General features: G+C 69.3%; 2 protein-coding genes and 1 pseudogene (2 of these 3 cut by a window edge). 1 reads left to right on the plus strand and 2 read right to left on the minus strand.

Annotated features, from left to right (window positions below; genetic code table 11):
• Window positions 1–291, minus strand: a pseudogene (locus tag ABEB12_RS20270) (helix-turn-helix domain-containing protein) (its annotated part extends 294 nt beyond the left edge of the window); the annotation flags it as partial.
• A gap of 91 nt (window positions 292–382) precedes the next feature.
• The gene (locus tag ABEB12_RS20275; RefSeq protein ID WP_185063361.1) at window positions 383–919 is read right to left on the minus strand and encodes a mycothiol transferase; all 537 of its coding nucleotides are present in this window, start codon (window positions 917–919) and stop codon (window positions 383–385) included.
• Between the two features lie 871 nt (window positions 920–1790).
• Here ABEB12_RS20275 and ABEB12_RS20280 point away from each other — a divergent pair.
• Window positions 1791–57671 carry part of the coding region annotated (locus ABEB12_RS20280; protein ID WP_345702982.1) for an MFS transporter on the plus strand (this coding region is incomplete at its 3' end). 13825 nt of the annotated region lie beyond the right edge of the window, so 55881 of the 69706 annotated nt are shown.

Raw genomic sequence — 57671 nt, forward strand, 5'->3', positions numbered from 1 at the left:
GATCAACTCACGTGCCCAGGGGCCGAACCTACGCGGTCGGCCCCCGCTCCATTTTGGGTCCAAAGCGGCGAACCCCTGATCGTTGAACGCGTGGATCACCTCCCGCGCGTACTGTGCGGTGGCGGCGAACATCGCCGCCGCCTCGGCAGCGCTGCGACCCTGCACCGAGGCCAACACTATGCCCGCCCGCCGCAACCGAACCCGGTCCCGCGCCGTCCTGGCGATCTTCATCAGACGTTGAGCCTCGGCCGGGTCCAGCTCCCGGACGAACACCTCCGGCTGTCGCGCCATCACCCACCTCCGGCGACAGCCTCCCGGGCACCCGACCGGTTGATCAACCCGACACAGTTACGACGTCGAACTTTCCTGACGAAGCACTAGCTCAGCCCATGGACTTTGCGCCGTCCAGGGACTCGCGGACGATGTCGGCGTGCCCGGAGTGCTGGGCGGTCTCGGCGATGATGTGCATGAACACCCGGCGGGCGGACCAGCGGGCGCCTGGCTCGAACCACGGGGCCTCGGGCAGCGGGTGGTCGGCGTTCAGGGACGTGAGCTCGGCGAGCACCCGGGTGGTCCGCTCGGCCACTTCCTCGTACTCGGCGAGCACGCCGGCCAGGGTCTCGCCGGGCAGCATCTTGAACTGGTTGGCGTACTCGGCGTAGTCCGCCTCGGAGAAGGTCATCGCGCTCGGGCCTTCCACGATGAAGGTCACCCACTGCCGCTCGACCCGCGCCACGTGCTTGATCAGGCCGCCCAGGCACAGCTCGCTGCGGGTGGTGCGCAGGCCGGCCTGTTCGTCGGTCAGGCCGCGGGTGGTGTTGCGCAGGAAGAAGCGGTGCTGGGCGAGCATGGCCGCCAGGTCGGCGCGCTCGCCGGTCAGTTCCGGGGAGGCGGTGGGGGGAAGCTCGGTTGAGGTCATGAACTGAAGGTAGAAGGCATAACTGCCAGTTTCTGTCCTCAATACGAAGCGGCCGCGGAAAGTTTCGCGACCCCGTCGGTTGGCCACCACGGAGCGGCATGTGGCCACTCGCGGTCATCGGCTGGCGCCGTGGCCACCGTGTGGCCATCCGGCAACGACACCGTGGCCACGCCGACTGGGCGGGCGCGGGCGGCCAGGCCGAGTGGCCATCGACGGCCAAGCCGGTAGGTCTATCGTCAGCGCGCACGTTTCCGCGATCGACCGTCAGGAATTGCTGTCCCGGCCGGCGAAATGCGAACCAGTTGGTGATATCAGCTAGCCGGAGGGAGCTCTTGCGTCGACTTTCTCCATTCCACTTCGAATAACTAAATCCATCCACGACTCAAAATGAAATTAGAACGGCATGGAGTTCGCATGCTCCGAGTCGAAAAGTTGCCCCCGATGACCCTCGCAAGTGATCATTAGCAGGCTTCTAACAGTGACTCAACGTTCGCTGAATTATGCACATAATATGGTCCGCGCGGGGCAACTTCAGTCACCCGGTGGACATCGCTTGAGGTTCTATGTACATTAGGCACTGCGCGACCGATCGACTTGGCGTCCGCAAGGGCTCCGGGGATGCGCTTCCACGTGATGTGACCGTGGCTAGCGTCGATCGAAGCGGGAAGCCTTCGGCCTGCTGGTGTGGGTGAGGGTGGATCGACTCGTGTCACCTTCCAGGGCAACGCTCGGGGGCCGCGAGGATGTGCCTCCACGTGAAGTCGACCGTGGCTGGTTCCGAACCGTTCCAGCAGCTAAGCGCAAGGTTCCGTCAGAAGTCTTGGCCGTTCCTAGGTGTCCACATGGCTCGCCGTCCCTAGGAGTAGGCACGATGGTTACCCCGCACGCGGTCGACACGAGGCGCTCACGCGCCGTCGTGCCGATGCTGCTGCGCGGGTTGCTGTCCGTGGCGGGCTCCCTGTCGTTCGGGAAGCTGTTGCTCGGCGCCGCGATGTTGTGGATGGCCGCAACATTCATCTCTGCCCACGCCGCTTCTGATTCGGCTCAGCCGAATGCGGACGGGGCTGCCGTGCAATTGGTTGGCTACTCCACTCCGGATTCCGACACGGACGCCGCCGATTCCGAATGGTCGTTCACTTTCGGCGGTAGCGAAGGCAAGCCGGCACCTGTGAACAACAGTGGCCAACAGGCCACGGGGTTGGATGGCCGCGTGGCCGCGGCCGTGGCCAAGCCGGCGCGGTCATTGGCCGAATTGCGCGCCCAGTACGCGCCCGTGGCCACTCCGCCGGTGGCCACGGAATGGCCATTCTTTGGTGGCCACGCCGACTCCGCTAATGGCCACGCCAATGGCCAGGCAGCCGCACAGCGCGGCCAGTCCGGTGGTCAGCAGCCCGTGACTGCTCCGGCCCAGTCGGTGGTTCGCTCCGTGGTGGACCCGGTGAGCGAGTTCGTCAGCGCTGTGCTCGACAAGATCGCCGACACGGCCGGTGGCGGTTCGGCGTCGGACGGCAAGCGCGTCGACGAGCCCAAGCCGGGCAAGGCTGAGCCGACCTTCCAAGCACGGACCGCGGCCGAGCCGAAGCAGCCCGCCGCCGACCGCGACGCCACCGAGAAGCGCGCCGCCGCCGAGCCGAAGCGGATGATGGCCGCCGGGGTCGAGCACACCGACCGGGCCGCGTCGCTGCCCGCCCGTGAGACGGCCGGTTCGGTCGGAAGCGCGGTGACGAAGTTCGTGTCGGGTCTGTTGGAGCGTCTGGCCGAGCACACCTCCCACGGTGACCCGGCGGTGGTCCCGGCCGCCCGTGAGATCACCGCTCGGGTCTCGGACGCCACCGCGAAAACCGACCGCATCCTTACAGACCGGCTCGCCGCGACCGACCGGGACGTCGCCGACCGACTGGCTGAGGCTGACCGGCTGGTGGACGAGCGCCTCGCCGAGGTGGACCCGTTCCATACGCCAACGGCCCAGCGCCAGACCGGCTCCAGCGGTGGCGCGGTGAAGGCGCCCGCCGCCGGGCAGGTCGACGAGCTGATGGGCGGCGTGGTCGACCTGGTGTCCGGGATCGTCGGTGGCGTGGCCGGCAAGCAGGCCGGCGCCCACACCCGAGCCGCGTTGACCGATCTGACCGACCAGGTGTCCACCGCGCTGCGGGTCAGTAACAAGCTCGACAAGCACGGCGCCGGCAACGGCTCGAGCGACTACCAGCTCGCCATGCCTGAGCGCTCCCCCCAGCAGATCTCCCACGGCGGGTCCAGCCTCGCACCGGACAGCGACCAGCAGCCGATCGTGTGCCTGGCGCTGGGTTGCACCGACCGCGACCCCAGCCTGATCGGCCACCACCCCGGTGTCGGCGGCGGGCGCGGTCCCCCGGCGGCGCAGCGTCCTCACCACCGGCACGACAGTCCCTTCGAGAACGACCCGGCTTCCTGGTCGAGCAAGCACCACCGCTCCCCGGCCGGCGGCATTGACAACTTCATCGGCGGGATCCTCGACTTCGTCGGGAACCTGATCGGCAGCCTCCCGCACAGCGGCGGTGGCGCCCAGAACCAGCCCGCCAACCAGAACGACCTGGGTCAGGCGATCAGCGAGTCGGTGAACGACTTCCTGACCGACCTGTTCGGCAAGCTCGGCATCTCCCGCTCGACCGCCAACAGCAGCAACCAGGGTCAGGGCGCCCAGTGGCCGACCCAGCAGAACAACCTCGGCCAGACCATCAGCAAGCTCACCAACCAGTTCGTCACCGACCTGCTCCAGCTGCTCGGCGTCAACGGAGGCAACACCGGCGGCTCCAGCCAGGGCACGCAGAAGCCGAGCACCGGCAACGGCCAGCAGAGCGATCTGGGTCAGGCGATCGGCAAGCTCACCAACCAGTTCGTCTCCGGCCTGCTGCAACTGCTCGGCATCGACGCCAACACCAGTGGCGGACAGAACGGCTCGGGGCAGCAGCGCCCACCGGCTGACCACAACACCGGCAGCGGCCAGAACGGTGGCGGCCAGCAGCAGCTCGCCGCCGGTATCAGCAAGCTGGCCAACGGGTTCGTCACCGACCTGCTCCAGCTGCTGGGCGTCGGCAAGGGCTCAAACGGCAACGGCGGTGGTTCGGGCCAGACCCCGCAGAAGCCGCAGCAGCGCCCGAACCTGGACGAGGCCCTGGGCAACTTCGTGAACCTGGCCGCGGGCATCGTGTCCCAGGTCGCGGGTAAGGACGCCGGCAAGCAGACCCAGCAGGCCCTCGCCGGCTTGTTCCAGCAACTGCTCGGTGGCGGCAGCGGCAACAGCGGTGGCGGGCAAAACGGCGGCTCCCAGAACAGCGGCGCGCAGCAGCAGCTGGCCGCCGGCATCAGCAAGCTGACCAACGGGTTCGTCACCGACCTGCTCGAGCTGCTCGGGGTCAAGGGCGGCAACGGCAACACCGGCGGTTCCAGCCAGACCCCGCAGAAGCCGAGCACCGGCGGCGGCCAGCACAACAACCTCGGCCAGACGATCAGCCAGTCGGTCAACGACTTCTTGACCGACCTGTTCGACAAGCTCGGCATCTCCCGCCCGACCGGCAACAGCCAGGGCCAGCAGTCCCAGCAACGGCCGACCCAGCAACAGAACCTGAGCCAGGCCATCGAACAGCTGACCAACAACTTCGTCTCCGAGCTGCTTCAGCTGCTCGGCGTGAACGCGGGCGGCAACAACGGGGGTTCGGGGCAGCGGCAGCCGTTGAGCGTGGACGAGGCACTCGGCAACTTCACCGACCTCGCTTCCGGCCTCGTCTCCCAGGTCGCCGGCGACGACGCCGGGCAGCAGACCCAGCAGGCGCTGGGCGGGATGTTCGACCAGCTGCAGTCCGGCAGCGGGGAGCACGGCGACCGGGGCGGTTCGAAGGACCCGGGTCCGTTCTCCGACGACATGGACTACTGGGAGGGCCTGTACTACGACGCGTTCATGGCCGACGCCAAGGCCGCCGGCCAACAGCAGCAGGCCGCCCAACAACAGCAGGACCAGCAGCAGACGCCGAGCGTCGAGCAGGCGCTGGGCAACTTCGTGAACACGGCGTCGGGTCTGGTCGGTCAGGTGGCTGGTGAGGACGCCGCCCAGCAGACGCAGCAGGCCCTGGGCGGAACGTTCGAGCAGATGCTTTCGGGTGGTGCCGGCGAAGGGGGCGACACCACCCAGAACATCGGGCGAAGGGGTGGAGTTCGCCAGGCCACGGTGAACCAGGACACCGGTCGCCAGACCCCACGGCGGCAGGACACCGATCTGGACCTGGACGAGGTGTTGTCGCGGTTCGTCGACGCCGCGTCCGGGGTGGTGTCGAGGATCGCGGGCGACAAGGCAGGGCGGCGGACCGAGCAGGCGCTCGACGAGCTGCGCGACCAGCTGACCGACAGTTTCCACGGCCGTGGCGAGGGGCGGCGGCCGGTGCAGGCCCAGCGCAACTCGGCCGGCAAGATCACCGGGTCGCCCTGGGGCAGCCGGGGCCGGACCGCGTCGATCAGTGACTCCGTGTCGGACTTCCTGTCCGACCTGTTCGATCAGATCGGCATCGGCGGCAACAACAACAACCACGGCCAGGGTCAGTCCGGCCAGCAGGGCCAGCGCCAACAGCAGGGTCGGGGTGGACTTGCCGAGCAGATCACCGACCTGACCAACGACTTCGTCGCCGACCTGCTCAAGGCCCTGGGTATCTCCGGCGGCAACTCCGGCAACGGCAACGGTGGAAGCAACTCCAGCGGTTCAGGCAGCGGCAACGCGGGCAACTCCGCCGGCGACGGGCAGGGCACTCGGCCGGCCACCCTCGATGACTTCGCCCAGATCCTGGGCGGGGTCACCGACCTGGTTTCTGGACTGGTCGGCCAGGTGGCCGGCCAGCAGGCCGGTGACCAAGCCCGCCAGCTGCTGACCGCCGCCGCGCAGGACGTCCTCGACGCGCTGGCCGCCAGCGGCAGCTACGGCCAGGGCAGCGGCGCCGGTCAGGGTGGCGCCGGGCAGAACCCGGGTGGCCAGGGCAACAGCTGGAGCCTCAACAACGACGGCCAGTTCGCCGGCACTCCGTGCGAGGGCGACGCCGAATGCGCCCTCGCCAACGGCAACCTGCAGACCCGCCAGCCACAGTCGCTGTCCAACCGCGGCCCGCCCGAGCTGCTGGACGACCCCAACCAGCAGAACTACTGGTGGAACACCGAGCAGACCACCGCCCAAGCATTGAACGACCGGCTCGCCGTGATCCAGGGCCAGAAGAGCCTGGACGCCGCGAAGGCCCAGCTCGACGCCGGGAAGCTCGCCCAGGCCGACTACGACAAGCAGGTCACCGCCCAGCAGGCGCTGCAGACCAAGGCGAACGAGTCCGCCGCACAGCTTGACCCGTACAACACTCAGCTGCTCAACGATGTCGTGTCCGGCCAGCAGAACCTGGGCACCGCGAAGACGAACCTGGAGGCCGCGAAGGCCCAGGTCGCCGCCGGGAAGCTCTCCCAGGCCGAGTACGACAAGCAGGCCGCCGCCTACAACGAGCAGCGTGACACCGTCTACGCGCAGACCGCCGAACTGCGCTACGCCGCTGGCTACGACCGACCCGTCCAGGCCAACCCGGGCTATGACGGCGCCGGTGCGGCCTGCGCCAACACGGGCGCGTTCGCGGAATGTTCCGCGGCCGTGGTCGACCCGACCACCGGCGAGGTCAAGGAGGACCAGAGCTTCTGCCTGATCGGCGTCTCCGGCTGCGACACCCTCCTCACCGCCGGTGACCGCACCGCGCACGCCGCGTGCAACCCCACCGACGGCTGCGCCACCGTGGTCAAGGCCGGCGCCATTACCGCGCAGACCACCTGCGGGGTGGGGGAGTGCAACACCAACAGCACGGTCGACTCCCAGGGCGCGGACACCTTCTGCCAGGCCCGCGCCGCCTGCTCACAGAACGGCACCATCCCGACCACACCGACGCCTGAGGACCTGGCGGCCGGCAAGAAGAACGGCCTGTCCCAGACCAGCGGCACCTGCCACGGGGACTGCGCGCTGGCCGGGTTCGCCACCGTGACCGACGCCGGTTCGGACTGCCAGTCCCGCGCCGGCGCGTGTGACACCAGCTCGTCGGGCAGTCGCGCCCGGGAGAAGGCCCCGAAGGGCGAGACCACCGCCGAGTCCGCCGAGCGCTGGCGGGAGAACGGCAACGGTTCCGCCAAGGCGCACTGCCAGGTCGCCACGGTCGGCTGCGTGACCACCACCACGGTGGAAGCCTCGCTGGACGAGACCAGCGGCCAATACGCCTGGTTCGCGGTGCCAGCGGTCCAGGACAACAACGCGGCGCGGGCGGCCCCGGAGGCCGAAGCCGCCGCCCGCTGTATCAAGGGCGCGACCGGCTGCTCGGGCAACGCCCAGACCAACACCGACGGCAAGGCCGAGAAGACCAAGATCACCAAGGCGCAGCCGGCGGTGCTGAACAGCGCCGGCGCCCAGGTCGCCCCGGCCACCGCCGAGCAGACCAGCACCGACGTGCAGGTTCACAACGGCGCCTCCGACTGCCGGATCGTCGGCGGGGACTGCACCGCCTCCTCCGGCGGCGAGGACGAGGGCGCGCTCAGTGCCAGCGGCGTCGCCTGCGACCAGGCCGCCGGTTGCGGTGGCGCCGCGAACGCCGCCACCCACGCCGAGATCACCAGCGGCCTGAACAACACCACGGCCACCCAGGCCACCGGCGCCTTCCACCAGTGCACCGCGAACGCCACCGACGGCACCTGCAACGTGGACGCCTCCTCCGTCGCCAGCAACAACGCCACCGGCACCGGCGCCCAACCCACCGCCCCGCCCGCCGACCCGGCGACCGAGCTGGCCCGGGGCCTGACCGCGAACAGCGACACCAACGCCACCGTGCGCTGTGTGAGCGCCGACTGCCGGGGCGCGGCGAACGGTTCCACCTCCGGCGGCGTCCCCGGCACGAAGGACAGCATCGGCACCACCCGCTGCGACGCACACGGCACCGGCGCCGACTGCGCCCAGGCCGCCTCCACCGAGGTCGCCTTCCGCGAAGCCCAGCAGGCCGGTCTGAACGGCGAGCCCGCCACCCCCGCCGGCATCGTCAGCGTCAGCCACGCCGACTCGCAGATCCGCTGCACCAACACCACGGACACCGAGTGCGGCGGCAACTCCTACGCCGAGACCTCCGCACTGGACACCGCCGTCTCACCGCACCGGCGCGGCGCCTCCACCAGCGGCCAGTGCACCGTGGTCGACGGCGGCTGCCTCGGCCAGGCCAGCTCGGACGCCTCCACCGTCGCCGAGTACGTGCAGATCGACCCGGCCACTGGCAAGCCGGTCGCGGGCCAGCCCACCGCCGGCCCGACCGCCACCGCCCGCGCCGCAGGGTCCGTCGACTGCCAGACCACCACCTGCCACGGCACCGCGCACACCACTTCCGCCTCCTGGGACGGTGCGGTGGACGGCGGCAAGCCGCGCACCTCCGAAGCCGCGGTCGGCTGTGAGGCCGGCGCCACCAGCTGCCAGGTGCAGACCCTGTCCACCGCCTTCACCGGCCCAGGCGCCGCCGTCACCTACGCCGGTGACGGCCAGGACAGCAACGCCGCCCGGTTCGGCACCGGCCCCTCGGCCGCGTCCATCGCCGGCGGGAAACTGACCTGCGAAAGCGGCGAGTGTGGCGGCAAGGTCATCCTGACCGCGCTGGCCACTAACCCCGGCGTCTCCGCCGACCCGCGCGGCAACCGGGCCGGCGGCGCCTGCGCCGGGGCAACCGGCGGCACCTGCACCGCGGTGGTGAACGGCGCTTCGTCCACCGAGCCGAACGCCAACGCCATCAAGCCGATGGTCACCGACCAGCCGAGCACCAACGCCACGGTCAGCAACCAACAGATCGGCGGCAACGGCCAAAGCGCCGGCGCCGCGAACACGGGCACCGACACCACCGCTTCACAGGGCGGCCAGAACAACGGCAACCAGCCCGGCCAGCAGCCCAACCAGCCGGCCACCGCCCCCGGCTCCAGCGCCAGCAACGGCGGCCCGACAGTCCCCGGCGCCTCCAGCTGGGCGTCCTCCTGGGCACAGCTGAACTGCGACGGCAGCGGCCCGTGCAAGGGTCAGCCGCTCAGCTCCACCGCCGGCCTCACCGGCCTCGACCACACCAGCGGCGGCACCGGAAACCACGGCCCCCCGGGGAGCGACACAGCGACCGGAGCCACCTCCGCCAGCTGTGACACCACCGGATCCGCTTGCCAGGCCACCTCCACCTCGACCGCCGGGTCGGGCCAGGTGGTAGCCGACATCTTCACCGAACAGGCCAGGGACACCGCCACCCAGGCCACCCAGCAGGCCGAACAGGCCAAGCTGGACGCCGAACAGGCGAAGCAGGTCGCCGCCGCCCAGGGCGCGACCGAGGAACAGAAGAAGGCCGCGGCCGAAGCCGCGAAGACCGCCGATGAGGCCGCCAAGAACGCGCAGGCCGCGACCCAGGCGGCGAACCAGCCGATCACCAACCCACCCGCGTGGTCCGAGTCCACCGCCACCGTGTACTGCGCCGGCCCCGACTGCACCGGTCAGACCACCGCCGAAGGCTCCCTCACCGGTGACCCGACCGCACACAGTGTCTCCCGTACCGTCGCCGAATGCCGGGGCGGTGCCTCCGGCTGCGCCGCCGCCAGCAACGCGGTCGTCACCAGCGACCCGACCAGCGGCGTGCCGAGCAGCGCCACCCCCGGCGCCCCGATGCTCCCCGGCCGCTCGGTAAGCATCCAGGTCGGCTCCCAGATCGAGTGCCCGGACGCGGGCTGTACCGGCACCGTCACCGGCGACTCGGTCTCCACGGTCAAGCCCTCCGGAGGTGCCGAGGCAATCAGCGCGACCCCCGGTTCCGCACCGGTCAACGGCACCGCGACCGACCCGGTCAGCCGCAGCACCGCGCACGGAGAGACCGCATGCACCGGCCAGGGGAGTGGTTGCCGGGCCAGCATGACAATCGGCGCCTCGGTGATCAGCCACCCCGGAACCGGGCCGGCGGGGACCGGCCGGTTCGGTATGACCAACGCCTCGGTGGTCGGTACCTGCGAGACCGACGCCGGTGGCTGCCCGGTCACCGCGAGCAGCGCCACTACCGCGACCGACGACCCGGCCACCCTGGGCGTGAACGGCACCGCCGGTGACAACACCACCCGGGCGGTCGCCACCGCCACCTGCGCCCAGGTTGGTCAGTGCTTGACGACCACCGACGGCTACGTCACCGACTACGCCGCGCAGGTCAACGCCGCCTGCGCCGGCACCGGCTGCGGCGCCCACACCCAGGGCAGCGCCCACCTCGCCAACAAGGGCGTCACCAACACCGCGACTTCGAGCGGTGACTGTGTCGCCGGCGTCAACGGTCAATGTGGCGCCAGCAGCAGCGTCGCCGCCTCCCCGGAGGCCGCGCAGGCAATGGGTGGTTGCCAGGCCACCGCCGGTTCCACGTGCGCCGCCGCCAGCCACGCCGAGTCCAAGCGCCCGGGGCAGCGGGCCGTCGCCGACGCGTCCGCCCCGCCGACCGTGATGCCCGCCGACGGCCAGGTGATGACGTTCGCCCAAGCCGGCACGACCGCCAACAGCGCGCAGGCGTCCGCCGGGTGTTTCGGTTCGCCCACCTGTCGCCGTAGCTACGAGGCGCACAGCCGGGCGAGCTCCGGGGGCCTCACCGGCTTCGCAGACGAGACCGACTCCGCCACCGGCGAAGGTGAGGGCGGGGTGGCCACCGTTGCCGGCGCCGGACCCGACGGCGCCTACGGCTTCTGCTCCGGCGCCCCCGGCGCGCATTGCAAGCAGAGCGGTGTCGTCGTGCCGCCACCGGTGGTCACGTACACCACCACCGGTGGTGGCGGTGACGATGTGCTCTCGCCATCGATGAAGCACCGGGCCGAGGTAACCGGTCGTCAGGCGTCCGGACGCGGTGTCAAGGAAGCCGCCGCGCATGCCGCCGCCACGGGCGCCACAGACAACCAGGTCATCAACGCCGACCACAATATGGAGAAGGCCGAGAAGCGAATCGGCTCGGAGGCGGACGAGGCCCAGAAGGAAGCCGAGCACAACGCATCCAACGGCGGCGCCACCAAGAAGGAAGTCGCCGCCGCCGGCCAGGACGCCCGAGCCACCTATTTCGATCACGCGGCGTACGGAGCCGACCCCAAGGCGACGGGATCAGTACCGAACGAGAAGATCCACCAGGCCAAGAATGGCGCGTTTGCTGAGCTCGATGCTGCCATCAGGCAGCAACATGAGTTCTCGGAGATCCAGGATCAGGCCGGTAGGGCGGGCGAGTTCCTCAAGGGCTACTACAACACCGCCGGACGTAATCTCCCGGACACCAAGTGGAGCGTCGACAACCTGAACAAGGCAAACACAATGCTCCAGGACGTCCTTGACCGTGCCGACAAGTGGGCGACCGCGTACGCCCAGCGCCACGGCCTGGATGAGGAAAAGACCGCGAAGTCCGTCCAGGACACGCACTCCTACTTCGTGGACTACACCTACGACGCGGCCGACAGGAAGATGAAGGGATCCCCGACCACCCTCCCCGTGACCGTCGGTGGGCAACCCAGCAAGCCGTTTGTCGAGTTCAACGCGGTGGTACTGGCCCGGGGCACGGCGGAGGCGGCCGGCGCGAAGATCACCCCCAAGACCCCGAAGATGGGCGAGTACGTCACGCGCGCATCCGCCGATCGGGATGAGGAAACGGGTGACGTCGAGCTCATCGTGGAGAGCCCGGGCCACAAGACCGTCTACTCGTGCCCGGCGGCGCAGTGCAGCGAGCCGAAGACGTTCACCACCGGTACCGGGCAGGTTGCGTCGTGGGATCCCGCGACCGGCACGGTCGACGTGGCCGACGGCGCCGACCGCGTCGACGACTCCACCGGCGCGGAGATCACCCACGACAAGGACGGCAACGGCGAGGTCTCCACCGAAGGCGGCACCGTCACCGACGGCCGCACCGGGGCCACCGTCCGGTTCACCGCGCCGAGCTCGGATATGAATTCGCGATTCCATCTCCGGCTGTCCAGCCCGAACGGGGCGCCGTTCAGCGGCAGCTGCCAGGGGTGCGTGGTGACCGGGGCACAGCTACCAGGCAAGCCCGGGCGGGACGTGCTCGTGGTGAACAACGGCGGCTACGCCGAGTTCACACTCCGCGACTTCTACGGCAACCCGGCGAAGATCACGGTTGAGCAGGGAGTGGGAGGTGGCGGAGCAACGTTCACGTCCGCCGAGGGTGACACGATCAACACAACCGTCGGCTTCGAGGTCGTCACCCGCGACTCCCACGGCCTGGGCGGACACCTGAAAATCACCCAAGGCTACGGGTCCATCCACTCCATCGAAGGTGTCGACCAGGAGGGCGGCACTTACCACATGCCCACCCAGCCCGGACAGGGTGGCCAGACCGAGTGTGACGGTGGCGGCTGTAAGAGCTTTGGGCCGGTGCAGCCGAACGGGCAGCGCGACTACGCCTATGGCGGGAATTTCATCGAACAGCACCGCAACGCGGACGGCACCGGCGGCGGCGTCGAGGCCTGGGCATACGACGGTGAGGTCGTCGGCGGCCAGGACGCCTACGGCAACTACATCCACACGGTGGAGGGCGCTCAGGAGACCAGCGCCATTCAGCTGCTCTTTGCGGAGGAGGACGGCTACCACTCCGGCCAGGCATGCAAGGGGAAGTGCGTGGGATCCGACAAGAGTCCCTACGCCGTCCCCGAGGATCACAACCTGAGCACCGCTCCCTCCGGCCCGGGCTCGACCAGCAACAACCTCACCCCGATGAACGACCGATGGCTGGGCTTCCTCCAGGCGGCGAATGCCGAGGAGGTAACCCACCTCACCGGGGTGGAGAACCCCGGACTGGTGTCCAAGACGCGAGCAAACCTGACGTTGCTGGCGGACCAGAGCGCGACGCGCTGGGCGAGCGAGGTCGGCTCGAAGGAGCTCAAGCCGTTCATCGATGCCTCCAACGCGGCGACCCAGGACGGCAAGATCACTCCGGACGAGGAACGCACTTTGAGTGACCTCGCCGACGGCATCAACCCGCTGACGCTGGACCGGATGCTGGCGACCGGCATCGCGGTGGACGAGCTGGGCTACCACTACTACCAGGTGGGCAAGGGGAAGCACCTCGGTGAGTCGAACGAGGGCAAGCGGATGCAGTTCGCGGACAACCCGGAACTCATCAACACGATCAACGCAATGGCTCCCGGCACGCTCGACAATCTGCCGAAGGACCCCGCCGCGCGCGCGAACAAGATCCTGGAGTACTACCAGGACGAGGCCGACAGGCTGAACCGGGACCTCTCCGACCTCGTACCCGAGCAGATCGAACTCAACGGGCGGATGGAAAACTTCCAGCGGAACCTGGAGCGGTACGGGGACAGCCCCGGCGCCATGCGGTACATCCTCGGGCGGGAAGGGGATGCGCTGGACCGGGACGGCCGGGATCTCGGCGCCCGGATCACCTACTACCAGAACGGGCTCGCCGCCGCTCAGGGCAAGCTGCGCGGCATCGACCTCACCATTGCCGGCATGGCCGATGATGATTACTTCACCGACGCGCTCACCTCGGCCAAGGCGAATGCCGACGCCTTGAACAATCTCGCGGGCATGGTGGTGGCGTCGAACGGTCCGGGCGCCGCGGCGTTGCGCGAGCAGATCTTGCCGATCGTCCAGGCGGTGGACCAAACCTACTCGGGGGCGGCGATGGGCCTGCCCGTCTACGCCGACGCTGGGTTGTACGGCGCGGGACTCCCCTCGACCGGCGACCGGTCCTGGACGAACGCCCTGGCATCGGTCGCCGAGTTCGACGGTTACTGGAACAACTCCGACCCGACCAAGCGGGAGGACTACCGATCGAAAGGGCTGGACGTGGTGGCCGCCATGGCGGCCGAGCTGCCCGAGAACCGGCGCGGTCTGAACCCGGACGATGTGATCATCTCCGCCGACGAGACCGGACCCGACCGCAAGAACAAGCTGCGCAACATCGTCAAGGAGGACCTCCAGAACTTCGACCCGGAGTCACTCAAGAAGGACCCGGGCCTGGTCGACGAGTACGTGGACAAAATCTGGAGCAACGGCGGCGACGAGGGCGACATCGTGGCGCTGCCGGTCAAGTTCGTGCCGGAGGGCAGCTACCGCGCCATTGACATGCCGATCTACCGGGTGACCGATCGTGACGCCGGCTGCTTCGCCTGCGAGGTAAGAGCCGATGCCGAGGAGGACGGCTACGGGTCGGACTACGCCACCAAGCTCTCGAATGCCGCGAAGAAGGACATGGCAGGCGGCAAGAAGAAGGAAAACGACAAGGGCGAGTTCAAGTTCATTGATCTCACCGGCTTGGTGTCCACCGGCGAAGACGACTACGTGCGCAACAGCCCGTGGACCGAGTACGACAAGCTCATCGTGCCCACCGACTGGACGGCGCCTACCGGGACCGAGGAGAAGCCCGGTCCCGCAGTTGGGCTGAAAACGATCGCCGCGCACTACACCCCTACCGCGAAGAAGTGGGCGGATGGTATCGGGACGGCCGTCCTGTTCGTCGGTGCCGGCGCGGGCAGCGCGATCATCGGCGGGATCGGCATGGCCTACCAGGCGTACAGCACGATCGACGCCATCTACCAGCGCGGCAAGCACGAGCAAAGTCTCAGCCTGGCGGATCCGGTCGCGCGGTCGCTCTGGATCAACCTGGCCTCCACGACGTTCTTCGGCGCCGCCTCGGTGGCGGGGCGGCTCGCGGGAGTCGGCAAGGCACTGGGTGGGGCGGCGGTGCGCCCCGGCCTGGTCTTGCCCGCGAAGGTGGCGAACTGGGGTGCTCGGGGCGGCTTCACAGTGGACGCGCTCGACCGAACGAGAGGTCTGATATGGGACGAGATGTCCCCGGGCCAGCGCGATCAGGCTCTCGTGGGCCTGTTCACGGATGTGGCGATGTGGGGCGTCAGCCGTACCGGCGCGTTCAATGCCGAGCCTCGAGAACCTAAGGCGCCCGGCCTGCGCACGGTGAAGGACCTCAACCAGTCCAAGATCGACATCCTGGATCAGGCCACTCGCAGGGGCGGCGTCTACCCGCTGAGGAAACTGGCGCCGTACGGCATGAGCGAGTCCGACGTGCGCGACACGGTGCGCGCCGACGGCGGAACGCGGTACTCGATCCACGAGGGCGCCGACGGTGTCACACGGCTCGAGCGGCACACCCGGCGCTCGCAACTCGCCCGGTTGCTGAGGGGCGATCCAAGCGCACCCGCGTACGCGTCCAAGATCGTGCTTCCGGGCGACGTACCGAAACCCGGCGAGCCCGGTGGTCTCGTGCTCCCACCGAAACCCAGCGAACCCGAGCCCGAGCCGCAACCCAGTGAGTCCGGCAAGCTCGTGCTGCCCGGCACGCCGGAATCCACTGAGCCTCCTGGCAAGCTCGTGCCGCCCGGCACACCAGAACCCACCGAGCCCACCGGCAAGCTCGTGCTGCCCGGCACAACGGAACCCACCGAGCCCCCCGGCAAGCTTGTGCTGCCCGGCAGCTCGTCGAGCCCCAGCCAGCCCGGCAGTACCCCGAACCCCAGCCAGCCCATCAAGCTCTTCGTGTCCGGCAGCTCACCGAATCCCAGCCAGCCCCACCAGGTCGTGCTGTCCGACGGCTCGCCGAAACCCGGTGTGCCCGGCGGGTCACCGAAGCCCGGCGAGTTCTCGAAGCCCGGCGGGCCGAGCAAGCCGATGAAGGACGGGGAACGCATCGACGAGGTCACCCGTAAGGGTGGGCAGTACAACGTGGCCGATCTCGCCGCGCACCTCAAGATGTCGGAGGTACGACTCCTCGCCGCGCTGCGCAAGCTCGGGCCGCAGCGGTACGCGCTCAGCCGCAACTCCCTGGGTGCCTGGCAGGTCGACCGGCTCACCGACAAGCAGAGGAAGGCCCGGACGCTCCGCACGCCGCGGGGCGGGCTCAAGCCGACGGCATCGTTGCTCGAGCACATCGAGCAGGTGACTCGCGTCGGCGGCCGCTACACCTTGGACGAGCTCACCACCCACATCAACAATCTGCGCGCCAAGATCCACCTCGACCGGGTGACCTCCGAGCAGGTCCGCGAGGCGCTGGAATCGGCCCCGCGCGACCACGTCGGCCGGGTGCCCTATCGGGTCGGGCGGGATGCCACCGACACCGAGGTTGTGCTGCGTCCCAAGAGCCGCATGCGGCCGTTCGCGCCGCGGCCGGGCGCCGACGACCGGGCCGTCCCGGCGGTGATCGAGGGCTTCCACATGGGTCCGGAGCCGAGGCGCCTGGGCAAGGAGGCTTCGGCGCCGACGAAGCCCAAGGATGCGTGCGAGACGGACTGCGTCGGGTTCGTGATGAAGGAGGTCATCGCGCACCGAGCGACCGAACCGGGCTTCCAGCAACCGCGGCTGCCGCACCCGGATGCGGATGGCGAAAGCAAGATCGCCGCCGTGGAAGCCGCCTTCGGGCACCAGCGCCAAGCGACGGACGTGGAGGACCTCGCCGGCACCCTGCACGGGATCCAGAACGGCGAGTACATCCTGGTGCTGGCTGGGAAGGAGCACTCCGTCCTGCTGAGGATCGAGGACGGGAAGTGGACGTTCACCCACCAGACCAACGGCGAAGAACACACAATCGCGCACACTGATCCGCTGCTCACCGAGATCACCGGTGTCATCCAGGCCGATGGCTACCGGCCGGTCCGGTTCAGCGGCGCGACGCACGAGTTCGTCGTGCCAGCGGGAATCCACGGGCTCGCGGGAACCGGCGGTGTGCCCGCGCCTGGTCGGAGCCCGATGGAACCCTTCCCCACGGCGGTCCTCCCGGGATCGGTGGCCTCCGGCTCACGCTCCCGGTTCGGGTCGGGCGGTGCCGACCCCGGCTTGTTCCCGACGACGGAAGAGCCGTCAACGCCGTTCCTGGGTCACGGCAAGGCTCCGGAGAACCCCGATTTCCAGCCACCGAAGCCGGACGACCACTACTCCGGGCTGGACCCACCCAGCAAGGGCACCCACCAGGACCGGACTCCGGAGCAGCAGCGGGAACGCGGCGCGGACCCGGACGCCTCCCCGAAGCGGGTGCCGACCCAGGAGGAACTCGACCAGTACCGGCCCAAGGGTCGCGACACCAGGTCCAGGGCGGATCTGAAGAAGGAGATCAAGGACGCACAGCATGCGCTGAAGCAGACCAAGAAGGCCAAGGCCGAAGCGACGGACTCGGTCGCCAAGGCCAGGCGCGCGGTCAAGGACAACTTCGCCAGGGCCGAGCAGGACCAGCGGATTGAGCTGAGCCAGGCGTTGGCCAGGGCCAAGACCGAAGCGTCGAAGGCGGAACGCAAGCACGAGGCGGCCGAGCGCAAGTACACGGACGCCGAGCACGAGCTGGTCAAGCGGGACAAGCTGGTCGAGCTCGAGCTCCAGCCGCTGGTCAACCAGGCCCGAGAGCTGTGGTCGGAGCTGGGCGACGACAACCACTGGCTGTACGAGAAGCAGGCGCGCGGCGAAGAGCTGACGCCTGTGGAGCACGCCGCGCTCGCCGCGGAAGGCCTGTTGCGGACCGAGAAGTTCGACCCGTCGAACCCGGACGCCACGCCTGTGGTGCCGCACGATGTGCAGCTGGCCGCGTTCCTGGTGCGGGTGATCGGCGGGCCGCAAGGGCGGGGCGGCAGGTTGCGCGGCCTGGTGTTCGACCAGGAGATGCGCGGCGTGATGGTGGAGCAGGCCACCGGCGAAGGCAAGAGCTACGTCGACCGCATGGTCGCCACGCACCACGCGCTGGTCATCCGCGCCCGGCACGGCGTCGAGGCCCCCGGCCATGGCGTGCACGTGTTCAAGATTGACTACGAGCAGGCCGCCAAGCAGTACGAGGACGACAAGCCGCTGCTCGACTGGTTCGGACTCACCGGGGCGCTGATCAGTGACACGCATCCCGGCACCGAGGCGGACTACAAGGCCGACATCACCTACGGCACACCGCGCGCGTACCTGGAAGACTTCCTACTGGATCGCCGCCGGCCCGACGGCGAGAAGGTGCAACGCGGCTTCACCTACGCGGTGATCGACGAGATCGACGCGATCCTGGTGGACTTTGCCCGGCACCCGCTGCGGTTGGCACAGACGGCCGGGTTCGGCTACAGCAAGCTCCGCTTCGAGGCGCGCGACCTGGCGCACAAGCTGACCAAGGGTGAGCACTACCGCCTCGGGCGCGACGACGAGGCCACCATCAGCGAGGACCAGGCCAGCCTCATCGAGCAGTACACCAGAGACCAGGGCCGCGAGCGGGTGGTGACCGGCCTGTTCCGTGAGTACCTCAGCGACGCGCTCTGGGCCAAGCACCAGCCGACCAACATCAAACACCTGGTCCGCGACTTGTACGACGCCGAGATCCTGGACAACGCCACCGGATGGTCGCTGCCCGGCCAGCGCTACCGGGGCGGTAAACACAGCGCGTTGGAGGCCGAGCTCGGGCTCCCCGTCCGCCACGAGCTGACCACCCTCGATGAGATCAACATCCACCAGTTCCTCAAGGAATACGACTGGCTGTCCGGGTCCACCGGCACCGTCGATGGCATCGAGAAACTGGTCCGCAAGCTCTACGGCCTGCAAACCGTGGAGATCCCTCGCAACACGCCGGACCGCCGCGAATACACCCAGTGGCGGATCTGGGGCACCACGGACGCCAAGCTCACCGCGCTGGCCGAGAGCATCGCCCAGGACCACCTCGGCGGCAACGACCTCCCGCACGTGGTGTTCATCCGCGAGATCCCCGAGGCCCTGCGCCTGGCGCAAATGGTGTCCGAAGTGCAACTGAACGGCAAGCCCGCCGGCGTCCCCGTTGAGATCGTCAACGCGCTCGACGAGCACATCACCGGCCTGGCAGGCAAGATCGAACGCGCCTCCCGCCGGGGCTCCGTGGTGATCGCCACCAACCTGATCTCCCGGGGCTCCGACATCAAGCCGCTCAAGGAGGTGCTGGAGGCCGGTGGGCTGCGGGTCACGATCGCCAGCGTGTTCCCGAACCTACGCGCCCTGAAGCAGGCGTTCGGCCGGCCCGGCCGGCAAGGTGCGCTCGGTGAGATCAATGTGTGGCTGGACCTGCACGACCGGCTGCTGGCCGGATCCGGCATGGTCCACTGGCTGCGCGGACAGCTGGACGAAGGGGAGCTCACCGCACCCGCGATTCGCCGGTTCGCCACCTGGCAGATCAAACGCAGCATGAAGCGCGCCAACAAGCAGGACGTCAAGATGGCCGAGCGGGTAATCCTGGGCAAGGTCGAACCCGAAACCGAGCTAGTCGTCCAAACCACCACCACCGATGTCGATGCCGAGTTCGCGCAGCTCGCCGCCCAGATCGACGAGCTCGTCACGCAACGCGCCGAGCTGCGCGAGGAGGTGTTCGGCCGGTTCGACGCCGAGCGCGCCGCCGACTTCAACCAGGTCGAGACCGAGCTGATCCACTCGTTGGCCCAGTACCGCAAGCTCACCTCTCCCGCCGTGTCCGAACAGCGGGCGGCCACGGACGCCGAGCAGGATGCTGACGAGGCCCCGGAAGAGGTCGCCCTGGCCCTCACTCCCGCCGATGTGCGCCGGGCCAGGCAGGAGGCCGAGGCCGGCGAGTACGGCGAGGCGACCAAGACGCTGCACCGGATCGCCTCGGCGGCCGGGTTGATCGGCGTCTTCTCCGACGACGAGTGGGGTGCCTCGGGATGGGCCGAGCAGATCGCCAAGCAGACCCTCGCCAGCCTGCACCGCAAGGCCACCGAGCCCGGCTCCGCGCGCGAAACCGCCACGCTCTTCCGCCACCTGATGCTGCTGGAGAGCCTGGTCGACACCCTGCCCACCGACACGAAGGCCAACCGCCACGCCGCCGTGCTTGCCCAGGCGTTGCGCGAGCTCAACCGGTCCTTCGAACTGGGCGAGCAGCTGAACCTGAACCCTGACGAGGTGGCCGCCACCCTGCGGGTCGCCCGCCGGCTGCTCGCCGAACGGGAGGCCAGGCAGTGGAGCATGGCCGACGGCGACATCGAACCGTCCGCACTGGAGTCCCTGTTTACCTATGAGCTCGCCGTGTTCGTCGCCTGGGCCGAGGGCGCGGCCGACGAAACGATCGCCGCCGACCTCGGAATGACCACCGACGACGTCGAGCAACTGCGCGCCTTCGTGATCAGCTGGCTGGCCAACGACGCAAACCGCGCCGTGCTCACCGAAGCCGCCGTCCGCGAGCAGGCCATGGCCAGCTACGAGGCCAAGAGCAAGAAGGCCAAGAAGAGCAAGAAGGGGAAGAAGACCAACCTGTGGTGGCACGTCCGCAACCAGCTGCGCGACGCCCAGGACGCGCTGCACCCCGCCGAGACGGCGGACTGGGACCGCGAGGACCGCGTCGAGGAGCTCATCGCGCACATCCGCAATCTCGGCGCCAACCGCGACCGCGAGCAGGAGTACCGCGACCACATCTACCGCGCCCTGATCGCCGCCGGGATGACCTCCATCGCCGAACTGGCCACGATGGACGATGCCGCGATGGCCCGCCTCGGCGTGATGGAGTCGGAGGTCAAGGCGGTGCGCGCCGCGCTGCACCGCTACCGGAACGTGGACTTCCGCCACCACCGCGCACTGACCGAAGCCAAGATCACCTCGATCGAGCAGCTGGCCGCGACCGATGACGCCACGCTGGTCAAGCTCGGTATCGACCCGTCAAGCCGCGAGGCACTGCGCAGGGCGCTGGCCCGCGCGAACCTCGACCGCGCCCAACGGCGCCGCGCCGCCGCGCTCGTCAACGCGATGCGCACGCCCGGCGGCCCCACCCAGGAACAGCTCCAGCAGATTCTCAAGGCACTGCAGGGCGAAATCCTCGCGGACAAGAACACCCCCCTCGCCCGACTGCTGACCGGCAGCCTCGAAGCGCTGCTCACCGGCAACCTACTGGCCCCCATCTTGGCGATGATGCCCGCTCTGCCAGCCGAGCTCACCGCCCTGTTCGACCAGGCCGGCACCGCTGACGGCCTGGCCCGGTCGAAGCGGCGCGCGCTGACCGCCTACGCCGCCGGCACGCGGCGCCACCACGAGCCCGGCACCGACGGCGGGCTGGCAACCCAGCTCCTCGCCGTCACCGTGCTGGACAAGCACGTCAACCGAGAAAGGCGCAGCTGGTCCGAGGAGACCACCACCGAACACCGCCGGTTCCCCCTCCGCACACTGCTGATCAGCGCTCCGTCCGGCGCGGTCGGCGGCGGCGCACTCGGCATCCTCACCGGCGGCACCCTCCTGGCCATCGGCGGTTGGATGCTCACCGGGCTCGCGGCGGCCGCCGCGGTCGTGCTCGCCGTGCACCTCGTGCGCGCCCGTGGCCCCCCATCGGGCCGGTACATCGCCCTGTTCACCCTGGCCACCGTCGTGGCGCTAGGGCTGTCGCTCATGCTCGCCGGGCTGCCCGGCGCAGGATGGCTCACCCTCGGCGCGGCCGGCAACGGCGTCATGGCCGTCGTCCTCGCCGAGTTGCGTGACGCCTTCAAGAAGCAGCCGAAGCTGACCGGAATCCGAGCCCTGCTCTGGTCGATTCCGATCGCGGCCGGGTTCATGCTGATCAGCCACCTGGTACTCGGCACCGACCTGCACGTCAGCTTGCTCATGGCCGTCGGCGGGCTGGTCGCCAGGGCGACCGTCGTGCTCGTCGAGCACGTTCTTTCCCGCCGCGACCGCGACAACTCCGAGGCAGCCGCCAAGGCCACCACCGAGGCCCCCCGCAAGAATGTGCGGCCGCTCGTCACCATGGCGCTGCTTGCGGCCAACGTCCTCGTCTACCTGGTGGCCGCTTGGCAGGTCGGCGACCTGGAGACCGCCGGGGCCGCGCCGCTGGCCCAACACGGCGCGCTCGCGGCCGCCACGTTCCAAGGCTGGCAGTTGCTCAGCAGCGCCTTCCTGCACATGACCTGGTACCACATTGCGTTCAACATGGTCAGCCTCTACCTGCTGGGCCGGCAGCTGGAGCCGCTCCTAGGGCGGGCACGCTTCGCCCGCCTGTACCTGGCCGGGATGTTCCTCGGTGGCCTGTTCACGCTGCCCTTCGGCAACCCTGTGATGGGGGCCTCCGGCGCGATCTTCGCGCTGATGGGTCTCGGAGTAACGATCGAGCACCGCCGCCACGGCAAGCTCAGTGACCGGACCCGCTGGATGCTGGGCATCAACATCGGGTTCAACCTGGTGTTCGGTCTCGCGATACCGTTCCTCTCGGTCGTCAACCATATCGGCGGCTACCTCGCCGGCTACCTCATGGCCCGGCTACTGAACCCACCCGACCAGACCGACCCGGAGAAGACACCGACCCAGGCCGAGACCAGCCCAGCCAGGACCGTCCAGGGGCTGACGTCGGCGCTGACGTCCACGCTGACCCATGCCTGGGCGCGCCTGGGGCCATGGCAGTTGCTGGCCCCTGCCCTCGCCATGGCACTCGCCCTGACGATCCGCCATCCAGAGATCCTGGTCGCGTTGGTGATCCCGCCGGGCGGCTTGATCCTCGGCGCGTTCGTGCTCGGCGGCATGGTGATCGCCGCGGTGAAGCTGCTGCCCAGGGGCACCGTACAACGGCTGGTCAGCGAGCTCCGGCTACTCCTTGTGGCACTGGGTGCATGGCGTTGGCTCACGTGGAGGGTGGGTATCGGGATTGGTCTGCTCGGTTTGGCGTGGCTGACTGGCTCTGAGCAGATCCTCGGCCTGCTGGGCAGCGGCGGCGCGATGATGGTCTTCCCGCTCGGGCCAGGCGCCGCGCTGGTGAATCGAGTGCATTCGTTGGTGGATTCCGCCCGCCTGGCCCGTGTCGAAGACGTGGCGGCCACCCTCGGGGTCACGCCCGAGCAGGTGTTGGCCGTGGTCGATGGAAGGCGGGTCACGCACGCCGATGGGGTGTTGCTGGCCGTGCCGGGCATGGCGGTCGGTCCGCTGGGGCCACGGGGTAGCACCCCGGGTCCGAGGGGTGCGGTGTTCGCTCACGGCCAGGGCGACCAGTTTGCCGACGAGGTGGGGCGTGCATACGCACTCGGGTTCCGTCCGGCACTGGTCGGCACCTCGGAGGCCGCGCGGCTGCTGGCCGAGGGTGGCCAGTTCATGTGGGTGTTGCTGCTCGACGGCAGCCTGTGGGTCGCGCGGGAGCTCGTGGTGACGCGCGAGGGCGAGCCGCTCAAGTTCACCCACGGCCACTTGGCCAAGGGCGCCCAGGTGCGTGGCGCGGGCAATGTCTGGCTGTTGCCGGCCGTCGGCGGCCCGGTCGCGGTGGCCCTCGACGCGGAGAGCGGCCGCTACCACCCGGAGAACTCCGCCGCCGACAACGCCTGGGTCCGCTCGGTCGGATACGACGCGTTCAAGGCGTACGGCCACGACATTCCGCTCGCGCTCATCCAAATCCGTGATCTGGCCGAGCTCCCAGGTCTGGCCGAGCCGGCCGCCGGCCGGCCAACCCCCTCCAGCCACCCGACCCAGCACCTCAACGCCCCGTTGAACACCTGGGTCGACCCGGCCAACCAACAGGAACCTGCGCAGCGGCACCTGAGCGCGCCGCTGAACATGCCGGTGGAGCAACCCGACGAATCAGGCGACCGACGGGATGGTCTGGGACCGGTCGCCACCGTGGTCCTGTTCGTGGGCGGCATGGCCCTGGGCATGCTGGCGGCGCACTACCTGGCGGCGCTGGGGACCTCCGGGGCGGCCGGCACGATGGCCGCGATGGCGTTCCCGCCGTTCCGCTTCGGGCGGCGCGGCGGCCGGGACAGCGGCGAACCGAACGAGCCCGAGCAGCCCTACATCCTGGCGGAGACCGACGCGACGCCGCCGGCCGGTCTGACCCAGCTGAAGGTCCGTGTACCGAACGGCTCAGATTTCGCCGTCGAGTGGCTGGCCACGGCGGACGCGGGGCCGGAGCTGCGCGAGGAGAACGAGCTGCGGGCGGAGGCGGCCGCCCTCGAGGGCGAGGTCGTCGTCCCCGCCGCCCACACCGGCCGCGGCTTCAGCAGGTCCGACGACGGCCTGGGCTATGGCAACGAGTGGCGGGCGATGCGTGCGGATGTGCTGAACACCGCTCGCCTACTGCGCGGAGAGCACCCGGACTCCGGCCAGGAGGTCCCGGCGATCGCGTTCCACCGGGTCACGGCGCCGGAGACCGACCCGCGCCTGGGTCTGCCGGTGGACGCGATCGCCGGTTGGGAGGACCAGCTGCTCCGCATGCTCGCCAACGATCCGGCCGGTCGGGCGAACGTGGCCTTCCAGGCGGTGTTCGCCAAGTTCCACGGTCTCGAAGACGGCGAGGCTCAGGTGCGCGCGGCGATCATGGAGCGGGCCGTGCCGTGGCAGGACGGCGCGCCCGAGTTCCCCGACTCGTGGCTGACCGAGCGGGGCGCACGCGAGATCATGCTGTTGCGGGAGAGCAACCCGGACGCCTACTGGAGGCTCATCCGTGCGTTCCCCCAGCGGTTGGCTGAGCTGGAGCGCACCTTCACCAACCAGAAGGGCGCCTACTGGCTGGACATCGCGAAAATCTACGAGTACCACCTCCATCTGGCCCTGCTGGCGCACGCGCCGCCCGTTCAGGTCAGCGCCGAGGATCTGAACCGGGCGATCGGTCTCGCCGAGCGCGAGCTGCAGGCCCTGGTGGAGGGGTCGGGCTGGACGAAGGGCCAGCAGCGTAAAGCCTTGCGCCAGCTGATCTCCGCCCGAGATGAGCGGCGCGCGACCGAGGACGTCGCCGAGGCGGTCGGGGCCTACACCCGCTATGTGGCGATCGTCGCCGACCTCGCCGGCGTGAACCTGGACCCCCAGGACGCGCTGATGCTTGGCGCCCGCCTGGTGACCTGGCACGTCGGCACCGCCGCCCAGTACCGCTGGGAGGTGCCGTGGGAGCACGACGGCGGTATCAGCCGCCTCGAAGGATGGTCGCCCCTCCCTGAAGAGCTCCGGACGCTGATCACGGAAAGGCTCGTCACCAGGGTGCCGGAAGCCCTGCGTAGAGACATCCTGCCCAAGACCGACGACGAGTTGATGCGCTGGTGGCTGGAACGGAGCGAGACCCACCCGCTCCAGCGGATCCGGCGCATCCTCCGCGAGGGCAGGCCAGCACCGGAGCACCTCAACCGGAGCACGCTGGACCCGGAGGCACCGGCGATCCACCATCCGTGGGAGTCCGACGGCGGCATTGAAAGGTCACGCTCGCCGTGGAGCACCATGCCGCTGCTGATTCCGGCCTCCGACCTGATCCCCTATGCGCTGCGGGTGGCGGCGCTGGCCGGGCTGCTGGTCCTGGTCGTGGTCCGGTTGGCCAGGACGCATACGGCCGGCGACGACACCGCGACCAGAGGTGGTCCGGCCCCGATGGCGGATACCTCCGACCCGGGCTCCGCCGGGTGGGACGGGCACGGCGAGAAGGCCCAGCTCGACTCCGAACGGCCCAGCAGCACGTACCTCTCCGACCGGCGCGAGCGTTCCCCGCCACTCGGCTGGGCGTTGCCCCGGTTCGCCAGCTGGGTGCGCATGTTCACCACCCAGCGCTGGCTGGACCTGGCCAGCCTGTTCGCGGCCGGCGTGACCTTGGCGTCCGTGGGAGCGCTGTTCTTCGGCTATGCCACCGGCGCGGCGGTCAGCGGCGGCGCGGCCATGGCTTTGGGTGGCTTCGACCGCTTGCCCGAGGAGCTCGTGTCAGGCTCGGCACGGGAGCGCCGGGAGGCGGACGGCCGCGGTGGGCTGTTCCGCAACAAGGCAGCTCGCCGGCTGGATGCGGCCGAGCGACTCATCGCGCAAGCCGAAGAGCAGCCGGTCGACCAATGGGCCAGCGCGGTGGAATTGCTTGATCGTGCGGAAACACAGCTTCGCCTGAATAGGTACCACCGGTGGACGGGTCCTGACGGGTGGGATGCCGAGCGGCTAAGGAAACGAATCGTTGCGGAACGTGTCCGAATCGCGCGCTATCGCAATGCCCATGACCCGCTGGTAGAGGCCGAACTTGCCGAACGAGTCGGCGCATTCCTCAACAGGTGGACCAGGAAACCATCAGGTTTGCGGAAACGCGCGTGGTTGATTCGTGAGCGAGCGAGAGACATTATCGGGTACGTCGCGTCAGCCTCGACCGGTCGTCGGATGGAGCGAATCACAACGGACGATCCACTCGGCGCGTTGTTCCACGCCGCGCTTGATGAATACGAGAGGCTTATCGCCGAGGTCGACATCGACCCCGAGACCCGCAAGTACCTCGCGGAGTTCCTCGAACGGGTCCGTGAGCACAGCGTCTGGGAGACCGCGCGGTGGCGCTCTTACCCTGGGTTCTGGGCGGCTACCGAAGTTCACCGGCCGGAACGCTCAGAGTCCGCGGTCCTCAGGATGCGGATGCCTCGCCGGGCGGTGAAGCCGCGCGGCAGCATTACGCAACTCTTGGCGGCGCTAGGGCTCGCCGCCGGGCACTCGGACGCGATTGTGTTCGAGATGCTCGCCGCTGTTCTCCATGAGGCGAACCATGTGCTCCAGTCCGCCGACGGGGCGGCCCTGGGCTGGCCACTCTTCATGGGGGACGGCGAACTCGCCAGGCGAGTGGCTGACAGGCGGATCGTGACAGGCTCTTCCCTCGACCAGATAAACGAGCAGATCGCGGAAGGAATCGCCCAAGTACAGCGCGCTCGGTCCCTGACCGACACCTACCAGCTCACCCAGGCGCAAGCCAGCTGGCTGCCCCAACTACTTCACGCCACTTACTACGGCGATCTAGGAACCGACGTGCGCGTGGGTTCCCAGGTCTACGCCGACCACCTGGGCGAGGCCGCGGTCCGCGCGACCTTCCGTCTGCTTGCGGACTACCGCACGCCCACCGACTTGCCCGAACCAGTGCGGAGCATGTCTCGGCTGCACCACGAAGGCTTGTTCAGCCTGCTGCTTGTGGGGCTGATCTTCGGCAACACCAAGGAGCTCGAGGGGCAGTTCGCCCGGCACGGTGTGCTCACGCGCTCCATCCCCAACCGAAGCAAGCTCGACGAACTGATCACTGAGGCGGCGCGCGACCCCCAGGCGCCCACCGTCGAACGGCTGTGGCGAGCTGATTACGAGCCCGGACAAATCGCCGAGCAGCTGAACCTCGACCTCCGCAAGGTCCTGCTCATCCTGCGGGAAAGGCTCACCATCCACGATTTCATCGCGCGCTACCGCGGTACTACCGAACCCACCCGGCCGCAGAACCGCGGCCCCAGCGACGGCCTCCATGCCGGTTCCGTGATCGCCATCGCACTCACCGGCCTCACCGCCGCCGTGGTGACCTGGTTGCTCACCCGGGACTCGACGCTGGCCGGCGGCGCGGCCATGGCGGTGGGCGGCTTCGACCGGTTCCTACCCGAGGAACCCGACGCTGCTGAGCAGACAGACCGGCACGGGACCGCTCGGTGGTACGCCAAGCCACCCGCCATCGTGGCCAAGTGGCTAATGTCGTTTGCGGCATTGAAGGTTTCGGCGCATTGGCCGAACGCGGCACGGTCAATGCTTCATTACCTGGACAACACCGGTGTGGATCTTTACCTCAATGTAGACCAGATGCTCGCCGACATGCCCCTGTTCCGGCGCGAGGTAAAACAGACCATACTCGACGCAGTGGTTGCACAGAGCGGCAAGTACAACCCCGTGGTGCGGTTCGACAGCGGCAAGAAGCAGTCGGGCGCGGGAGAAAACAGAGACTGGTACCACACGATAGGCCTATTCCAATATCAGGTGACCGGGACGGCGTCCATCCGCCATCAATGGGATTCAGATAGTCGGCCGGCCTTTGACGCTACCTACCGGGTGAAGGTGTTCGACCGATACGACTGGCACCCGGGCAAGAGCGTCCATATCGGACCGATTCGGGTTGGCTTCTCAAATAGGTACATTTCGATCAGCGACTGGTTGATGGACCTCCCCAACCGTGCTGGGCTAGCCAAGCCGTTCGACGCTTACGGCGAAAGCCAAGACCACCGGTTCGAATGGTCAGGTCGCTTTTCTATGGTCCCTCTGTTCCAGGCCGACGTGTCTGCTGGCGAAACTCGGACTGCTCGCGCGGCGTGGTGGCTGCGGGCGGTTCGGGCGGTGGCGGGTGCACTGGCCAGGCTGTGGTCGGTGATTACCCACCGTGGCCCGCCGTGGCGCTGGCTGGTGAAGTCCGGTCTGGCGCTGGTGGTTGCCACGGTCCTGGCCACCGTGCTCGCCGGGGATGCCTCGGCCGAAACCATGACCGGTGCCGCCGGCGTCTTCACGATTGGTGAAGGCATCGCGCGCGGGGCCTCGGTCGCCGTCATCGTGGCCGCGCTGGTTGCCCTGACCTGGCGGGCTGATCGCAAGAAGTCGGTCATCGGCGGTGGGTCTCCCGCCAAGGACGAGTGGATGCGGGAGGTCGCCGGGCCGGCTCTCGCCGCCAGAGCAGTGAGCGACGGTGAACTGGTCGCGGCCCAGACCCGGGTCACGATGCTCGTGTCGGCCGGTCGGAAGCTCCTGAACTATCTGAACCGTCGACTTTTCGGCGGTTCCGGGCTTACCTGGCATGGGCTGAAACATCTGCTGGGACGCCAATTGTTCGGCGCCGATCGCTGGCACTTGAACTGGAATCAGGGCATGCTGCTGGGCCTCGCTGGTGTAGTCGTTGGCGCGGTCGCGGCGAGGTTTGATCTGGGGATACCTGCGCTTTTGGGTGCGGCCGCCCTGTTCGTCGTTAGCTGGCAGAAGCGGAAGCAAATCTGGTCGCCGCACGAGATCCCGCTATGGATGAAGGTGTCCGGGCCAAGCAGTCGCGGATTGCTGATGGGCGCAGGTTTCACACTGTTGTTCGATTGGGGTCTGCTGACGACCTTCACGGTTGCCGCCGTCCTCATCGCGGCAGCGGAGCTGCGCTACCAGGTACAGCGAGCCGTCTGGAAAGACTCTGCCTCACTCGCGCATTCCGCAAACCAGCGCCGGCTTACCGTACTCATCGCCATAGCCGCAGCGATTCTCGTCATCACGATATTGCACGCCTGGAGCGCACTGTTCGGCCTGGCGCTGCTCGGCCACGGCGCCGCCGCGCTGCAAATGGCGGTTATGGTGCCGTTCTCGAGCGGGGTCGTCAGGGCCGGGTCCCGTGACGTGTTTGAGATCGAGTGGACGACCAGGTTCTTGGCGAGCGTGGCGGACCAGGGGGAGCCGGTCACCGAGTACGGCTCCCGCCTCAAGCAGCCACCGACGCTGCGGTTGCTCGATCTCAACCCAGTACTACTGAACCAGTTCGTGGCGGCCGATTTCGGCGACCTGCCGGACCGCTTGATCGCCCACTACCTGCCGGGACGTCACGAGGTCGTGATGCTCAGGCCGGTCACGGAGATCTTCGAGGCCGCCGGTCTGCTGGGCTGGCTGGTGGATGAGTACGCCAAGCCGTTCGGCCGCGACGGCGACGACCCGATCTTGGTGGATCCCGACGGCCCCGAGCGCGAGGCAGCCGTCGTGGACCTGCTCGACGCCGGGCTGCTGGGATTGTTCGGAAGCTTGCGCGCCAGGTTCGCCGTCGAGGCGGTAAACATCGACGCTCTTGACCCGCGTGTGCTGGTCAAGCTGGTGGACGCCGCGCGCAACCCCAAGCGCTCCGCGCTACCTAACCAGGCGAACAAGCAGCAGCTGCCCGCTGACGCGGGCTGGACCCCGCGACTGCGCAAGCGCATGGTCGAGCTGCTGCGGACGGAGGTGGCCAAGCTTCCGGCGAGCGCCCCCAAGTTCACCCCGCTGCCCGACCTCGACGCGATCGATCGCGCGCTCACCGAATTCCGCTCGGACACGGGTTGGTCCGCGCTGGCGCTGCCCTATCGCGGCGACAGCAGGCCACGGGGCGGCAACCACACGCCGAGCGGGAAGGGCCCGATGGTCGGTTTCCGGATCGGCGAGGAGTTTGAGGACGGAGTCTTCCTGGGGACCTCGCACACCCTTCTCCCGATGCATTACCGAGAGAAGCTCAAGAAGCTCGGTGTGGAGTTCGTCCAGATCGACGGCGACGGCGGCGGCCTTCGGAGCCGGGAGCCGGTCGCCATGCGTCTGGCCGATCCGGCGTCACGCCTACCGGCACCCGGCGCGATAGGCGAAGGGTTCCGCACGTATGTCTGGTTGAGCGAGGCCGTGGACATCCCGCACTGGGGAGCAATGCCGTTCGCGGCTACGTTCTTCGAGTCGGCCGAGACCCTCGTGCTGGCACGCCGGCCAGGGCCAGCACCCATCCTCGGGAAAGAGCTGGCTGTCGCGACTCCGGTGCTCGCCGACGAGGTTGCCAGTCTGGCCGGTGCGCAACGTCGGGCGCTCAGCGGCGCCCCCGATCGTGACCGCGGCGACGGATTCATCTCCTGGTACCTCAACCAGCATCCACACCTGTACGGCGGGGCGCTACCACTGCGACTGGGCTCGGTGGCCGTCATCATGCACGGCCACCGAGTTGCGGGTGGCACGCCGGGGACGTTCGCGGCATCTCTCATTCCGGCCACGGTGCCGTTCTCGATATCGAGCGGGTTCGCACGCAACATCGGCTACACCGGCCCGACCAGTCCGATGCGAGTCGGCGTGGTTGGCCTCCCCGGGCAGACCTTGGCGGCTCCGAGCTTCGCGGCCGATCACATTGCCGGTGCCGACCTCACCCGGCATTTGCTCATCGTCGAGGTCGACCCCGTCGCGAAGAAGGCGACTCTGATGCCGGAGCATCCCGCGCCGGCATTCCGCGCGCCCGAGACGCGGCCGCTCGGCGGCGCCGGCCAGTCTGGTCAGTCTGGTCAGACGAAGGCGGGCAGGCAGGTGCTGAGCCGCCGGTCCCCTGCCGCGCGGCAGAGCACGCCGATCGAGTCGTCGACGCCGGTTCGGGGTGTGGCGTTGTGGTCGGTCGCCATGGCGCTGGCGGCATCGCCGGGCGAACTGACCATCGAGGAGCTGCAGGCGCTGGTCGGTGACCTCGGGTTGGAGGCGCTGAACGATCGGTTGAAGATCTTGCGGGATATCGGTCTCGCCGAGCGCAGGTGGAAAGACCGGGGAGGAGGCTGGCTGCACTTCGGCTCGGCGGACTTGCCGGGACTGCTGCGCTGGCTCGATCAACTCACCGATGAGGACGCGGTCAAGCCCGCCGCGGAGAACACAGACGCGCTCGTTTGGCGCTGGTTGGCGCCGGCCGCCCCGTTCATCCCGAGTGAGATTCCGGTGTGGGAGCTCGCCGACGCGGTACGGACGGTGTTGGACAGCCAGGAGGAGCCGACCGATGGGGATGGGCAACCGGAGTTGCCCTCCAACTCGGTCTGGGCATTGGTCAACGAGCTCCCCGACGCGCCGGGCGATATGACCGCCGGCGCGCTGAAAGATCAACTGGGCGACATCACTCTCGACGCCATCAGGGAGTGGCTGGACGAGGGGGTCAGCCTCGGCCTGTTCGGCTTCCGCACGTACGTGCCCGAGACCGGCGGCACGGGACGGGCCTACTTCCTGTTGCCACACACCCGGTTGATGCTCAAGCTCCTCGACCGGCGGCTCACCCTCTATGACGGGCTCGAGCTGGAGGTGACGGACGCGATCGCGGCTCTGCTGATGTCACACGCGGCGGAGGGCAGCGCGGCACGCATCGGACCGGACCTCCGCTACCTGCTCACCTGGTGGGCGCTGGACCACAACAGCCCACTGTTCGGCGTGACCGAACTGGCCCCCGCCGATCCCGCCATCACCATGCAGACCCGTGCGCGGAAGGCCGAAGACGATTCGGTGCTCCTGCCCATCGTGACCCCCTCGCCCAAGACACTGTGGGCCTTCTTCAGGGCACTGCTCGAGCTGCGCAACGCCGACGCCAGCGGCAATGCCGAGAACCAGCGGCTCACCACCGCCGCACGGCTCGAAGCCCAGTTGGCCGGCGGTTACAGTGCCGCCACCCTCGGTCGGCAGCTCAAGGTGTTGAAGCTCCGGGGGCTCGTCGAAACGACTGACTCGCGGTACTACGAGCTCACACCGCTGGGACTTGAGTTCCTCATCGCGATGGGCCACCCCGCCGTCATGGCCGAAGACGCGATGGCCCACCCCGTCAACATGGACAAACGAGCGCGCATCGCGGCCGGTCGCATGCGCGCAGTGGCAATGGGCCGCGAACGGGCACTGCGCCCGGCCAAGGAAGCCCCCGCACTCGACAAGGCCATGGCCGAGCTGCTGAAGGCGCTCGGCAACACCGGCACCAGGGCGGACGACCCCGACCCGGGCACTGACCACGACGAACGGGAACAGCCGAGCCAAACTCGCGAAGCACACAACGCGGCCGCTGGGATCATCGGCGGGTTGCTTGGCGAGCGGCTGCGCCAACACGGCGAGCTGCTCGGGCAGTCCGCGCCCGACCCCTTCCGCGGGTTGTGGCATTTGATCGACATCAGCGTTCCCACGCTGGTGATCTTGGGAGTCGTCGTCGGGGTGGCAGTGGTCGTGGGCGTCGTGCTGGCGGCTCGGCTGGCCAAGGTTCGGGCGACCACGGTCGTGGGCGGAGTGGACTTCGCCACGCCAGGGCTGCCCGTCGCCCTGGTCGGTGAGGACTGGGCCGAGCAGGGGCTCCCGCTCACCGAGCGGGAGGTGCGCGATTGGCGGGCCATCGACGCGGTGATCGCGCGGCTCGACGAGACCCATGGGCTGAGCCCGGACGCGGTGCACGTCCTCCGGCTGAGGTACGGCACGTCGCTGGTGGGTGCTTCGGACAGGGTTCTCGCCAGGTATGTGGCGAACGCGGAGAAGATCTCGCGCGAGGATCTGGAGCGGGAGCGCGAGCAGGGCTTGGAGTTGGGGCTCGACCCGGCGCAGGCCGCGCACCGCCTGCTGGTCCAGCGGATGACGCAGTACGCCGTGCGGCTGGTGAACCACGACCACCACGAGAGCGCCAACCGCGAATACAACTGCATCAGTTGTGCGATCGCCTCGGACACCGGTCGGCCGAGGACGGTGGAGCCAGGTCCGGTGCCGCCCGACAAACGCGTAAACCTGGCCGTGTACTTCGAACAGCTGCGGCTCGGGATCGAGGCGCGGTACGGCCGCCGCTTCCAGACCGTCGCCGGCGAGACCGAGGTCCGGTCGATCATGCTCGCCGCCGGCGTCGGCGCGCGCGGGATCGTCGCCACGGACTTCCACGTGTTCAACGTGCGCACGGTGCTGGCGCTGATCGACGGTGAGTTGCAGAAGGTGGTCGTCTTCACCGACAGTCTCTCCGGTGGGGCGCCCACGACCGATGATCGCGCCGACATCCGGACATTCCTGCGGACCGATGACGCCCCGGCGCCGCTGAGCGCCGACACCACCGAGCCCACCAACAACGGCGAGGCATCCGCCGCGCGGCTTGACGGAAACCCCGCACAGAGACCAGGGGCTGCCCGCGCCGAAGGCCGGTGGCCGACCGCGCGCCGGCTGCTGGTGATCGGGGTCGCGGTGCTGGTGGCGGTCGGTGTGTGGCGGTTGTTGAAGTTCCTGCGCCGACAGAACGCCCCGCCGACGCCCCGTCTCGCCAAGGCCGCCCCGGCGCGTCCGGTCGATCCCAGCGTCGAGGAGACAACCACCTCGTGGATCAAGCGGACGTTCCCCGCCCTGGAGTCCGAGGGCTTCGGCGCGTTCACCGCCATGCGGCTGATCGCGGAGTTCGCCGCCTGGATGCAGGGCACCGCGATGGGGTACCTGGTGCTCCACCAGGGCACCGCGGAGAACCTGGGCTGGGCCGGCTTCTTCCTGGCCGTTCCCCTCACCCTGTTCACGGTGCTCGCCGGCTTCCTCGCCGACCGCATCGACAAGCGCCAACTGCTGAGCTGGGCCTACATCAGCCTGTCCGTGACCATGGGCGTCCTGGCGGTGCTCACCGGCAGTGGCCTCGCCACGATTCCGGTGCTCTATGTGGGGTCGTTCCTGCTCGGGGTCGGCTACGGGTTCATGGGTCCAATCGGGAACGCGTTCGCCTTCGACATGGTCAAGGCGGAACACCAGCGCAACGCCACCGCGCTCACCGCGATGTCCAACAGCCTGGTGCGGACCGCGAGCGTCGTGGCCAGTGGGGCGCTGATGGAGTTCCTTGGCGCCGACGGGGTCTTCCTGCTCAACGCGTTCGGTCTCGGGATGGTGGCGCTGGCGCTCGAGCGCTTCCCGTCGCCACAGCCGCGCCGTGCACCGCTGCCCGATCAGCCACGGGAGACCGCGCTCGGCCACCTGAAGACCGTGCTTGGTCACCTGGGGGAGACGCTGCACGAGGTGGGCCGGCGGCCGGCCCTGGTCAAGATGCTGCTGGTGGTCCTCGCGGTGGCCTCGTTCGGGTTCGGCACCCTGAACGTGACGCTGCCCCTGCTGGCCGAGAACTTCTACCGCGACGCCAGCACGTTCGGCCTGCTGTCCGGCGCGGTGACCTTCGGCTCGTTCGTCGGCTCGTTCGTCACGCTGTTCTGGCTGGGGCGCAAGCAAGGCACCCTCCAGCCGCGCTGGGTGTACGCCGCCGCGGCGGTGTTCGGGATGTCCTTGATGGCCGCGGGCCTCTTGCCCAGCTTCATCTGGTCGCTGCTGGCGCTGCTTCCCGCTGGCGCCGCGCTGATCGTCTTCGCCAACGGCTCCTTGACCTACGTCACCGATTCGGTGCCGGACCCGGCGCAGCGCGGCCGGGTCGCCGGGTTCTACCAGCTGGCATTCAGCGGCGCCGTCCCGCTCAGCGCCTGGGGGGCCGGGCTGCTCGGTGAGTTGTTCGACGGCTGGGTCCCCGCCGTGGTGATGGGGGCACTGGCGGTAGTCGTGTCACTGATGGCGCTCGGCTCGGCCCGGGTACTGGCCGCCGGCGCTGGTGCGGCCGTGCCGCTGGGCGGTGCGTTCGCGGTGCTCGGCGACGACGCCGGCCCGCCGCTGCTGCTCGGGGCCGGCGTGACGCTGCTCGTCTGGGCCGGCGTGCGCAAGGTGACCCCCTTCCACCGGGCGCGTGGTCCTCCGGGGCTGGTGCTCACCTTGCTCACCAGCGCGGCGGTGCTCGCCCTGACGCTCGGGCTGAGCCACGCGACCGTGCCCTTCGCCGTCGCGGCCATGGCCGGACCGGTTGCCGCGGTCAGCGTGCTGGCCGGGCTGCGCGCGGTCACCCCGCCCGCGCACCGGGCGCGGTGGATCGCCGGCGGCGTGCTGGCGGCCCTCACCGTGCTGGGCGTCATCTTGGCCGCACCGAACGCGGACGCCACGATCCTCGCCGCCGCCGTCCTCCCGGCCATCGCCGGCGACGGCCTCACCGGCGCTGCCAAACGCAGCCTCCGGACCCATCTTCACCACCTCTCGACGACTGCCCGCGCCGCGTTCAGCGGCCGACGGCTCGCCATCGTCGGGCTGCTCGTGCTGGGCGCCTTCCTGGTGCCCGCCCTCCTCGGTATCTCCGGCACCGCCTTCGGGGCCGTGCTGAGCGCCGCCGACCTCCCCACCACAACTGAGCCGCAAAGCGGCTGGTGGGAGGGGGTGCCGGCGCTCGCCGGCGCCCTGTTCGCAATTCGATTCGCCGCAACTGGAGGAATGTCATGGGTGACACGCGCACTCCGGAACACGACCCGGCGACCTGCCAGCTTCCTGGCTGCTGCCGGCCGATTCCCGAGCACCCCGGGCGGGAGGGGCAGGCTCGCTACTGCAGCCCCGACCACCGCAGCGTGGCAATGGAGCTCCGCCGCAGGGAGAAGTACAGCAACCGCTGACGACCCGACCGAGCCCCGGTCGGCTACCCGGACGCCCCGGGTGGCCGACCGGCCCGGTCACCACAAGCACGACGGCGCGGCGGGGCTCGATTCCGAGACCGCCAGGGCGTTTGGCGACGCGCTGCCCGAACTGCGACGGTTCGTGTTGCCGGTTATCCGGTCGATTCCGTTCGGCATCCCGGCGCCGCCGGTTGAGCTGCTCGACGCCGAGCTGGCGCGGCCCGAGCTGCAGGCACGCGGGCTGGGCAACGTCCCGGACGACCTGCTGCTGTTCCGGCACGACGGCAAGCTGGTGGCCTTCGCCCACACCTGGGCGGAGCTCATGGCGCTCACCGACGCCGGGCTGCTCGGCAGGGCGTTCTGGCGGGGACTGGTCGGCCACGAAGAAGGCCACGCCGACGGCACCTGGGAGTCGCTGGGCGAGGCCGCTCACCTGGCCGACGCGCAGATCTGGGTCGATCACTGGTTGTTGGCGCGCGTGCACGTTCGACGGGCGACGGCCCTGCCGGACGCGCTGGAACTGCTGGCCGAGGCGGAGCGCCACCGCGAGCACGGTGAGTGGCGGCACCTGCCAGGCATGCTGGAGCGGATCGCCGTCGCGTTGGCCCACGCCGAACTGGCCATGATCCGGCTGACGGTCGAGGCGCTCCTGGCCGGGCCGGCGGGGGCGTTGGGCGACGCGTGGACGCGGTTGGACGCGCTGCGCGCCGCGGTCACCAACCAGATGGAAACCGATCCGAACCCGTTCGACAAGCGACAGGAAGCCGTCCACTCGGCCAGGGTCGCCGGGTCCGATCCTCAGTACTTCTCCGAGGCCGCCGACTGGCTGGACCTGACCGAGGACGGGCTGCGCGCGTTGATCGAGCGCGAGTCGGAGCTGCTGCTCGGCCCGGACAACCGCGTGTGGGCGGTGCCGGCAGGTGCGCTCGCCGCCGGGTTCGCCGCGCGGGTGGAGCACCGGCCGACGGTGCAGCGGCCGAGGGCGCACGACGTGGTGCTCGAGCTGTCGTTCGGCGCCAACCAGACGCTGGTGATCGAGGGCGAGCGGCTGACGAAGATCGTCGACGACGCCCTGGCCTGGCTGCCAAGCTCGCTCGACCCGGTCGAGCGGACTCGCTGGCTGCTCTGGCTGCTCGGCCTGGCCGCGAACGCCGGTCTGGTGCTTGCCGACGAGAAGGTCGAGTTCGACCTAGACCGCCCGGTCGCGCTCACGCCGGCCATGATGACCGGTGGCGTGACCAGCCGCATCGAGCTGCGGTTGACCAAGATCGGACCGGGTCGCTTCCGGCTGGGCGACATCCGGCTCCCGGCCGATCTCGGCCTGGGTCAGCCGGTGTACCTGCCGGGCGGCGGAAGCATGCGCGCGCCGTTCGTCAGTACCCGGACCGCGGCTGACCGGGACGACGTGTCGTTCGTCGTGAGCGGCAACGGCTGGACCGGTGCGGTGGTCTCCAGCGGTGGTGTGCGGGGCAACAATGAGGACGCGGCCGTCCTCACCGCCGCGGATGGCCGCTACATCGCGAAGGTTGGCGACGGGGCGGGCAAGTCGTACGAGCCGTACAGGGGTTCGCACGGCGCCACCAAGGCCGGCGCGGCCGTCGAGCTCAGCTCGCTACCGGCGGCACTGGGCGCGCCCGCGCGCCTGAGCGAGCGCGCGGCTCGGGTGGCCAACCGGGTGGTCGCGGCCTTGCGGTCGGTCGACGGCAAGCGCTCGGCAACCACCTACACGTCGGTGCTGATCACCCCGTCGCCCGAGGGCGGTGACCAGGCCACGGTGCTGGCGACCGGGGACAACGTGGTCTTCCGCGTCTCCAGCCGCGGGATCACCCAGGTCAACCAGCCCACGTACGAGTTGGGCGAGCAGGCCTGGCCGGAGGGCCTGCTCAGCGACCTGTTGCCCGATGGCTTCCTGCGGGCGCGGACCTTCCCGCTGGAGGAGGACGAGTGGCTGGTCGTGGTCACCGACGGCGTGGCCCGTTACCTCTCGGAGGGCGCCGTCGAGCTGTTCGGTGTGCTCGACGGGATGACCGACCCGCTCGCCGCCGCCCGGGCGATCGTCGAGTTCGCCCTCCGCGCGGGCGGTAAGGACCACACCACGGCGGTCGTCCTCGCCCCCAACGCGGCGATCGGCACGCCGATTCGCCCGGGGGCCGGCATATTTGACCAGCTGCACATCAACCCGAGAGCCACTCACCGGGGCTTCGACGGGGACGACCGGCGCAAGGCCGAGAAGGCGATCAGCGAGTCGGTTCCGGTTGCGCGGATCCGCAACCCGAACGGCCAAGGTGGCGTGGTCGTGATGCAAGACCTCACCGCGCGGTTGCAGCGGGCCTACAACGGTCCGCACGACATGTACTACTACCTGGCGCCGGACGGCTCGATCTATCTGGACGCCCGGGTGTTCCGCGCGCTGCTCGCCGGCACCAACCCGAACGAGGCGCTGCTGCCGGACGATTCGTTCCGGCTCGAGTGGGAGCGTCAGCACTCGGCACCCAACTGGTCGACGCTGCTGTACCGGGCCGAGCGACTTGCCGCCCTGCGCACAGGTGACCCGCTGGCCTTCTGGGATGCGCTGGTCAGGCTCGCTCCCGAGGTGTGGTCGCTGCACAGCTGGTTCCACGCCCTGAAGAGCGACGACGAGCGGCGTCAGCACGTCGATGAGATCAGGGAGCTCGGCCGTTTGCTCTGGCCGGTCATGCCGGACGACATCCTCATCCACACGATGCCGGCTGGCTCGTGGCAGGTCAGCAGCATGCGCGAGCGGCTGGGCAACCTGGGCTTCAACCAGTCACTGCTGCGGCAGCCGCCTGCGGCACCACATCCCCGGAGGGGGCTCGTCCACCGGTTGTTCGGTGACAAGACCGCCTCGGGCCCGCGCATTACGCGGATCGAGGACGGCGAGGCGTTCCCGCTCTCCCCGCGCCAGACGCACACGATCGGACGCGGAGTTGACAACCACATCCAGGTCCCGGAAAGCCGTCGGACGTCGCGCCGTCACGCGGAGGTCGAGTTCCACGCCGACAAGGGGGGCTGGATTCTGTACCACGTCGGCTCCGATAACGGCACGTTCGCGGACGGCGAGAAGATCGACGGCGAGAAGCTGGGCCACTGGGAACTCCGCGACGACAAGCCTGTTCTCGCGCTGCCGCTGTGGGACGGCGCCAAGATCGGCTTCGGCAAGCCGCAAGCCGACGTCATCTTCCACACCGGCAAACAGCCCACCGGCGACGGGACCGGCCGGAAACACCGGTCGGCGTCACTCGGGCTGGCGCTGCTGGGCGGACCACTGAGCCAGCACCACACGCCGGCCGGGCACCAGGCACCACTACCGGGCATGTCACACGGTGGTTTCTCGATGCGGGACTGGCTCGGCACGACCCCCGGGCTGATCACCGTCGCCGCCGTGAGCGCCGTTGTCCTCGTGGCGAGCTTGGTACTGATCAACCGCCGGTCCGGCCGGGAAAACCTCGCGGGGCACGAACCAGTCGTTGTGCCGGTTACCGATCAGGCCACGAGACCGACCAGGTCCGATGAGGAGATCCTGGCTGACGCCAACCGCATCGCGGGTCGGCTCGACCTCGCGGCGGACCTACTCAGGGACTGGCGCTACGAGGACGCGAGCCGGGAGGCCGCGGCGGCCATGGAGGAGCTGAAGGCGCTCTACTCCGAGCTGGGGATGTCGGCCCTGGAGGACACCGCGCCGCTCTACCTGGGCAGCGGGTTCGGGGCGTTGGAACGCACCATTGCCAACCTGGACGTCAACACGGCCGCGCTTACCTTGTACTCGTTCGAAGAACTCCTCGACCAGGGGGAACGGTCGGTCGAGCTCTGGGCGCTGCGCGACGCCTCGGCCGGGGTCGTCGCACATGTGAAGAGCGTGCTGTGGGGGCCGACGAGTTACCAGTCCTACCCGGCCGCGCTGAACGCCCCGGCCGGGGAAACCCCGAACCAGGCCGTTGACCGCCTGATCAAGAAGGTGTCCGTCTGGCTGCTCGAGGCGGCGAAGGCTGGCAGCTGGTTCGCCACTCCGTTGCCGGGCCGCGTACGGGGTGTGGAGCAGCAGCACCACGCCCTCGAGATGTTCGAGTCATTGGCCGGCGCCATCTCGCAACTGGCCGAGGCGGCGACCCATCCGGAACTCACCGACACCACCCGCGACCGCGCCAAGGCTCAGGTTGAGGCCGCCGAGCGCACCCGGCAGGAGTGGCTCGACCGAGTCCGGCCCGGTGTCTTCAACGCTCGGGAGATCTTCCGCGCGAGCGGACCTGCTGCCTGGCGGCTGCCCGAGGATTGGGCGGAGTCCATCGCCGAGATGCTGCCGCCCCCGGTGCACCGCACAGAGCGCCTTGGCGGCCTGCCCATCATGGTCGTGCCCGCTGGGTTGCTCGAGGGTGTGCTGGAAACCAGTGGCCTCCGCGAGATGTTGACGCGGCACGAGCTGGAGCATGGAGTCAAGCCGGCGTCACCGCGGCGCGGTCGCTTGAGCTGGTTGCGCGCGCTCGGCAAGTGGGTCGTCCTGGGCATCGCCTGGGTTGGCGTGGGCACGTTCGTGGCGATGGTGGCCTCGGCATTGCTGGCGGGGTGGACGGGCGAGCCGAGGCTCCTGGCCGCCATCGTGCTGGCGGGTGGCGGCAATCTGCTCGGTCCGAACGACGAATCGGAGAGCTGGTCGGAGTTCCTGGCACGGCGGTACGTCACCCTTCGCCGCGACCTTGTCACGGGGGTTGCCCGGATACAGGACGCCGAGCTAGACATCGTCCAGCGGCTCGCGCTGGACATGAGCGCCCTGCTTGCCGAACCCCAGACAGTCCTCTCCGGCGAACAGTTCCGAGCATGGGCAGCGCTCGGGCCAGACTTTGAGCTGCCGGCCGGCTTCAGCTTGGTTGTGCTGGGCGGGCTGATCGACCGCGTGGCCGAAGCTCGAGTGGCCCAGGAGAAGATCCAAGGCGCCCGGACGGAGCCGCTCGACGATGTGGTGGCGTACCGGGTTTCCGGCCGGTGGGTGACGGACGCCGAGGTCTTCGCCGTTCTTGACCAGGATTGGACGCCCGAACAGCGTCGTAGGCTGTTCGAGAAGATCCTCAGCTCGCGGGGTGTGTCGGCGGTGACCGAGCTGGACGGGCTCGGACCGTTTACCGCTGCCCGCACTCAGGGGCAGCGCATCGTCGACGAGCTGCGGCGCGGCCAGGTGGACGCGGCAATCCCGTCCATGCTGTCCGCCGCTCTTAGGCTGTCCAGCGGCGAGCTGGCCGCCGCGATCGCCGCGCACCCCTGGCTCGGCACCGATGGCACCCGGGTGTGGGCGGTTGATCCGGCTGCCATCGCCGCCGGTTTCACCGCGGTCGTGCGGAACGACGGCACCCTGGTGTTGCGGCTGGACTCCTCCGCGCCGGGACGAGGCGCGCTGCTCATCCGGGGTCTCGACACCTCCAGCTTCGGCGGACCGCTGGCCACGAAGATCCACACTTTGCGCGGGCAGAGCATTGATTGGGCCACACCCGACGGATGGGGAGAACCCGCGTTCGCGGAGCTGTTGTTCGCGTTCCTCGCTGACGGCTGGGAACACGGCACACTCGGCGCACCTCGGCCAGTGGCTGACGGCCTGTGGGCACAACACCTCGAGCAGGTTCAGCCGTGGGCCCGCGCATCCACTGACGGCTTCGAGCTCGCGGTGGACATCGATGCGACCGGCACGTGGCTGGACAACGTCTATCCCGGCTCGCCGGCCACGATCACTTCTTCCGGGGACAGCACGGTTCGCGTTCAGCTCCCGAACGGGCATGGGAGCGGCGTCCGAGTCGGGGTCTACACCGTGGCCACCGTGCTGCACGTGGTTGACGGCCGTACACCCGCGGAGATGGTGGTTGGCGATCTGAGCAGAGGCCTGGCGCCGGTCACTGGCTGGGTGCGGGCCGAGCTCGACGAGTTCACCCGCAACCGGCTGCTCGCCGAACAGGCCCCCCAGTACAAGGGCACCCTCGAGTTCGCGCTGTTGATCGTGCCCACCCTGCCGGACGTCTACGGGCCTGGGGTAGGCCCATCCATCGCCGAGATCGGCACCGGCCCGATCCCCGATGGCTCTCCGTTCGAGATCACCGGCAACCTCGGGTTCGACCGGCGCACCACGATCGGGCCGAGCCGAGACAACGGCCGACTGGCCCGCGCGCACGCCCCCGGGGGTCATTCCGGAGGCGGCGCCTACCACGCGGAACGCCTCTTCGGGCTCGTCAGCAACTCTGGACCCTTCGGTGCCAAGCTGGTCGGCCCAGGGGAGCTGCTCGCCGAAGCCATCGAGATCACCACCGCGAAGGCGGAGGCCCTCGGGCTTCTCCCGCGCGAGCCGGCACTCGCCGACGAGACCGCCGCCCAGCTTGACCAGCTCGAGGCACGGCTGGATGAGCTGGCCGGCGGAACGGTCCGCCCGATCTCGGTGCTGATGCAGCTGCCGGAGCTCGGGGAGCTGCTCAACACCGTGCGGGAGGCCCTGCGGAAGGGCCCGGCGGACAGGGTGTTCGCCCGGCTGGCCGAGCGAGCCAATGCCGCCGAAGTCGTGATTGACGAGTTGCGGCGCGGCGCGGCCCATGAGTTCTTCCGCGACGAGAGGGATCGGTTGCTGCGCGACCCGTTCACCAACCGCCACCCCGGCCCGCAAGAGCAGACGCGGCCGGTGGGTTGGTCGTGGCAGGACCTGGCCCCGCCACCCACCCTGAATCCGCGGCTGCATGGCTGGGAGTGGGGCAGAACCGCCGGCGACCGGTTCGGCCCGCCGACCTGGGTCGAGCCCGACCTCGTCCGCCTTGTCCCTCGGGAGACCCGTGGCTGGCTCGCGCCTGCCCCGCGCGTCCGTGGCCAGGGCATCGGCGGCGGATTCGACGACATCGGCGTCCGCTGGATAGACCAGCACTGGGCGAGGTTCGACGAGATCGATCACACGCTTCTCCGGATCGATCGATTCGACAAGGTCGTGCTGGCCCCGATCAAGCTGAACAAGCCGTGGAAGCGTTGGTTGTGGCTCGCGTTTGTGCTCGGCGCGGTCGCGGCCGCGCTATGGGGACCAGTGGTCTTGTGGGTCACCGCGACGACCGCGGTGCTGGCCTGGCTTGCTTGGCGGGGGGGCTGGTGGCTACGAGCTCGGTGGGTCACCGTCCACGCGGCAGCGGCGGCGGCCGGTGCTGGAACCGTGTTGGCCGCCATCGCGGCTGGTCCGGTCGGTGTGGCTCTACTGACCGTGGTCGGTATGGCCGGCAATGCCTTCCTGCTGGCCGCTCTGCTGGTCCCGACCGGCAGCACAGCCGGGCGCTGGGGCTGGTTGCGCGCGCTCGGCAAGTGGCTCGGACTTGGCGTGGCTGTGGTGACAGCCACCGCCGGGTTGATGGCGGTGGGCCCGGCCGCCGTAACCGCCCGCGCCGAGGTCGCCGGCCATATCGCGCAGGGAGATGCCGAGGGTCCGCTCGGCTGGGTGTTCGCGAACCAGCAGTGGCTGGTCGCAGGGGGCATCTTGTTGGTCGGCGGCCTGATCCTCGTGGTGCTTCGGGGGCATGCACTGCAGGTGTTGCGCCAGCTCAAACCCCTGCCGAGCAAGACGGCTCGCACCGAAACGCCGAATCCGACCAGGAGTGATGCCGAGATCTTGGCCGATGCCGCGCGCATCGCCGGCTGGTTCGGTCGCGCCGCGGACCTGCTCGACGACGGGGACCACGAAGCCGCGAGCCAACGGGCGGCCACCGCCATCGCCGAGCTGGAGCAGCTCTACACCCAGTCCGGGGCGGTGCACATCAAGATGACCGCCGAAGCGTTCCTAGGCAGCCAGCTCTGGCGTCTGGCAGAGGCGGTCGCCAGGCTGGTCGAAGATGCGCCCGAGGGTGCGGATCTCGACAAACTCGCAGCGGCCTTGCGTGCGGCCTCGGCCGGTGTTGTCGAGCACATGAAGAGCGCACTGTGGGGCGGGACGGGTGAGCTGATCTCTCCGGCGCCCGTTCTCCCGGTGTTCGGGGAGACGCCGAAGCAGGCCGTCGACCGGCTCGTCAAGCACGTGTCGGAATGGCTGCAGGCCGCCATGCTGGCAGCCGACCGGTATGGGAACCCGCCGGCCGGCTACCGGCGCGGTACCGACCTGGGTGACTACGCATTCGAGCTGCTCACGTCGGCCGGTGAGGTCATCTCGCGGTTGCGCGCGGCGGCCACCCACCGCAACCTGCCCAAGTACGTGCGCGACCGAGGCATCGCCGAAGCCGACAAGGCGGACCGCATCCGCAAGGAGCTGCTCGACCTGCTCCGGCCCGGGGTTGACGGTCGAGGCCTGGTGGGCCTGGCCGAAATGCCGTCGCGGCGGATCGTGCACCGGGTCAACCGGGCCGCCGACTGGCTCGATGCTGGCCAGCCCACCGCGGCCTTCCGCGAGCTGAGCGCGGTTCTGGTCGAGCTGCTCGACCATCGGGACGCCATTCGGCTGGTCAGGGGCGGCGCCGCCCGCATCCTCGAGAAGCGGCTCCGCAACGAGCTCGAGGGTCTCCGACTCACCACCCTGGAGGTAAAGATTGGTGGCCACGACAGCGACGTGGCCTCCTGGCTGGCGTTGGCTCTGCGGGACCGGGCCGACGCCCTGACCGAACTCGGTGAGTTCGCCTCGCTGGTCATGGTCAACCCAGTCCTCAAGACCAAGTGGGTGACCTCCAGCACGGCCCCGGCGATCTTCCGCGACTGGGCTGCTCAGGAATTCGAGTGGGTTGCCAGGGAGGGTGTCGGCCGCCGCCCAGGCCACGAGGCCGAGACGCCCGGCACGGATGTGGCCGGGGGCTCCACCCCCTCGATGAGCCCCATGCTCTGGTTCAACCTGGTCGTGGACCCGGCACTCGCCTTCGGCCGGTTGACCACGGTGTGGGGACCGAAGATGCTGGTGATCTCGGCGGTGATTCTCGCGTTCGCCGGGTCGATCCGCATCGGCCTCCGGTTGCGCGCTCGGACGAAACCGCTCGACTCCGAGGCCATCTCACCGTGGTGGAAGGACCTCCTCTGGTACGACTTGCCTCGGCTGATCGTCTACGCGGCCGGCGGCGCGACGCTGGGCTCGCTCATCGCGCTCTGGCTGACCTCGACCGGGGTGATCGGAGCACTTGGCGCGCTCGGCATAGTTCTCGCCTTCCCCGGCCGTCTGTTGTCGCCCGACCGAACGGGCCGGCCGGCGCGAGGCTCGCCGACCGGCTCGGGACCGGGTCTGGCCGCGGTGGCCGCCGCCGCGATTGTCGGCCTGTTCGGGTTGGCGCTGGTCGGCTTGGTCGACGCCCACCCCGCGGGGTTGATGGGGATGGCGGTGATGTTCGTCCGCCTCGGTGACGACGAGGAGCCGGTGGTGCTCACTCGTGAGGTGGCCGAGCGCCTGAAGGGGGACAAAGACCTGCGTGCTTCGGTGCGGGCGCAACTGCTGCGGCAGCGCGTGCCGGAACACGTCGTGGACGGTTTCCTCTTGTACTGGGGCAGCGGCGGCACGATGCTGTCCATCGCCGAGGCTGCATCGCGGATAGGGCTGAAGGAAAGCGGGCTGCGGTCGGCGCTTCATCGGCGTGGTCTTCCGGTGCGGACCCCCGCGCGCCTGGCTCATGAGCCGGTCGTGGTGTTTGTCAATCTCAGCCGACCGGGCGAGACCGAGGAGCTGGTGCGGCTCACCCCCGAGGTGGCCGAGCGGCTGATCAAGAATCAAGCCCTGCGTGATTCGGTGCTGGCGCAACTGCTGGAACAGGGCTTCTCCGAGGACATCGTGGAGGCGTTCGGCCTCTATTTGGGCAGCCGCAGCAGGCCATGGTCCATACGCCGCGTAGCCCGTGAGCTCGAGATGCACCCGAATACGCTCGAGTGGACTCTGCTTCGGCACGGACTTCCGATTCGAACCCCGGACGAGGCGGCGCCGTATTACGCCGAGCCCCAGGTTACGAGGAAGCGGCGCAACGCGCCGGCGCCGGCGCCAGCGCCCGCGGTCGTCGCGGCGCCAACGCCCGCGGTCACCACGACGCCCGGTCGGCTGTTGGACGCGGTGGTCACGAAGAGGCACGGAGCGCCCCTGCGGGAGTTGGCCAAGCAGTTCCCCGACATCAACCCGCACTGGCCCGACTATCGCCTGGTCGTGTTGCTTAGGGCCGGACTGGTCGTCCGGGTTGTCGAAGCCCTGCCGCGCGGTCGCGCCCAGGTCCGCTACCAGGCGTCAGAGCAGCTGTCCGAGCTGCTGGCTCGATCTCCGAAGGCCCTGGACTCGGCCCGGCCGTGGCTCTCTCCGAACAGGCCGAGTGCGGTGCCGACGCATGAGGTTGTGGGTGCCGTGCGCGGGCTGCTCGGTCTGCCCGATCCGCCGGCGGACTTGATACCGAGAGGTTCGCTCCGGGCTGTCCTGGAGAAGTTCCTTGATCATCACCCGGGCTGGTTGACTGCCGAGGATCTTGCCGGCCTGCTCGATGGCGTCAGTGAGCGGGCGATTGAGAACTGGATGAGCGGGCTGGCACGGGTGGGCCTGTTGTGGAGCGCGGGCCGCCGCTACCGGTTGGCGGAGCACGTCCCGGGCCTGCTGGTCACGGTCGACGACCCGATCGGCTATCACCATCAGGACTTGGCCGCGTTGAGGGCGTTCGGCGTGCTGCTGATGAGGCCGGTTGTCGCACGGCTCGTTGACACCATCGAGCAGGACTTCGCGGACCCGCTGAAGCGCATCGCCAAGATCGACGGCGGCCCGCTGGCCGGCGCCTTCCGGCTGTTCCCCAGGGGCTCGGTCGGCCAGATGCTCGATGCGATCCTCGCGGAGCGCCGCACCCGTGCGGAGCTGGCGAAGCTGGGTGGCGTGCCACCGGGCCGGGTCGACACTCGTGTGCAGACCCTGGCGCCAAGAGGGGGCGAAGTCTGGTCAGGCCTGATCACGACTGGCGGTCGTCCGGAGCGCTCCACCGGTACGGAGTTCCTCAGGTGGCTGTGGGCGGCGCTGGACGATCTGCCCAACCAACTGAACCCGGACACTTTCGACAAACTGTGGCGGCTTGCCGGGATGCTCCGCAATGGGACTCTCACCCTGCAACGGGGGAAGGCGCCGACTAACGAGTTCCTTGCTCTCGTGTCCGAGCTGCGCAAGATCCACGAGGACGCGCTGGGGTCGCTGCCGGTGTACTCGGGCACCAACCCGATGTGGTCTCTGTTGCACAAGGTTGTTCGCGCATCGGGCATTCTCGTGTCGGTCGGCGCGGAGCTGGGACCGCTGGAAAGGCTGGTCCAGCTGCGGCTGCTCACCCGCACCGTCCGCTCCGGCGGCATCCATTACCGAGCCACGATGTCCGCATGGGTGTTGCTGCGCGATCTTGCGGCCATTGGGTCGCGAACGCGCGGTGACTACCGGACGGCGATTGAGGAATTTGCGCTGGTGATCGATCAGCCGGCGACATTCAGCGAGGTCAGGGACGGACTCGCGGCGGTGCGCGACGTGTCTGGTCCTCGGACCGACGAGTCGGGCGGCGTTTCGGCGAAGGCACCGCTCGGCTTCCTGACCACTGTCGCGGCCGCCCCGGCTGGGGTCACCGTGGCAAGTCTTCGCGATCAGGGCGGCTACACCGACAATGTGGTCTACCTACAGCTGCTCGAGCTGGTGGACCTGGGGCTGGCCACTGAGGAGCGGGACGTTTGGAAGGTCTGGGGGAACGCGAACGCCCACCTTTACAAGTTCGGGCCGGGGATTGGTGAGCTGGTATCGGCCTTGGATCAGTCCTGGACGATTCCCGATTACACGTCCCGGCAGATCCTGGGGCAGGCCAGGGCGCGGCTGAGCCTGGAGTGGTCGTTCGCCGGCCCGCGTGCGGAGGAGTTCGAGGAGCTGATCGAAGCCGTGCGCCTCCACGTGCGGAACCCCGACGGCCACGGCGCGGGCTCGGGGGGTGCCACGCCGACGGCGATGGTGGCGTTCAGTGGGTTGCTCGGCGACCACACATCAACCGCCGAGCCGATGAACGCGGCCGCTCAGATGCTCCCGGCGGCCGATCATGGGCCGGCAGGGCTGCTCGACTGGGCATCCGCCTACCAGAACTTGCAGGTCGTAGCGGGTGTCCTCCTGGTGGGCGGCCTGATCTTCCTAGTGCTTCGGGGGCATCTGCTTCAGTTGTTGCGCCAGCTCAAACCTCCGCCGAGCAGCACGGTACCCACCGAAACTCCCGAGCCGACCAGGCGTGACGCCGAGATCCCGGCGAATGCGGTCGAGGACCCCGCCGCCTGGATGAACCTCCGGGGCTTGTTGCTCATGGCCGCGGGGCAAGCGGTCACCTTCGGCGCGTTGGCCGCGGCTAAGGGACCGAACGTGCTGGTGATCGTGGCGGTGTTCTTCGCGGTCGCCGGGTCGATCCGCATCGACTCACCGGTACGGCGTTGGCTGCGCGCTCACGCGGAGCCGGCCGACTCCAGCGCTATCTCCCCGTGGTGGAACGGCGTCGTCTTGCAGGTGTTGGCTCGGACGATCGCCTACGTGGCCGGTGGCGCGACGCTGGGCGCGCTCGTCGGGCTCTGGCTGGTCTCGACCGGGGTGATCGAACCATCCGGATCGCTCATCATGCTCGCTTTCCCCGGTGGGCTGTTGGCCAGCGCCGCGCGGTTGCACGTGGCCGGCGGACGATCGGAGAACCAGCGGGCCGGACACGCTCATGGCGGCGCGGTGGCAAATGGCATACCCGGCGAGCAGGTGGTGGCCGCGGTGGCGGTGGCCGGTGCCGCGTTGGTCGGTGTGGCGATCAGCGCGGTGGTGGTGTTGGCGGTCCAGCACGGGGTGGCACCGGGCACGGTGGCCGCCGCCGGGATGTTCGGCTGGCTGCCCGGGCGGGCGCGGCTGCGCAGCGCCGTGACGCTCGGCGGGCGGCAAGATCAGGGCGGGCCGCGCGCAACGTTGCTGGCTGACGCGGACCCCACGGCTGGGTTGTTGGGGCCGATTCCAGGGGTGAGGGTTCGGTCGAGCAGCCGGCACGGGCCCAGCGGCGCGGTGATTGACTATGACGAGTGGGAGATCAGCACGCGGCGGTCCCTACCTGTGCTGCCCGCCGATGCCGGCCAGCTGGTACTCGACTTGGCCACGTTGTGGCGAGCGGTCACCCTCGAGCTGATCTCAGGCAAGTACGACGGACCGGCGGTCACCGAGCTGCTCGAGAAGACCGGCCGGACGGCGGCGGATCTGCCGAAGCTGGTCCTCCACCGGTCCCGAGGCGACTTGACCAGCGACCAGATCAGGCACCTCGATGTCGCCGGCGAGTACCGGGTGGAGATCGCCGCTGACGGCACCCGGGAGCTGCACGTCTTCCCCGCCATGCGTGGTGATGGGTTGGAGGTCTATGCGCTGGTGGCCTCGCACCTCGCGGCGTGGGCCGGGTTCAGTTCGGCACAGGCGCCGTGGGTGGCGCGGCTGGCGGTCAGCGGCGGTGAACGCGACACAAAGTGGATCAGCTCCGAGTGGGTACCGCTGCGGGTTCTGTCCGATCTGCGCATGGTCGGGTCGTTCCTCGACCAGGTGATCGCGGCCTTCGCGGACACCGGCCCGGTCAAGGCGGAGATCCGGGATGCCTTCCCCGGGACGGGGACCGAGCTGCAGCGGGTGTTCGGACGGGCGGCTCTCGCCTTTGCCACCGAGTTCGCCGCCAAGGCCGACGAAGTACGCCGGCATCACCAGGAAGACCTCGAGCAGAACGACCAACCTCTGCCGGTCGAGCCCACCGGGGGACTGGTGCTGAGCTTCCACCGGCAAGGTGAGCTCGATGACGAGCGGTTCACCGACGGAGGCGAGCCGGACAGGTTTGCGCCTCGGGTGGGGCAGTTGCGGGTAGTCGAGGTTGACGCGCTGCGCGAGGTATTGCCCACGTTGACCCCGTTGCGGTCGTGGCGGGTGCGGCGCCAGCTGCCCAAGGAAGACGCGGATCTGGTCGTGGTGTCCGAGCGGAAGCTGGCCAAGGCACTGGCGGGCGCCGAGATTCAGGTGCCCGAGGTGCCCGGGTTGCTGTACCGGTTGACCGTCGTCGAGGTCGATGGCCACCGCTATACCACCGACGCTCGGGTCTGGGAACGCCAGGAACACATCAAGGCCGGCCGGTGGGACTCCGACAGGCACGACCGGTTCAACAGCTGGGACGACTCACCACGTATGCCCGACACCAGGTGGCTGTATCCGCGGGAAGACGCCTTGAACCACTGGCGGTGGCTGGCCCGGCGCGGGTGGTTGCGGCTGCCGGAGGGCTCGGATTCGCGGGTGTGGGACGAGGAGCTGCTGGCTGCCTTGGGTGGCCCTCGATGGGATGTCCCAGGCGAGATCGACTGGCGGCCTGACGCGCCAAGAGAAGCGCGTGGGGTTGTGTTGCCGGTGCTGTTGGGGTGGGCGAGCGGGGAGTTGCTGGCCGGTCGGCGGTCGGGGCCTGGGATCGTGGCGTTGCGGCTGCGCGCCGGGTGGCGGGGTTGGCGACGGTTGCCGTTGATCGAGTTCCACCGGCAGTCCGGGGTGGTGGTCGACCCGGGCACCGAGCTGCCGGTCACCGCTGGGGTGCGGTGGAACCCGGTCACCGGGGCGTTGGAGGTCTACGGCGTCGATGCCGCCGCCGTGGCCGAGACGACGATGATGCTGTTGCTGGCGCACTGGTTCAACCGCGTGCGCGCGCTCGCGGACTGGCGGGCATCGCCCACCGAGGCCGAGCTGGCCGTGCCCACCCGTGCTCACCGAGACGTCGACACCCTGGTGGCCAACCACGACCACGGGACGCTCAAGATGTTGTACTCCTGGGCGTTGTCGCGCGGGTCGTGGACGGGGCAGGGTCGCTTCACCTTGCCGACGGGTTCGAGGACGCGTCGGTCGAGCGCGGCATCGCCAAGCGAGCAGCGCGAGCGTGGCGGTAAGCGCTACGTCCAGGACGTCCTGGAGTATCTGCCGGCCGGATTTGTCCCGGGGCACGCGCAGGACGGTGGCGAGGTTCTGCGCCTGCGGCGGCGATCGGAACCGTCCCGGGTGCTATCGGTACGGCTCTCGTCCCCCACGGCGGTACCGGTCACGTTCTCCGTCCGGGGCGACCAGTTGCCCACGCGCGGGCCTGTGCCATGGCGGTCGTGGTCGGCCACCGAACGCCTCGGGCTGCTTGCGGTGGCCGCGGCCTGGCATGCCGCCGGCGACCCGGTCGCTCAGATCGACGGCTTGGATGTCTACCAAGCGCAAGGCCGCTACCGGATGGAGGACTTGCTGCTGCTCACCTATCCCGATGGTGAGCTGGTCGCGGCGTTCAAGCCGGCGTTCAGCGATATAGCCGAGGTGCTGGCGACGTGGGACGATCTACTGCGCGGCGTCGCGGCGAGCCAGCGGGCCACGGCCGGGAACGACACGCGGTTGGCCTGGCTGATCGACGAGCTTGCTCTGACGCTGGACACGCTGCGGGTGCGGCTGCACGGCAGCGAAGAGTTCCCGTTCCGCCACACCGGCAAGGACTACTCACCCACCGATCTCGTGTTGGCGGCGCGGCAGCTGCCGAGTGCGCTGCGGCTGCTGGCTGCTCTGGCCACAGACCGGGATGGGCGCTCGGGCCGGGTGGGAGAACTGGCCGCGGAGCTGGTGACCGCGCTGGCCGCCGGGCGGGCCGAGGGAACCGAGCCGAACCAGCGGGAGCGGGAACGGGCCGTAGCGGCGCTCATCACGGCCGGGACGCTGAGTGTGGCGGGGCTACCGGCCGACCCGAAGCCCGAGGTGGCACCCAACCTGATCCGATTCGGGGCGCGCGCGGTGGGCAAAGCCCGAGCCTCGCTCGTCGGCGCTGTGCCGGCGCTGGCGCGAGCCGCTGATTGGCTCGATCTGGCCAACGCGCTGGGCACGCTGACCGAAGCTGAACGACGTGCGCTGGGTGTCGATGCCGCTGGTGTTGATGCTGTTCTTGTCGAGTCGGCGCGGATTTATGCGGTGCTTTCGCGGCTGTATGCGGCGCTGGCCGCGCTCGGTGAGGGGCTGCCGGGCTGGCCGCGGGTCACGGATCTGCTGGGTGAGCTGTCGCGAATCCCCGGAGATCAGCGTGATGGGCTGGACCGGGCGGTGTTCACCGCACTGATCGAGGCGCTGGATGCTGTGGGGCTGCCCGAGGACGGTTTCGGCGATACCGCGCCGGTGTGGTTGGCCCAGGCGCTGGCCACCGCTGACGGGACGGTGCCCGGCTGGCTGGGCGAGTACTGGTCGGCCGCGTCGTCGCTGGATCGGCTGGCGCTGTTGCTGGTGGTGGTCAAGGCCGGCTCGCCGGTGCCGGGTTGGCTGGCCGAGGACCCGGGGCAACGGGCTCCGATCACCCGCGTCGGTGGTTTTGAGGTGCACCATCTGCCGATCGGTGACCAGCGGGTATTCCTGTTCTCCACACCGGATGGGGAGCTGGTTCGGGTGGTGGTCGCCGACGCGCCCGGCCCGTTCTCCGAGAGCGATGTCGCCGAGGCCGGTTCGGCCGAGCCGGACCCGGCGCTGACGCGGCTGCGCGCGCAAGCAGTCGACTGGCTGGCCGCCCTCAACGGTGAAGACGCCGCGCGACTGACCGGGGTACTGGACCGGCTCATCGTCATGGTTGACGAGCTGCAGCGTGTGCTGGCCTGGATCGAGCCACGTGACAAGGACAAGGCCAACAAGCGCCGCGAGGACGAGGACTGGCGGATCACCGAGCTGCTGGAGCATGGCGCGCGGCTGCTGGTGACGGTAGCGGCGCATCGTGACGCGGCATACACCTTGGCCAGGCAGGGGCAGATCCCGCTGCCTGGCGGAGGTTTGATCGACCCCGTGGAGCTCAAGCACGCCGGCCCCGCGCTGAACTATCTGCTGCGCCAGAACCCAGATTCTCAGGCCACCTGGAATCGGTACCACACCGAGCGGGTTGTCCTCACCCAAAGCCAGCAATCCCGCGAAGCTGAGGCTGTCGACCTCCCAGACGAGTTGAGCGACGCGCGGCCGATCCCCATCGATGAGGCGCTTGAGCGGTCCGCCCGCTGGTGGCGACAGGTGGTGGAGTCCAGTGAAGAGATGCGCAAGACCATCAAGGAGTTCCGACGCAACAACCGTGAGGTACAAGCGTACCTACAGCGCAAGCGACAGTGGGGAAGCGACGCGCCTGAGGACGAGCTCGACCCGGCGCTGGAGCGGGAGGCCGAGGTCGTCGACGACGCGGCACTGCTCGCCGAACGCGGCCCCGTCGAGGTGGTCTACCGAGGCGAGGTCTGGGGCATCACCTTGCCGCCGCTGCCCTCCGACCCGGTCGCGGCGGCCGCCATCATCGCCGGATCTTCCGTCTCCGCGCGGCCATTCGCCCTGGATGACGTGCGCGAAACCGACACCATCCAATTCGTCAGCCTCGACCGTGAGTATGCGATCGGCTACGCCAAGAAGTGGTCCCACGGGAAGCTGGCGGTGCTCAACGTCTACATCACCGACAGCGCCGTCTGGATTGGTGCGGCCGGCTTCCCCGAGACCGAGGGCCTGCTGCCCCGAGGACACCGATCCGTGCTGGTCGGTATCTCTCCTCCTTCCCCGTTCCCTGGGATCTCCTACCAGCTCACCTGGGTCGATGAGCACCTGCTGCCCACCAACCCCTCGGTGGCCGCCCACCAGCCCGCCCCGGGGCGGCAAGGGGCGCTGCTCGGGGAGTTGCTGGAATGGTTTGTCCCGGTGGATACCCGTGGCTGGCGCAAGGTCGGCGGGAAGCGTGGCCACAACCCCGGCGGCACCTATCGGGCACCTGACGGCACCGAGTACTACGTAAAACAGGCGCCCACCAAGGACCGCGCCCGCAACGAGGTGCTGACGGCGGTGCTGGCCCGGCTGACCGAGACAGACACCGCCGAGGTGCGGCTGGCGATCCTGCCCGGCGGCCAGCTGGGAGTTGCGTCGAAGATCCGTCCCGCCGCGCGCCACAACTTCGAGGAGAAGGTACGCAGCCCGCGCTACCGGGCGAAGGTGCACGCCGGTTTCGCCCCCGCCGCCTGGCTGGCCAATTGGGACGTGGTGGCCCACGGCGAAAACACCCTCACCGACTACGCACAAAACAACGAGGGCGAACCATTCTGGGTCGACCTCGGCGGCGGGCTGCTGTTCAAGGCGCGCGGCAAACCCAAGGGCGAGAAGTTCGGCGACGTCATCACCGAGTGGGACGTGCTGCGCGGCCGAGCCAGCTCCCACGACCCCGAGGCCAACAACCCGGAAGCCGCCGTGGTGTTCGGCGACATAACCGGCGCGGCGATGAAGGCCTCCGCCCTACGGGTCGTAGGCGTCTCGCCAGCTCAGATCGAAGCCGCGGTGACCGCCGCCGGGTTCGACCCGACCACCACCGAGTGGCTTGTCCGCACGCTCAAGACGCGCCGCGTCGAGATCGCCCGCCTCGGCGGCCTTCAGCTGCCCGACCAGCCGAGCCCGGCGTCGCCCGAGCAATCCGACTTCGCCGACGACGGACACACGCTCGTCGCTCGGCTCGAACGGGCGGTGCGCGTCTTCGAGGCGGCAGACGCACGGTTGTGGGTGGCAGGCACCGATCAGGATCTGAGACAAGCCGCCGAGGAGTTGTCGGCGGCCCGCGACGACCTATACGCGCTGTACGGCGAGCTCGCCGGCGGGCGTCCGGGCTGGGACCACACGTGGAGCATTTCCTCCGAGGAGGAGATCGCGGCCGAGCTGCGCCGGTTCGTCGACCAGATCCCGGGTGTGCTGATCGGTTGGGACTACGACGGCTCGTTCACCCTTGACGTCGGTGACAGCAACCCCGAACTGGTCGGTCTCGGCGCTGGATCGGACCAGGCGCCGTTGCCCGGCGTGCCCGCATTGCTACGTTCACTGGCCCGACTCGGAGAACAGCTGGGCGCGCCGTTCGGTGTCATCTCCGGCGGGACGGTCGAGCGGCTGACCAGCGCGCTGGCCGTAACGCCCGACGATCCGCTGTTCCTGGTCGGGCGCTATGGCCGGCAGGTCCGTTTGCCCCGGGCCGCATCCGTAACGACTTATGATCACTTCAGCAGGGAACGGTGGGAGAACAAACTGCGCTCCTTTGAGCGGGCGCACTACACCGAGGCGCACCGCGCCGCGGGGATCGCAGTAAGCGAGACCTACGGCGTCACCGGGCGGCTCACGCACACATACAGCCGGCAGGACGCGCCTACCGCCGACCAGGCGACCGCCGCACAGCTATTCGTCGAGCTCAAGACCGCGGCGACGGCCGAGGGGTTCGTCGTGCGGGAAACAGGCCAGGACACATTCGAGCTCACCCACCCCAAGGCCCCGCCCACGAAGATCACCGGTTTGGCGCGACTGCTCCCCGGGCTGTTCACCGAGCCGGGCACGGCTGCCCCCACCTCGTTCCTCGGGGGTGGTGACCAGATGGCTGACTTCCAACTCGTCGAAGATCTCCACCACGGTCGCGATGGCAGTCGGCCGGCCTCACTCGACGCCGAGACCTACCGTGCCGCCTTGCCGCACTGGCCCAGCGATGTCCTGTCCGTCGCCGTTGTCCACCCCGACGTCCCCGTGGAGTTCGCCGAGACCGCAACCCTCCGCGTGGCGGGACCGCTTGGCCTGATTCAACTCAACCTCATGCTGCACGCTCTGCTCACCGACCGCTGGATCAACCTGGCATCTCTGCCGGGAACCCTCGGCGCGCCGGACTTCGCCGTGATCCCCGATGTCGACGTCGCCGAGCCGCCGCTGCCCTCCAGCCGACGGATCTCCGCCGGAATCGTGATCGTCGAGCCGGACGGCCGGCTGGTGCTGATCGAGCCCAAGGGCCACTACGGCGGCTACCGGTTCACCTTCCCCAAGGGACGGCTCGACCCCAACGGGCAGACCACCCAACAGAATGCTCACCGCGAGGTGTGGGAGGAAACCGGGCTGACCGCCCGCATCGTCGCCTGGGTCGGCGACTTCCAAGGCGGCAGCGGCATCACCCGCTACTACCTCGGCATCCACACCGGCGGAACACCACTGTCACCCGATCCCACCCCCTATGTCGAAGGAGGACGCGAAACCGCCACCGTCCGCTTCGTCACTCCCGCCGAAGCCAAGCGCATGCTCAACCGGGACCGCGACCAACGCGTGCTCGCCCGGGTCGAGGACATGCTGCGTTCCGGCCAGCCGTTCGGCACCGACCAAGACGGTTCCGACGACAGCGGTGGGCCGTCCATAGGCGATGGCGAGTCCGGGTCGGCCCCGGGTGGGTCGCCGGCCGCAAACGCCCCGGAGCAGGGCGCCACCGGGGCGCGGGGCACGTCGGACACCGCCAAGTTCCGAGGTGTTCGGGTACTCGCCACCGCCTTTGGCGCGACCATGTCTGTGGGCGGCGGGTTCGCCGTGCTCGGTGGTGACGCCGCGCTGCCGCTGCTGGCGGGGGTTGGTGCCGCGGCGGTCCCCTGGGCGGCGCTGCTGCTCTCGCGCCACATCCGTGGCGCGCGTGGCCCTCCGGGGTTGCTCAGCACCCTCTTCATCGGCGGGCTGGCGTTGTCCGTGCCACTTCTGGTGTTTGGCGCGACCGGGGCCGTCGCCCTGGTGGCGGGCGCCGGATTCGTCGCCGCCATCATCGTGCTGGCTGGCCTGCGCGCGGTCACCCCCGGCAACTGGACCCGCCCGGTCGCCACCGGGCTGCTGTTCGTCCTGGCCGCACTGGGCATCCTCACCAACACGCCGACCAAGGCTGACGCCGACACGGACACGTCGCCGGGCACCTCGGAGACCAGGGACGCGCAGCCTCAGCAGCCGCGGACAGTGCAGCTACGGGTCGGACACACCCAGGAAGGCGACACCCCGCGCCGCTGGATCGTCGGGCTGGGCACCACCGAAGCGGCATTGCGCGCACGCAACCAGCACTTCGCGTGGCCGGCCACCCTGGACACCCCGTTCGAGGTCAACACCACGATCTACATGCCCGAGGGCACCGGCAACACCTGGACCATCGCGGAGCCGAACGGCCTCGAGGCTGACTCGCTAACCGCCGCCATCGCCCGGATCGGGGTGTTCACGCGGTACGGCCACGTCAACCCAGCGGTGATCGCCGACGCCAACCCGGCGATATTCACCCACCAGAGCGTCAACAAGCTGCTGCCCAACCAGGTGCTGACCCTCCCGGCCGGCGGCTACGGCATCGTCACGATCATCCTGCCGGGAACTGAGGAGCCCGAGCAGCCCAGCCAGCCTGGACCGCCAAGCCAGACTCCGGAGCCGAGCCACACCCCGGAGCCCAGCCAGACGGGGCAGAGCGAAGGCCCGAGCACCACCCAGAGCTCGGACGAGTCGACCCCGTCGACCGAATCCACCAGCACCACCGAGACGTCCGAGTCGCAGGGCACTGGCCAGCAAACGACCACTCACACCAACACGCTGTGGCGCTGGCTGGTCCTCTTGGGCGGGGCCGTGCTCGCGATCGGCGCCGCGATCTTTGGCACGCGGTACTTGAACAGGCTCAAGCGCATGCTCGGCCGGGTTGACCTCATCCAGACGCCCGGCCAAGACGTCACCCCCGTCGTGCTCCCGTTGCCGCGGCTGCCGGACCTTTCCCTCCACAAAGCCCCGGCCGACGCTGCTGAGGCAGATCCGGCGGACTCCGAGCCGGGCGGGGCGAACTGGCTTCGCCGCTGGGCGTTGTGGATCGTCGGTCTTCTCGGCACCGGCGTCGCGGTGACCGGGATCTTTGCCGCGACGGTGCTGAGTCCGGCGTTGTATTGGCCCACCACATGGGGGCTGTTGGCCGGTGCTCTGGTCTTGCTGCCGCTATGGGCGTACCTGCCGAGGCGGGCGGTCGCTGTCGCCACGATGGCATTGGCCGTGGGGTCCTATTGGTTGCTGGCGACCACACCCGGTACCGGGTTCCTGGCGTGGGCGGCGACGTTCGGGTTGGGCTTCAGCGCGATGCTCTGGACTGTTCTTCCCGACCTGGTCGACGAGTGGACCGGTGACCAGATCGCGAAACGGAACGCCGCCCGAGACGAGGCCGGGGCAAAGCCGCTGCGGTTGGGTGTGAAGAGCATCCACGCGATCAGCATGTTCGGTTCGTTGCTGGTGTTGGCCTGGATGCTCAACCTGCAACGCACGTTGCTCAAGGAGTCGTTGGCCACCGCC

This window comes from Actinospineispora eucalypti (genome assembly GCF_039543365.1).
GTDB classification, from domain to species: Bacteria; Actinomycetota; Actinomycetes; order Mycobacteriales; family Pseudonocardiaceae; genus Pseudonocardia; species Pseudonocardia eucalypti.

Bases quoted from the DNA above. Each gene is read 5' to 3' on its own strand.
- ABEB12_RS20275 (WP_185063361.1), bottom strand. From the start codon at position 919: ATGACCTCAACCGAGCTTCCCCCCACCGCCTCCCCGGAACTGACCGGC.